Raw genomic sequence first — 57671 nt, forward strand, 5'->3', positions numbered from 1 at the left:
TGTCCTACGAACCCTTCACCCGTCCCCTGCACCTCCTCGGCATGACCCCGTGACCAGCAACTTCACCCACCCGGCAGGACTTTGGAACAGCCCTGATGCCCTCCGACACCTGTACGCGTCGATGATGATCAACGGCGGGGTGGACGTGTACACACTCGCCGACCGGCTCGGACACGCCGATCCTGCGTTTACTCTGCGTAAGTACGTGCACCGGATCGTGGGGGCCGGTTCCAAGGTCCGTATCGCGGTCCGGAGCGCCTACTCCAGGGCCGCGTGACTCCTGCACTGTTCGGCTTGTGCAACGACCGTGCAAGATGATCTTCCGAAGGGTTCATTTGCGCAGGTCAGAGCGACCGTAGAGGAGTTCCGGGACATCTGAGCAGGTGTCGTAGAGGTGCCGCCGTGTCCTTCACGGGTGCGGCGGCACCGTCGGGCCGCCGTCAGCGGGTGCTCCACTTCTGGTTGTCCTGGCCGTTGCAGTCCCAGAGTTGGAGCCGGGTGCCGCTGGCGGTCTTCTGGTCCTTGACGTCCACGCACTTGTTGGCCTGCGGATTGACGAGGTCGTTGCTGGAGTTGAGGCGGAACTGCTGGGCCGGGTTGCCGCTGCACACCGCGAGCTGGATCACCGCGCCGTTCGCCGACGAGCCCCAGGCGACGTCCATGCACAGGCCCATCGAGCGGACCGTGCCGTCCGAACGGAAGTCCCACTTCTGCCAGTTCTTGCCGGTGCAGCTGTTGATCTGCAGCGGCGAACCGTCGGTTCCCTTGTGACTCACCATCTCGATGCACTTGTTGGAGGCATGGCCGTAGATGGTGGTGCCGGGCGCGGTGGTCACCGTCTTGGTGGCCGTGACCTTGGCCGTGGTGGACTTCTTCTTCGTACTACCGCCGGAGGACGCCTTCTTGGGGGCCTGGGCGGAACTGCCCGCGATCACTCCGGCACCGGAACCGGCACCGGCACCGGCGGCCGCTGCTCCCCCGCCCTTCTTCACCGTGTTGTTCTTGCCGCCGCCCGTCGTGTGCGAGGCGGTCGGTTTCGGCGCGGTCGGGTCCGGGCTGGCCGAACCGTAGGCGCCCGCACCGATGTTCGTCGTCGCACCGTTCAACACGGTGCCGGCGTCGGCCACTTGGTCCGACGGCTTCCCGTCCGAACCCGACCGGCCGAGCAGTCCTGACACCAGGAACGGCACGCCGATCAGCAGCGCACCGGCTATCGCGGCACCGGCGAGGATGCCTCGGGAGGGGCGGCCGAAGGCGGGGGCCGCGGCGGCGGCGCCGTCGTCGGCTCCGGAACCGGCTCCGGATTCCGACGAGCCTCCGGTCGCGGTGGCGGTGGCGGTGGCGGCCAGGGCGTCGGGGCCCGGGTCGGAGGCGGAGGCGGAGGCCGGGTCGGAAGCCGAGGCGGAAGCAGACGCAGAGGCGGGGTCGGCGTGGCCTTCGGGTTCCGCTTCCGGTTCCGCTGCCGAGGGCGCTGCTTCGTCGGCGCCGACACTGACGCCAACGCCAACGCCAACTCCAACTCCGGCTCCGGCTCCGGCTCCGGCTCCGGCTCCGGCTCCGGCTTCCCGGGTCACGCCCGCGCCGGTGGACGGGAGTTGGGCCGGGGCCGTGAGTGCCGCTTCCGCGGTCGCCACGGTCGCCGCGGTGCCGGACGTCGTCTCGCCGCTGGTCGGCGGGAGTGCCGTTCCGGTCCCGGGGGCGCCGCCCGTGGTGGTGTCCGGGGCCGGGGCGGGCTCCGTCCCGCCCGTCGCTGCCTGGTGCTGCGGGCTGTTCTTGCCGGACATGCTGTTCCTTCCAGAGAGATGATCGGGTGACGACCGGTCAGTTGTCGTCCGGGGCGGGCGGGTTGACCGAGAACCGGTTGCCGTCGAAGTACAGGGTCAGAGGGATGCCGTCGGCCGGGCCGAACCGGTCGGCGCGGTTGCCGGGGCCGAGCACCCGGACCGGTCGGCCGGTGTCCCGTGCGACCAGGGCCGCCAAGGTGGACACGTAGCCGAGGGTGTCATCGGGTCGGGCCAGTACCAGGGCGAGGCGCGCGAGGTCGTCCAGTCCGGCCTCCGCGACGGTCACCGTGCCGTTCTGGAGGATCGACTGGGCGCGCAACTCCTGGGTGAGGGCGCCGATTTCCGCCAGCGCGTCGGTCGGCACCGAGGTGTCCGGGGCCGGGAGCCCCGCGTCGTCGGGGGCACCGTGAGCCGCCACGTCGGCCCGGGCCCAGGTGAGGAGGGCGGCGTGGGGGTCGCGGGTGCGGGGCCAGGTGGGGGCACCGGCGTCGGACGCGTCGGTGCCGGGGGCGGTGAGCAACTGGGCCAGTGAACGGGCGAACGTCTCCGGGGGCTGCGCCCGCGACACGGCGGGGCGACGACGGATCCCTCCGGGTTCCTCGTCGGCCTCGTCCTCGGCTCCGCCCGGGCGGAACTCCGGTACCCGGGGCTCTCCTTGGGGCTCCACTTGAGGCTCGGGCTCGACCCCCTGCTCGTTCTCCGGCTCCTCCCCCACTTCGGCCAGCGGGCGGGCGTCCCTGCGGGCCGGTGTCGGACGGGCGCCACCGCGAGCCGGAGCCGGGCGGGAGGTGCGGCGGGGCCAGGCGGCCGGGGTGGCGGCCAGGGAGCCGGTCGTCAGGAGTGCCGTGCCCTCGCCCGCCGCCGCACGCTGTGCCTCCAGGAGGGCCACGACATCGCCGAGGTCCCGCTGCGCGTGGCGCTGCCGGGCCGCCTGCCGGGCCTGCTCGGCGAGCGTGCCGGTGATGGCGAGGCCGAGGGCGTCCAACGCCTCCTGGGCCGCGTCCCGCGCGGCGATCGTCCGGTCGTGGCGTGCCGTGGCCGCGTTGAACGCGGCCCGGGCCGTGCGGTCCGTCGCGGTCGCCGTCGCGGCGAGGTTCCGGGCCCGGTTCAGGGTGTCGTCGGCGGTACGGGCGGCGTCCTCGGCGAAGCCGAGCCGGCGCCTGGTGTCGTCGGCGACGTGCCGGGCGGTCTCGACGGCGCGGTCGGCCGCGTCGGCCTCGGTCCGCGCCTGGTCCAGCGCGCGCTGTGCCCGGTTCCGGCGCGACTCGCTCCGGGCGAGGGAACCGGGGCCGTCCGAGGCCGAGTTGCCCGCACCGCGAGCCGAACTCCCGCCCTGCGCGGCCGAGTCGGCAGACTGCCGGGCGGCCCGTTCCGCCGCTTCGCGCGCGGCCTCCGCCGCCTGCTGCACGGCCTCCCGTGCCGCTCCGAGTTCGCCCTCCGCCGTGCGGACCGCGTCGTGGAACTCCCCCGCCGTCCGGGTCGCGGCCGTCACCCGCCGGGTGTGGCCCTGGAGCTCCGTGGTCAACTCCGCCACGCGGGCGCGCCGTTCACGATCGTCCTCGGCGGCGTCCGCCACGGCCCGCTCGGCGACGACGAGTTCATCGGTCGCGGTGTCCGCGGCGGCGCGGGCGTCGGTCACGTCCCGTTCCGCCCGCTCCACCGGCTGTCGCGCCTCGTCCCGCACGCGTCGGGCCTCCGGCATCCCCTCCTGGAGCCGGACCTCCTGCGCCCGCGCGTCGTCCTCCGCCTGTCCGGCCGTCTCCAACGTCCGCATCTGATCGCGTACGGCCCGCCAGCCAGCGTCGTGCGCGGCGTCGTCCTGACTCGCGCCGTCCCCGCCCCGGACCACCCGACCCGAGCCGCCCGGACCAGCGCGCCGCGCACCGCCCCGACCCCCACTGCTCGGGCCCGCGCTGCTCGGACCCCGGCCTTCCGGCTCCTCCTCGCGCAGCCCCGCTTCGCGCTCCTCCACTCCCTGCGCCGTCTCCGGGTCCCCGTTCACGTCGAACCGGCGGAAGCGCACGCCCTCGCCGTCGCGCAGGGCGAGTTCGACGGGCCGCTGCAGTTGCACGGCCGTACCCGAAGCGGCGTACAGGGCGCGGGCCGTCTGTTCCGCGCCGCCGTCCGTGGCCAGCCAGAGTTGGAGCATGTCGGCGGTGTCGGGCGTCGGCTGCTGAGCCGTCTCGATGCCCTGGGCCAGCAGGGCCGGGAGGTCGCGGAGCGGTACCGTGCGCCAGTCGCGCAGGACGTCGGGCGCGCGGCCGTCCTGATCCTGGGCGTCGGCTGCCGCGCGGGTCAGCGACGCGCCGTCGTACACACCCGGGTCGGTGCGCGGGGCGGTGACGCCGTGGCCGAGGAGGTCGCGCTCCAGGGGGCGCAGCCGGACCGTGCCGGACACGTACCGGGTGCCGTTCGGGCCGTGGACGGTGAGCAGCGCGTCGGCGACGATCTCGTGGCTGCGGGTGCCGCGCGAGCCCGCCGCAGTGCTGGTGTTGCCGTGCTTGAACCACTCGCGGCGGGTGCCGGCGACGCCCGCGCCCGTGCCGGGGTCCTGCGCCTGGCGGGCCAGTACCGGCACGGTGAAGCCGAGGAGCTGGCGGTTGGAGTCGTCGGCGCTGAAGCCGCCCTGCGCCGAGAGGCCTCCGGTGAGGCCCGCGTGCGAGGCGGAGCCCGCGCTGAACGTGCTGAGCCGCACCCGGTCCACCGTCACATCGCCGGTGTCGGTCACCGGGCGCGGCCGGAACAGCTCCACGGTGAGCCGGGGCGGGGTGCCGGGGGCGCCCTGGAACGGGCGGGCGCCCGGCATCGTGGTGGTGAGACCGCCGGGGCCGCGCGGGTGGTCCAGCGAGATGGTGCCCGCCTGGAGGAGTTCGCCGATCCGTACGGCGGTGGTGTCCGCGGAGTCGGAAGTGGCCAGCGACCGCCAGGAGTTGGTCAGCGCCGGGGCCACCTCGCCGAGCGCGGCGGCGAGTTCGGTGCCCGCGTCGAAGCCGAAGACCGGTGCGGGGCCGCCCGGGGTGAAGCGGCGCCCGGTCGCCGTCGGCCGGCGTTCCGAACGGCTCGCCGTCAACTGCCGCTCGGGTGCGGCGGGTTCGGCGGTCTCGCTGCCGGTGAAGCGCAGCGCGGCGGCGGTGTGCACGGTGGTGGTGCGCGTCGGGCGGCCGAGGAAGAGGTGGGCTATGCGGTTGGCGAGCGGGGTGTTCGCGTCGGTCAGGCTGAGCACGCCGTGCTGGAACAGGCTGCCCGGCAGGTCCACCAGCCAGTCGGCGGTCAGCGTGGACCGCACGGTGACGGTGATCCGGTACGGGACGCCGTCGAAGTCGGCGACGTTGTCGGTGCGCAGCCAGTGCCGGTCCTCGGCGGCCCGGGTGACCCGTGCGGAGTTGCCGCGCACCGTGTCGGCGCTGAGCAGGGCGCTCGCCCGGTCGGTGCGGGGGCCGCCGGTGGGCCTGGGGAGCCGGGTCTGGAGCTGGACGAACCCGGAGTGCCGGGTGCTGTCGGCGGTCCGGTCGGTCACCGAGGACGGGGTGTGGCCGAGGTACTGCTCGATGCCGGAGCCCGCCGCCGCCGGGTGACCGCGCAGCAGTCGCAGCACGTGGTCGTCGGCGTCCGGCCGGGCCTCGAACGTGACCTCGACGAGGCGGGCGCCGCCGTAGCCGACGTGCCGGAAGCGGAAGCGCTGGACGCGGCCGGGTCCCCGGCCGGCCAGGGTGCGCAGGCCCGCCGTGGAGGTGAGGTCCGCGATGCGGGTGTCCACGCCTGAGAGGTACGACGCGTGGCCGGGCCGGGTCGTGCCGGGCGCCTCCTCCTCGATCAGGGTGAGGAGTTGGCGGCGCAGCAGGTCGGGGCGCTGCACCGTGCGGGTGGCGTCGGTGTACTGGTCCATCGCCTGGACGCTGCCGAGGCCCAGCTCCCGGGAGGCGACGAAGCGGCGCGGCAGCGGCACCGAGCCCGGTACCGGGGCGGGCACGGTGAGCCCGGGCACGGTCGTGAACCATGCGGCGTACCGCCGGATCTGCGCCGGGGTGGCCAGGAACCGTACGGCGTCCGGGATGTCGACCGCCACCGTCACGGTGCGGCCCTCGCTCTGCCCGAACGCGTTGCCCACGGCGTTGCGCCGGCCGCGCCGGAAGGTGACCAGCAGAAGCGCGTCGGCCGCGATGCGGTGCTGGGCGCCGGACTCGGTGGCCGTGCGGTTGACGACCGTCGAGGAGGCGAGCGCCCGTGACCGGTCGGTGCGGGTGGTGCGGGTGTAGCGGGCCGAGGGGTTGAGGCTCGATGGGCGGGGCGTGGAACCGGTCGTGGCGGCGCCCTCCTGCTGTGCCGGTTCGTCGGCGCGGCGGTGCATCGTGCCGCCCTCGCCGAGGCCGCCGATGTCGCCGTCGTTGCCCGCGGCCTGGTCGGAGCCCAGGGTCTGGACCGAGGAGCTGTTGCGGACCGCGGTGACGCCGCCCGCCCACTGCGCGGCGCTCGACACCCCGCGCTGCTGTCCGGCGCCGTCGGCCGCACTGAGCCCGGACTCGAAGTACTGGGTGATTGCGCCCGACGCGTGCGGTCGGCGCAGGGTGCCCCTGATCTCCACCGACAGCACCTCGTCCGCGGCGAGCCCCGGCAGGGTGAGGCCCTCGATCACGTAGGCGCCCTTGAACACCTGGTGGCCGCGGGCCAGCAGGGCGGCGGGGCTGCGGGCGGCGGTCAGCATCTCCGCCGTCACCGTGGTGGGGTCGGTGGCCGCGGCGCCGGCCAGCGACTCGCCGACGGCACGCCCGACGCGCGCCACCGGCTGCGGGGTGTACTCCGCGACCGTGTCCCGCATCCCGTCCAGCAGACCGCGTGCCGGGTGCCCCTGGTAGGTGTTGCCGAGCACCCCGCGGAACGCGTCGTCCAGCGCGGCGGACGCCCGGAACACCTCCATCATCGCGTCGTCCGGCAGCGGGACCGAGTCGGGCAGCGGGCCGCCGTCCTCGTCGGTCAGGTCGAGCAGCGTGCGGTCGGCGGCGGTCGCGGCCCGCACGGTGTGCGCGGCGGGCGCGGCCGGGACGGGCTCGTCGGCGGGCAGCGTACGGTGCGTCGGCACGGACAGCCGCAGCAGGCCCGGCACCCGGTCCGGCGGCGGAGGCGCGGGCGGGTCCTGCGGGCCGGCCGGCGGGGCGCCGTGCGGGACGTACGGCAGCACGACCGTCTCGTGCGCGAACCGCACCCGGGGCGTCTCCTCCGGCCCCTCGTACAGGTCGAGCGCCAGCTCGGCCGGCACCTCGAACACCTCGCTGCGCTGTCCCTCCCCGCTGCCGATGAACTGCTGGTCGTGCCCGAGGGACAACTGCGCGCTGTTGTCGTGCTGCGCCTGGTGGGAGCGCACATGGTCGCCGGTGCCGCCGAGGGTCCACGCGCCGCCGCGCACCGGCACTCCGAACGAACCGCCGCCGCCGTACGACGCCCCGTACTGCGACCCGTTCTGGTCGGTGGCCACCGTCGACAGCGAGGACAGACCGATGCCCTGCACATCGGGCAGCACCGTGGTGTGCGTGCTCTCGCCCGCACCGCGTACCGCGCTGAGCACGAGCCGCACCCGGCGGGTGCCGCTCACGGTCGGGATCTCCAGGAAGAGCGGGTGGCCGCCGTCCAGCATGGCGTCCGCCGCGGCCCGCTGCCCGACCTGGGACCGGGTCTGCTCGAACCGGCGCAGATTGTTCAACTGGGCCTGCACCAACGCCTCGTCGGGCAGCACGCGATTGCGCGCGTTGGTGTCGGCGGGCAGGAAGCCCTCGCGGCGCAGCCAGTTCTCGGCGTGCACGAAGAGGGGTTCGGCACCCTCCACGGCCAGCGGTGTGGCCGTGGTGCCGATCGCCCGCAGATGCTCCAACTCAGCCGGGAGGCGCCGCAGTTCCTCCTCCGTCGGGGCATGCCCCTGGGCGTCCTCGGCGGTCAGCACCCGCAGATGCATACCGCGCGGCCAGTCGCCCGGATCGAAGGTCCGCCGTCCGCCGCCCGGCAGATGCAGCACCAGGGTGTGCCGCACCTGGGCCGGTGCCAGCAGATGGCTGCGGTTGGTGCGCACCGCGTGCATCAGTGCCGCGCTGCCGCTCTGGGTGAGCGCGTCGTTCGTCCCCGCCTGGACCGAGGCCCGCCCCAGCACACCGCCGCCGGGCCGCCGTGACTCGTCCGGGTGTCCCTCGCTGTGGTCGCCGGTGAGCGCCGGACCGACACTCCCCGACAGCGACACACCACTGCTGTACTTCGACTGGGCGTCGATCTTCACCACCTGCGTCAGATGGCTCTCCAGGTTGATCTTCCCGGGGACGCTCCGCCGCAGCGGCTCCCCCACCTCCACGTCGGTCAGCAACTGGAACATGCCGACCGCGCGCCCCGAACCGTCCAGCAGCACCGGCGAGAAGACACCCCGGTCCCGCTGCATCGGCAGGGTGCCCCGCAGCAACGGCTCCGACAGGAACGTCTCCAGTTCCGCCAGGGAGTCCTTGTCCAGGTTCCGCAACGGCGCGCCGAAGTGCTGCAACGCCTCCGCGAGCAGCCGCCCCGGCTCCGCCACCGTGTCCACGCCCCACACCGGCAGATCGTCCAGCCCCGCCGCCGCGGGCAACTCCCCTTCCTCGTCCCGTGCCAGATGCTGCGGGAACCAGAAGGTCACCGGCCCGTGCGACTGCGGCGCCCCCCAGGTGACGGGCGCGGCCAGCGCCGGAGTGTCCAGCCGCACCTCCCACAGGGCGGTGAAGTCGTACGGCTCCGAGGGCTCGTTGCTGCGCTGCGCCGTCGTCGACTGCACCACCGTGGTCACCGACGCGCTCGACGAGAGCTGGTTCAAGGTCAGCGCGAGGGTCAGCGCCACGTCGACACCGCGCACCGGGATCGCCCTGCTCACCGGGAACAACGCGGTCCAGGGCAGCAGCAGGGTACGGATGTTGCCGGACACCTCCGACGACACCGACTCCTGGGAACCGATGCCACGCCGCTCCACCCGTACGTCCCGCTCGGCACCCTCGGCCTGCCCGTACCGGGCCGCCGCGACCGGGTCCGCGAGCCGCATCCGCAGGTCCACGTCCCGCTCCCGGCCGTCCACGGTCAGCCTGACCCGGAAGCCCAGACTGCCGCGCAGATACGGCAGGTTGAGCACCAGCGTCTCGGCACTCGCCACCGCCCGCAACTGCTCCCGCACCGGATGCGTGTCCGCCGCGCGCGCCAGCCCGAGCGCCGTCATCACCTGCTGGTGCAGCCCGTTCACGACCTCCGCCGACAGCGGTTCCAGGTGCACCAGGCCTACGTTGCCGTCCAGTTGGGACCCGTAGGCCAGGACGAACGTCGAAGAAGGCGCCGCGGCCGGGGCGTTGGAGGTGGGCCAGGTGAGCGTGTCCTCTGCGGGGATGGGGGTGGTGTCGGGGTCCTGGACGGGGCCGCCCTCGAACTGGCCCGTGTGGTCGTGGAGTTGAGGGCCCGAAGCGGTGACGTTCTCGATCGTGCGGAGGTAACGACCGGGAATGCGGACCGGGTTCTGCGTATCCGCCATGAGACCGGTGGTGCGGACCGTCGTGCTGTTGGGGTGGTTGCGCAACAGGAAGTCGTTGTCGCGCTGCTCGTCCGGCAGGCCCAGGTAGTGCAGGACCTCGTGCAGGAGGTCGGCGTCCGAATGACCGAGGTCCAGGTGGAGTTGGTCGGCGCGGGCCGGATCGGTGGTGTCGGTGAGGGTGATCGCCTCAGGGTGGGCGGGATCATCGATCAGGTTGAGGGTGACGTGCAGCTGATCGCCTGAACTCGGCAGCTTCAGGCCGGAGTTGAGATGCATGTCCAGCAGACCAGTGATCCGGTCCTTGAACTGCCGAGCCAACGCGGGGTCGTTGCTGGCGACCGGAAGGTTGAGCGTGTAGTCCCGGACCCACTGACCGTTGGGCGCCTGAATACGACGGACACGCGTACGGACGAGGGTCGTCGCACCACTGAGAACCCCCGGACGCGGCGGGCTGGACTGATCCGCGTGCGGATCGAACCGCTCCGTGGCATGCACGGCGGGACGCGCATACGCACGCAGCCCGAACCACGAGTCCTTCGGAGCAGGATCGGCGACACGCGACGCGGGCAGGTCGTCGGCCGCGTCACGGGTCGGCGCGGGACGGTAACGACCGCCCGGCTGAACGCTGTTGGCGTCCTCCGGACCCCGGGGCGCGTTCGACGGGGTGATGACCGGCTGGTGCACGTCGCTGGCGCTGTAGTGGTTCAGGCCCGTGTAGTGGACCTCCAGCGCGGGGGTGTTGGTGGTCGTCGGGCCGTAGCGCAGCGCGATGCCCCGGGGGCCGCCGGTCGCGGTGGTGCCGGCGAGGGCGGCCGGCATCGGCTGGAAGACGTGGATGGGGACGCCGAGGGTGTCGGCGAGCAACGGCAGGAAGGTGTCGCCTACCGGGTGTGCCCACGCGGCCGACCAGTTCTGTACCGCGTGTTCGAGTACGTTCTCTTCGTCGTCGGTGAGCGGGGCGGTGCTCCGGTGGTAGCCGGCGATCAGCAGCGAGCGACGCTCGTCCAGGGTCATGGTGGCGAGCGTCGGCAGCTCGTCCACCGCACGCAGATAGGCGAACATCCGTCGGTTGCTCGGCGCGGCGCCGGCCGGCGGGGGCGGGGCGCCCGGCATCGAGACGGCTTGCAGATAGCGGGTCTGGAGGTCGACCGGGTCCAGGTCCTCGGCATGGGTCACGGCCTGAATGCCGTACTGGGCCAGCTCGTTGTCGATCTGGGCGGCGTTCATGCCTTGCACCGCCCTCGTGAAGTTGCCGACGAGGACGCCCCGGAGCTGGCCGAGCACCTGGGCCGGGAGCGGTCGGCTGCCGCCGCCGGCCGCCGCCAGCCGGGCCAGCACCAGGTCCTGCAATCCCTGCTGCGCGGCCCGCAGATGGCCTGCCCCCCGCTGGGCCGTCTGCGGGTTACCCGCCACCGTCCTGAGGGTCTGCCGTACGTCGGCGGGCCGGGCGAGCCAGGCGGCGGCGCCCGGGGCGAAGGCCGGGTCGGCCTGCCGCAGGCGGGTGCGGACCAGGTGCGGCGCGCTGCCGATGACGGCGTACAGGAGACAGTTGCCGTCGCCGGGGGTCGGGACGGCGTTGCCCGTGGGGGCCACGTACGGAGAGGGCGGGGCGACCGGGGCTGTCGTGGTGGTGGTCGCGCCGGTCGAAGCGGGCGGCGGTACGAGCGTGGCCTTGCTCTTCCCCGCATTCGTGCTCGTGTTCTTGCCGGTACTCGTGCTCGCGTTCTTGCCGGGGGCCGGCTTCTTGGTCGTGTCGGCCTTGGCGGTCTTGCTGCTCGTCTTGGCCGTCTTGGTGTCCGTCTTGGCGCTGCTCGTACCGGACTTGGGCGGCCCGCTCTTCTTCGGCTGCTGTTTCGGCGGGACCGGGGTCGGCGTGGACGTGGTACCTGCGTTCGGCGTCGTACCGGTGGTGCCGGTGGTGCCGGTGGTGGCCGTGGTGGTGGCGGGCGGCGGGGTGTGGGTCTGGCCGCCGGCCGGGAGGGGGGTGGGCCGTCCGTCGGGGGTGGGCCAGCGGGGCGGCGTGGTGGCGAAGGTGGTGCGCAGTGACTGTTCGGGGGTCGGCGCGCTGTCGTGGACGTCACTGGACAGCCCAGGCAGCGCGGCGGTGGCCGACACCTGGTCGGCCGCGGCCTGTATCTGCGCGGTGACGGCGGCGACGACCAGCCCGTTGCGCCGCGTGACCTCCTTCTCGGCCTCGGTCACCCGGCCCTGGGCGATGGTCTCCTGCTGCCTGGCGTCCCGCAGCTTCCGGTCCTGGAGAACCACGTCCGCCGCGTCCTGCCGGGCCTTCTCCACGGCCTCCTCGTGCTTCCGCTCCTCCGCGCGGATACGGGCAGGGCCCACCTCGACGATGTGCTTCGCCCTGTCCAACTCGGGCCGTTCGGCGGCGAGTTGGGTGGCTGCCTGCCGGATCGCGTCGTTCGCGTCGGCGATCGCCGGAAGCACGGCCCGCACCCGGGGGTCGTCGGCGACGTCGGCCGCCGGTTCGTGGGAGCGCGGGGTGCCGGTCACGGCGGGGGTGGGCGGAGCCGGTACGGGGGCGGGAGCGGCACTCGACTGCCCGCTCTTCGCGGCCTGTTCGGCGGCGATGCGCGCGGTCCGCACGGCGTTCTCGGTCTGCGTCAGCCGGGCCAGGGCCGTCTGCAGATCGTGGCGCCCCCCGGCCTCGTCCCGCACGTGCTGCTGGATCACCGACGGCAGGGTGGTGACGGTGCTCCGGGCCTCCGCGAGGTCCCGCTTCATCCGTGTCACCAGCGCCTCGGCCTTGCGCGCGGCCTCGGCGGAGTCGGCGGCCTTCTCCGTCGCCCGCCGCTGGACGTCGATCGCGCCCGTGACCGCGAGCCGCGCCTTCCGATGCGTCTCTACGACGGTGGCGTGCGCCCGGTTGGCCTGCTGGAGGGCGGCGGTGAGGCGGTTCAACTGCTGCGGGGTGTCGGCGAGGGTGCTGGTGGCGTTGTGCAGGGTCTCGGCCTGGGCGTCGAAGGCGTTCCACGCGGTGCTCAGGTCGGGATCGGCGGTGACAAGGGCGCCTTCGGCGGTGAACTCCCAGCGCCGGACGCCCTGTTGGTCACGGGTCATCAGTTCCACCGGGCGATGACCGAGCACGGCGGTGCGCGAGGCGGCGTAGAGGGCCTGGCCGAGGCGGGCGCCCTGCGGGTCGTCGCCGAGAGCCACCCAGAACTGCACGCCACGACTGCCGGCCGGGATCGCCGAGTGCAGACGCTCGGGGAGCGTGTGCGGCTGGGCATCGGCCCAGTCCGGGACGAGCGCGGGCAGGTCGTGGACGTTCGGCGGCGACTCGGCCGGAGTGAGCAGACCATGGCCGAGGAGGTCGCGCTCCTCGACACGCAGGGTGACGGTGCCGGTGACATGGCGGGTGCCCTCAGGCCCCTCGACGAGGAGGTGGGCATCGACGTCGATGACGTAACTCCGCGTGCCGCGCGCCCCGTTGGCGGGCGCGGCGGTGCTGCCGGACTTCAGCCAGTCGCGGCGGCTGCCGGTCGTGGTGCCGCCGAAGGTCGAGGGCTGGGTCTGCCGCTGGGCGAGCGGCACGCTGATCCCGGCGATCTCGTGGTTGTCGTCGTCGCCGCTGAGGAGTTGTGTGAACGAGGTGGCGAGCGAGTGGTCGGCGCCGGCGGCGGTGCTCACCGTGTCGGTGGTGTTGTGGAGCTGGTCGAGGGTGACGTCGTCGGCGTTGGTGGAACGGCGCGGGTTGTAGAGCGACACCGCGATCGTCGGGGGCCGTTCCGGTGCGCCTTCGAAGGGCGCGGTGCCCGGCATCTTGCGGGTGAGGTCGGCGGCCAGCCGGGGGCGGTCGAGGGCGACCTGCCCGGCCTGGATCAACTGGCCGAGCCTGACGGCCTGTCCCTCCACCGAGACGGAGGTGATCTGCGCGTGCCAGCCGCGTCCGCCGCGCGGTGCCACGTCGTTGAGGGCCGTCTCCAGATGCGCCCAGCCGTCGAAGTGGAACGCCGGGGTCGGACCCACCGGATGGAACATCTGCGCGTCGGTGAGGTACGGGCCGGCGGCGGGACCGGCCGGCCGCACGGTGTTGCGCGGGTCGACGCCGGAGACGACGGACGGGGCGTTCACCCGGGCCGGGCCACCGGGTGGGGTGGTCTCGGTGCCGGTGAACCGCAGCGCCAGCTGTACCGGGACGGTGCTGGTACGCGGGTTGCCGCGGGCGAGCACGCTCTCCGTCAACCGGCGTACGTCGCCGTCCGCGTCGGCCCAGGCGATGACCCCGTTCTGGATGAGACCGCCGATGACGTTCGGCGGCCAGTCGGCGACCAGCGCGGAACGGACGGAGAGCTCGTAGTCGTACTCCAGGCCGTCGAAGTCGGCGCCGTTGTCGGTGCGCAGCCAGAAGCGGTTGTCGGCCGTGGTCGCCCGCCGGGCGGAGATGCTGCTGGCCGACTGTGGGGTAAACACGGGGGCCGAGCGGTCCGTCTTGCTGGGGTCGGGGCCCTGGTTGGGGCGGAGGTAGCGGGTGGTCAGGGTGACCGGGAGCTGTGTCTGGCGGACCGAGGCGCGGGTCGTGGTGCGGCCCGCGGCGGTGTGCGACTGCCACTGTTCCAGGCCCGAGCCGGGGGTCGAGACACCCAGCACGGCGGCCAGGTTCTGGGTCCGCCGGGGCACCGCCGTGAGCGTCACCTCGACCAACCGCTCACCGCCGAAGGCGTGGTGGCGGAAGTGGAAGCGGGTGGTGGCCCGGCGCGGGGTGCCGTCCGGACCGCGGCCGGGCAGCGAGCGCAGCCCGGCGGGCGAGGTGAGCTGCGCGACACGACCGTGCACACCCTGCTGGTAACCGGGGTGCCCCGGGGTGACCGCTCCGGGTGCCTCGGCCTCGACCAGCGCGAGCAGTTCACGCCTGATCCGCCCGCGCCGCTCCCGCAGGGCGACCGGCCCCAGCGGGATCTGGCCGGCGTTGGGCCCGGTCGTGGGGACGGGGGCGGCGACGGGCCGGTCGTACTCGATGACCGAGAGGACTCCGCCGAGGCCCAGTTCGCGGTTGCGTGTGTACGACGCCGGGAGGGCCGCCGTCCGGGTCGGGGCGGGCGCGGGAGCGAGGCCCTGCACCGAGCCCATCCACCGTGCGTCGCGGGCGAGTTGGCCCTGGGTCATGAGGAACTGGAGGCCGTCAGGGACGTCCACCACGTAGGTGACGGGGTCGATCGTGCCGGGCTCGCCGACGCCGTTGAGCAGGTTCCGGGAGCCGGCGCGGACGGTGACCAGATAGGTGACGTCGGCGACCACCCGATGCAGGTTGCCGCTCTCGGTGGGGGTGCGGTTGACGCCCGTGCTCGCGGCGAGTGTGTCGGAGGTGTCGGTGCGGGAGACATGGCCGAGCCGTGCCGACGGGTTGAAGAGGCCCTTGTACGACTTGCCGGCGGTCTGGCTGGTGGAGACCGAACCGTCCGACTCCGGACCGGTGTTGCCCTGCCCGGCCGCGTTCCCCGAGCTCTTGGGCTGCTTGGGCGGGTTCTGGGTGAGGACCCCGCTGCCGCCGAACTGGTGTGACTTTCCGAGGGACTTGAGCTGTTGGGCGCTGTCGGTGGCCGAGACGCCGGTCTCCAGGTACTGCCGGGTGGTGTCCAGCAGCCGGGGGCGGTGCGCGACGGCCTGGATCTCCAACGTGTACTGCCCGTCCGCGAGCGTCCCCGGCAGGCTCAAGCCCTCAACTACATAGGAGTTCTTGAACAGTTCGTGGCCGTGGGCGACCAGGCTCCCCGGCGTGATCGCCGCATGGCGGGTCTCGGCGGCGCGCGTCCTGCTGTCCGTCAGGCCGCGCCCGGCGAGCGGGGAGACACCGTCGCGCGCGGGCGGGGCGACGGCCGGGGCGGGGGTGGCGCCGGTGGTGGCCGGGGCTGTGCCGGTGGTCGCCGGGGCGGTGACCGGGAGGATCGGGCCGGTGCCGGTGCCCGTGGTGGCGGGGGGCGTCGGCTGGGCCTGGCGGCGGATGTCCGCGGCGGCCCGCTGGAAGACCGACTCGATGGCCGCGGCCCCGCGCACGGTGTCGATCAGCGCGTCGTCCGGTATCCGCACCAGCTCCGGGCGCGGGACGCCGTGGGCGTCGGTGCCGTCGAACCGGGCCGTGTCCACCGCGTTGGCCGGGCGCGGCGGCCCGTCGACGCGTGCGGGACGCGTAGCGACGGCCGTCGCGGGGGCAGTTGTGGAGGTCGCCGCAGAGGTCGTCGCGGGGGTCGCCGAGGGCGCGCGGGTACGCCCGTTCGGCACCGCGAGCCGCAGCGAACCGGTGACGGTCGGCGGGTGGACGACGGGAGGCGCGGGGACGGCGGGAGCCGTACCGGTGACGGGAGCCGTACCGGTAACGGGAGGCGCGCCGGTAACGGCCGGGGCCGGAGCGACAACGAGTGCCGGCGCCGGGGCCGCCGACCGGTTCACGTTCTGCCCGAACCGCTCGCTGGGCCGGTCGCCGTCGTCCGCGTACAGGTCCAGTGCCAACCGCACCGGCACGTCGAACGCGTGGGCGTCCTGGTTGGTGGCGATGAAGAACTGGTCGTGCCCGGTCGCGCCGCCCACGGTGTCGCCGTGCGTGATCTGCTGGCCGTACTGGTAGTCGCCCCCGAACCCGATGGACCCCCAAGGTCCCGTCGGTCCGCTGACGCTGGCCATCGGTCCGAGCGCACCGCCGTACGACTCGCCCCGCTGCTCGGCGTCGCTGCCCGCCATCTGGGCCAGACCCATGACCTGGATGCCCGGCAGGACCCGGTGATGGCTGCTGGCCCGCGTGGTGTCGCGGACGGCGGTGAGCAGCAGCCGGACCCGGCGGGTGCCCGTGTCGGTGCCGGTCGGCACCTCGAAGTGCAGGGCGTGACCACCGTCGACCATGGCATCGGTGGCGGCGCGCAGCCCGGTACGGGAACGCGCCTCACGCAAGCGACGCAGGTTGTTGAGCTGGGCGTGCAACCGGATCTGATGCTCGGGCTCGTGGTCCCGTACCGCCTGGGACAGCCGCGCGCCGACTCCCGTGGGGCGCGGGGCCGTTGGGGCGGGCGGCAGGAAGCCCTGGCGGCGCAGCCAGGCCTCCGCCTCGTCGAACAGGCCGTCCGTACCGGTCACGTCGAGCGGGGCCGCGCTCAGCCCGATACCGTCCAACCGCTCCAGCGAGTCCGGGAGTTCACGCGTCTCGGCCGCGGTCGGCGCATGGCCCGTGGCGTCCGCCTTGCTCAGGACCCGCAGGTCCATACCGTGCGCCAGGGCCAGCGCCGGTGCCGCCGTCTCGGTGCCGTCCGGCCGGATCAGGGTGACCTGGTAGGTGACACCGGAGGGGGTGAGCAGATGGCCCCGGTTGGTGCGGATGGCGTGCATCGTGCCGGCCGAACTGCCCGCGCTGTAGGTGTTGGTGACGGTCGCCTGGGTCTGTCCGCGCAGGCCGAGACTGCCGCCGATGACACTCGACGCGTCCGGATGGCCCTGACTCTGGTCGCCGGTAAGGGCGGCGGCACCGCTGCCGCTGACCCCGAGACCGCTGGTGTACTTCGAGGAGAGGTCGACCTTCGCCGTGTTGACCAGGTGGCTCTCCAGGTTGATCTGGCCCGGCGTGCTCTGCCGCAGCGGGGTGCCGACGGTGGGCGTGGTCACCAGGTGCAGCATGCCGACCGCGTTGCCGTCGGCGTCGGTGATCACGGGCGAGTAGATCCCGCCGTCGACCTGCATGGGCAGCGTGCCGCGCAGCACCTGCTCGGAAAGGAAGTCCGAGACCTGCCCCGCCGTCGTGTCGTCGAGATCCGCGTGGAAGGTCTGGTGGACGTGTTCGTACAGGGCCCGCGGGTCGATCACCGAGTCGACACCGTAGAGCGGGAGATCGGCCGGATCGGCCGGCGCGGGCAGCGAACCCGGCGCCGGGTCGGCGGTGGTGAGGTGCCGGGGGAACCAGATCGTGGTGGGGCCGTGCGACACCGGCGTGCTCCACCCGTCCGGGGCAGGCGCGGTGGCCGTCGTGGCCGGGGGCGCGGTGACGGCCGGGGCGTCGACACGCACCCGCCAGCGCGTCGTGAACTCCACCGGATCGGAAGGCTCGTTGGAGCGCTGCGCGGAGGTCGTCTGGACGGCCTGGGTGACGGTGGTCGCGTCGCCGGCCTGGTTGTGGGTGATGGCCGCCGTCAGCGATCCGTCGATCGCCCGCACCGCGGTCGGGGCCGTGATCGGCCAGGACCCGGTCCACGGCACCTGGAAGGTGCGATACGTCCCCGAGGGCTGACTGGAGAAGTTCTCCCGCGTACCGAACCCACGCCGCTCGACATGCTTGTCCGGGTCCCGCTCGTCAAAACGCCCTTGCCGCAACGACTTTCGGGCCTCGTCCAGCGTCAACTGCACATCGACCGTACGGTCACGCCCGCCCACCCGGACGGTGACGCGGTACCCGCCGTTGGAGCGCAGATACGGCAGTTGAAGCGCCAGGCTCTCCCTGCTCAGCACGTCCCGCACCTGATCACGCACCGACTCGGGCGGATCGTCGGCATCCAGCCCGAGCGCCTCGTAGACCTGACCGCGCAGCCCCTCGATCACCTCGTCGGAGAACGGCTCCGCATAGACCAGCCCGACCGTCCCGTCCGGGAGCGCGCCGTAGGACGTCACATACGACGACTGGAGTTGAACCGGCGCGGGCGGCAAGGTCGTTGGGGCCTGCGAGGTGGGCCAGGTGAGGGAGGAGTCCGCCGGGATGGGGGTGGTGTCGGGGTCCTGGACGGGGCCGCCCTCGAACTGGCCCGTGTGGTCGTGGAGTTGAGGGCCCGAAGCGGTGACGTTCTCGATCGTGCGGAGGTAACGACCGGGAATGCGGACCGGGTTCTGCGTATCCGCCATGAGACCGGTGGTGCGGACCGTCGTGCTGTTGGGGTGGTTGCGCAACAGGAAGTCGTTGTCGCGCTGCTCGTCCGGCAGGCCCAGGTAGTGCAGGACCTCGTGCAGGAGATCCTCGTCGGAGTGGTGGGCGTCCAGGTGGAGTTGGTCGGCGCGGGCCGGGTTCTCGGTGTCGGTGAGGGTGATCGCCTCGGGATGGGACGGATCGGCGATCAGGTTGAGGTTGATGTGGAGCTGGTCGCCCGAACCGGGCAGTTCCAGGCCGGAGTTGAGGTGTGTGTCCAGAAGACCGGTGATGCGGTCCTTGAACTGCTGGGTGAGGGCAGGGTCGTTGGTGGTGACCGGGAGGTTGAGCGTGTAGTCCCGGACCCACTGGCCGTTGGGGGCCTGAATACGACGGATATGGGCACGGACGAGCGTCGTCGCACCGCTGAGGACACCCGGACGGGGCGGGCTGGACTGGTCCGCGTGCGGATCGAACCGTTCCGTGCTGTGCACGGCCGCGCGGGCGTACGGGCGCAGGTCGTGCCAGGTGTCCCTGGGGGCGGGGTCGGCGACACGGGACGCGGGCAGGTCGTCGGCGGCGTCGCGCGTGGGGGCGGGACGGTAACGGCCGTTCGGCTGAAGGCTGTTGGCGTCTTCCGGACCGCGGGGCGCCTTCGACGGCGTGATGGTCGCCGGGTCGGTGCCGGTGTTCGCGTCGCTGGCGCTGTAGTGGTTCAGGCCCGTGTAGTGGACCTCCAGCGCGGGGGTGTCGGTGGTCGTCGGGCCGTAGCGCAGCACGATGCCTCGGGGACCGGTGGGTGTGTTGGCCACCGGCTCGAAGACGTGGATCGGGGCGTCGAGGGTGTCGGCGAGCAGGGGAAGGAAGGTGTCGCCGACCGGGTGCGCCCACATGTCCGACCAGTTCTGCACCGCGTGATCGAGTACGCCCGCCTCGTATGCGGTGAGGGGGGCGGTGCTCCGGTGGTAGCCGGCGATCAGCAGCGACCGGCGCTCGTCCGGTGTCATGGCGGTGAGCGTCGGCAGCGCGTCCACCGCGCGCAGATAGGCGAACATCCGCCGGTTGCTCGGTGGGTTGCCGGCCGGTGCGGGCGGTGCGTTCACTGCCGAGACGGCCAGCAGATAGCGGGTCTGGAGGTCGGCCGGGTCCAGGTCCTCGGCGTGGGTCATGCCCTGGATGCCGTACACGGCCAGTTCGTTGTCGACTTCGGTGTCGGTCGCGTGCTGCACCGTCTCGGCGAACCCGTCGGCGAGGACGCCCCGGAGCTGGCCGAGCACCTGCGGCGGGAGCGGCCGGCTCCCGTCGCCCGCCGCGTCCAGCCGGGCCAGCACCAGGTTCTGCAACCCTTGCTGCGCGGCGCGCAGATGACCTGATCCCCGGCTGGTGGTCCGCGGGTTCCCCGTCATCGTCCTGAGGGTCTGCCGAACGTCATCGGGCCGGGCGAGCCAGGCGGCGGTGGTCGCGGCGATGGCCGGGTCGGCCTGCCGCAGATGGGTGCGGACCAGGTGCGGCGCGCTGCCGATGACGGCGTACAGGAGGCAGTTGCCGTCGCCGGGGGTCCGGACGGCATGGCCCGTGGGGGCTACGTAGGGAGACAGCGGGGCGGCCGGGGTCGTGCCGGGCGGCGGCGACTTCACGAGTGGGGCGCTCTTGCCCTTGGCCTTGTCGAGGCCCGTGCTCTTGCCGGTGACCGGCTTCTTGCCCTTGTCGGTCTTGCCGCCGCTGGTACCGGACTTGGTCGGTCCGTTCTTCTTCGACTGCTGTTTAGCCGGCTTGGGCGTGGTCGTCTTGGTGGGATTCGTGGGATTCGTCCCCGTGGTGGCGGGCGGCGGGGTGTGGGTCTGGCCGCCGGCCGGGAGGGGTGCGGGTCGGCCGTCGGGGGTGGGCCAGCGGGGCGGAGTGGTGGCGAAGGTGGTGCGCAGTGACTGTTCGGGGGTCGGGGCACTGTCGTGGACGGCGGTGGACAGACCCGGCAGCGCGGCGGTGGCCGACACCTGGTCGGCCGCGGCCTGTATCTGCGTGGTGACGGCGGCGACGACCTCCCTCTCGCGGAGGGCGACCTCGGCCGTGGCCTCGGTCACCTCGCCCTGGGCGTCGGCCTCCCACTGCCCGGCATCCCGCAGGTTGTCGGCCGCGACACCCTCGGCCCCCGCGTCCTGGGCCGCCTTCTCCACGGCCGTCTCGTGGTCCCGTTGCGCCTTGCGGATCTCATGCGGCCGGTTGGCGACGGTCGCCTTCGCCTCCGCCTGCGCCGGCCGGGCGGTGGTGAGCGCGGCGGTGGCCTGCCGGATCGCGTTCTCGGCGGTGGTGATCGCCGGGAGCACGGCCTGCACCCGGGAGTCGGCGGCGACATCGGCTGCGGGGGCGTGGGAGCGCGTGGTGCCGGCTGCGGCGGGGGGCGGCGGGGCCGGTGCGGAGGTGGTGGCCGTACTCGACTGCCCGTTCTTCGCGGCCTGTTCGGCAGCGGCAGCGCGTTCGGTGCGCACCGTGTTCTCGGCCTGCGTCAGCGCGGCCAGGGCCGTCTGGAGGTCGCGGCGGCCCTGGATCTCGTCCCGCTCGTTCTTCGCGATCTCCGACGGCAGTGTCGTGGCGGTCCGCCGGGCCGCCGCGAGCTCCTTCTCCAACCGTGCGACCAGCGCCTCGGCCTCGCGTATGGCCTCGGCGGAGTCGGCGGCCGTGTTCCTCGCCTGCGTGTGGTCGGACCGCGCGCCCGTGACCGCGAGCTGCGCCTCCTGGTGGGTTGCCACCGCGGTGGTGTACACCCCGTTTGCCTCCCGACGGGCGGCGAAGCGGAGGTTCAGCTGCTGCGGGGTGTCGGCGAGGGTGTCGGTGGCGTTGTGCAGGATCTCGGCCTGGGCGTCGAAGGCGTTCCACGCGGTGCTCAGGTCGGGATCGGCGGTGACGAGGGCGCCTTCGGCGGTGAACTCCCAGCGCCGGACGCCCTGTTGGTCACGGGTCATCAGTTCCACCGGGCGATGACCGAGCACGGCGGTGCGCGAGGCGGCGTAGAGCACCTGGCCGAGGCGGGCGCCCTGCGGGTCGTCGCCGAGAGCCACCCAGAACTGGATGCCATGACTGCCGGCCGGGATCGCCGAGTGCAGGCGCTCGGGCAGGGTGTGCGGCTGGGCGGTGGCCCAGTCCGGGACGAGCGCGGGCAGGTCGTGGACGTTCGGCGGCGACTCGGCCGGAGTGAGCAGACCATGACCGAGGAGGTCGCGCTCCTCGATCCGGAGGGTGACCGTACCGGTGACGTGACGGGTGCCCTCCGGTCCCTCGACCAGCAGATGGGCATCGGCGTCGACGACGTAACTCCGTGTGCCACGCGCTCCGTTGGCGGGTGCGGAGGTGCTGCCGGACTTCAGCCAGTCACGGCGGCTGCCGGTGGTGGTGCCGCCGAAGGCGGAGGGCTGGGTCTGCCGCTGCGCGAGCGGCACGCTGATCCCGGCGATCTCGTGGTTGTCGTCGTCACCGCTGAGAAGCTCCGTGAACGAGGTCGCCAAGGAGTGATCGGCTCCGGCCGCGGTGCTCACCGTGTCGGTGGTGTTGTGGAGCTGGTCGAGCGTGACGTCGTCGGCGTTCGTGGAACGGCGGGGGTTGTAGAGCGTCACCGCGATCGTCGGGGAGTTCTCCGGCGCCCCTTCGAAGGGTCTGGTGCCGGGCATGTCGGGGGTGAGGTCGGCGGCCAGCCGGGGGCGGTCGAGAGCGACCCGCCCGGCTTGGATCAACTGGCCGAGCCTGACGGCCTGTCCCTCCACCGACACGGACGTGATCTGCGCGTGCCAGCTCCGTCCGCGACGCGGTGCCACGTCGTTGAGGGCCGTCTCCAGATGCGCCCAGCCGTCGAAGTGGAACGCCGGAGTCGGTCCGACCGGGTGGAACATCTGCGCGTCGGTGAGATACGGGCCCGCGGCGGGGCCCGCCGGCCGCACGGTGTTGCGCGGGTCGACGCCGGAGACGACCGACGGGGCGTTCACCCGGGCCGGGCCACCGGGTGCGGTGGCCTCGGTGCCGGTGAACCGCAACGCCAGCCGGACCGGGACGGTGCTGGTGCGCGAGTTGCCGCCCTCCAGCATCGCGTCGATCCACCGGCGTACGTTCCCGTCCGCGTCGGCCCAGGCGATGACACCGTTCTGGATGAGACCGCCGATGACGTTGGGCGGCCAGTCGACGACCAGCGCGGAGCGGACCGACAGAACGTAGTCGTACCGCAGGCCGTCGAAGTCGGCGCCGTTGTCGGTACGCAGCCAGAAGCGGTTGTCGGCCGTGGTCGCCCGTCGCGCGGAGATACTGCTGGCCGACTGCGGGGTGAGGACCGGCGCCGCACGGTCCGTCTTGGAGGGGTCGGGGCCCTGGTCCGGGCGGAGATAGCGGTTCGTGAACGTGACCGGGAGCTGCGTCTGCCCGACCGAGGCACGGGTGACGGCACGGCCCGCGGCGGTGTGCGACTGCCACTGTTCGAGACCCGAGCCGGGCGTCGAGATACCCCGGATGCCGGTCAGGTTCTGGGTCCGCCGGGGCACGGCCGTCATCGTGACCTCGACCAACCGCTCACCGCCGTAACCGTGGTGGCGGAAGTGGAAACGGGTGGTGGCCGGGTGCTGGGTGCCGTCCGGGCCACGGCCGGGCAGCGAGCGCAGTCCGCCGGTCGAGGTGAGCTGCGCGATCCGGCTGTGCACACCTTGCTGGTAGCCGGAGTGCCCGGGGGTGATCACGCCGGGTGCCTCGGTCTCGACCAGTTCCAGCAGCTCGCGCCCGACCTGGCCGCGCCGCTCCCTGTCGTTGACCGGCACCAGCGGGATCTGCCCGGCGACGGCCGCCGGGGCGGGGGCCCTCTCGAACTCGGTGACCGAGAGGACGCCACCGAGGCCCAGTTGCCGGTCGCGTACGTACGCCGTCGGCAGCGGAGCCTGGCCCTGGACGGGCGCCGGGACGAGCCCCTGCACCGAGCTCATCCACCGTGCGTCACGGTCGAGTTGACCTCGCGTCATGAGGAACTGGAGGCCGTCCGGAACGTCCACCGCGAAGGTGACGGGATCGATCGTGCCGAGGTCACCGACCCCGTTCAGCAGCGTGCGGGAACCCGCGCGGACCGTCACCACATAGGTGACGTCGGCGACCACCCGATGCAGGTCACCGCTCTCCGTGGGGGTGCGGTTGACGCCCGTACTGGCGGAGAGCGTGTCGGAAGTGTCGGTGCGGGACACCTTGTTGAGCCGTACCGACGGGTTGAACTGGATCTTGTTCGGCTTACCTGCGCTCTGGCTGGTGGAGACCGAACCGTCCGACTCCGGACCGGTGTTGCCCTGCCCCGCCGGCGTGGACGGGTTCTGGGTGGCCACCCCGGTGCCGCCGAACTGGTGTGACTTTCCGAGGGACTTGAGCTGCTGGGCGCTGTCGGTGGCCGAGACGCCGGTCTCCAGGTACTGCCGGGTGGTGTCCAGCAGCCGGGGCCGGTGCGCGACGGCCTGGATCTCCAACGTGTACTGCCCGTCGGCAAGCGTCCCCGGCAGGCTCAAGCCCTCAACTACATAGGAATTCTTGAACAGTTCGTGGCCGTGGGCGACGAGGCTCCCCGGCGTGATCGCGGCATGCCGGGTCTCGGCGGCGCGCGTCCTGCTGTCGGTGAGCCCTTGGCCGGCGAGCGGCAGGGCACTCGCGCGCTCCGGCCCGCCGACCGTGCCGGCGGGCGGCACCGCGGGGGCGGTGACCGGGAGGATCGGGCCGGTGGCCGGGGTGGGAGGCGTCGCCTGCCGCGCCTGGTGGCGGATCTCCGCGGCGGCCCGCCGGAAGACCGACTCGATGGCCGCGGAGCCGCGCACGGTGTCGATCAGCGCGTCGTCCGGTACCCGCACCAGACCCTGCCGCGGGTTGCCCTGAGCGTCGGTCCCGTCGAGACGCTCCGTGTCGGTTCCGTTCACATCGCGCGGCGCCCCGTCGGCCCGCGCCACAGGAGGTGCGGGGGTCGCCGAAGGCGCGTGGGTACGACCGTCCGGGACCGCCAGCCGCAGCGAGCCGGCGACCGTCGGCGACGGTGCGACGGGCGGCGCGGGAGCAACGGGCGGCGCGCCGGGGACAGTTGGGGCCGCGACGACGGCCGGGGCCGCCCGGTTGACGTCCTGCCCGAACCGCACGCTCGGCTCGTCCGTGTCGTTCGCGTACAGATCGAGCGCCAACCGCACCGGCACGTCGAACGCGTGACTGTTCTGGTTGGTGGCGATGAAGAACTGGTCGTGCCCGGTCGCACCGCCCACGGTGTCGCCGTGGGTCACCTGGGGGCCGCCTTGGTAGTCGGCCCCGCCCCCGAGGGACCCCCAGGGTCCCACCGGCCCACTGATGCTGGCCATCGGTCCGAGCGCACCGCTGTACGACTCACCGCGCTGCTCGGCGTCGCTGCCGGCCATCTGGGCCAGACCCATGACCTGGATGCCCGGCAGGACCCGGTGATGGGTGCTGGCCCGCGTGGTGTCACGGGTGGCGGTGAGGAGCAGCCGGACCCGGCGGATGCCGGTGTCGGTGCTGTTGGGCACCTCGAAATGCAGGGCATGGCCGCCGTCGACCATGGCATCGGTGGCGGCGCGCAGCCCGGTGCGGGAGCGCGCCTCGCTCAGCCGGCGCAGGTTGTTGAGCTGGGCGTGCAACCGGATCTGGTGCTCGGGCTCGTAGTTCCGCGCCACGCCGATACCGGTGGGAGCGGACGGCAGAAAGCCCTCGCGGCGCAGCCATGTCTCGGCCTCGTCGAACAGGCCGTCCGTGCCGGTGACGTCGAGCGGGGCCGCGCTCAGCCCGATGCCGTCCAACCGCTCCAGCGAGTCCGGGAGTTCGCGCGTCTCGGCGGCGGCCGGCGTGTGCCCGGCGGCGGCCGTCCGACTCAGGAGCCGTAGATCCATGCCGTGCGTCAGGGGCAGCGCCGGTGCCGCTGTCTCGGTGCCGTCCGGCCGGATCAGGGTGACCTGGTAGGTGACGGCGGTGGGGGTGAGCAGATGACTCTGGTTGGTGCGGATGGCGTGCATCGTGCCGGCCGAACTGCTCGCACTGTAGGTGTTGGTGACGGTCGCCTGCGCCTGCCCGCGCAGGCCGACGCTGCCGCCGACGGTGTGCGAGGCGTTCGGGTGCCCCTTGCTGCGGTCGCCGGTGAGGGCGGCGGCAGCGTTGCCGCTGATCCCGATACCGCTGGTGTACTTCGAGGAGAGGTCGACCTTCGCCGTGTTGACCAGATGGCTCTCGAGGTTGATCTGACCCGCGGTGCTCTGCCGCAACGGGGTACCGGCGGTGGGCACGGTCACCAGACGCAGCATGCCGACCGCGTTGCCGTCGGCGTCGGTGATCACCGGCGAGTAGATCCCGCCGCCGATCTGCATCGGCAGCGTGCCGCGCAGCACCTGCTCGGAAAGGAAGTCCGAGACCTGCCCCGCCGCCGTGTCGTCGAGATCCGCGTGGAAGGTCTGGTGGACGTGTTCGTACAGGGCCCGGGGGTCGATCACCGAGTCGACACCGTAGAGCGGGAGACCGGTCGGATCGGCCGGGTCAGCCGGTGCGGGCAGCGAACCCGGCGCCGGGTCGGCGGTGGTGAGGTGCCGGGGGAACCAGATCGTGGTGGGGCCGTGCGACACCGGCGTGCTCCACCCGTCCGGGGCAGGCGCGGTGGGCGCCGCGGTGACAGCGGGGGCATCGGTCCGCACCCGCCAGTGCGTGGTGAACTCGACTGGATCCGAGGGCTCGTTGGAACGCTGGGCGGAGGTCGTCTGGACGGCCTGCGTGACAGTCGTCGCGTCGCTGGCCTGGTTGTGCGTGAGGGAGACCGTCAGCGACCCGTCCACCGCCCGCACCGGCGTCGCCGCGGGGATCGGCCACGAACCGGTCCACGGCACCTGCACCGTCCGATACGTCCCCGACGGCTGACTGGAGAAGTTCTCCCGCGTACCGAACCCACGCCGCTCGACGTGCTTGTCCGCATCCCGCGTGTCGAATCGGCCCTGCCGCAACGACGCCCGGGCCTCGGACAACGTCAGCTGTACGTCGACCGTGCGATCGCGCCCGTCCACCCGGACCGTGACCCGGTAACCGCCGTTCGAGCGCAGATACGGCAGTTGAAGCGCCAGGCTCTCCCGGCTCAACACGTCCCGCACCTGATCACGCACCGACTCGGGCGGATCGTCGGCATCCAGCCCGAGCGCCACGTAGACCTGACCGCGCAGCCCCTCGATCACCTCGTCGGAGAACGGCTCCGCATAGACCAGCCCGACCGTCCCGTCCGGCAGCGCGCCATAGGACGTCACGTAGGTGGACGGGAGTTGATCCGGCGCGGGCGGCAGCACGGTCGGGGCGTTGGAGGTGGGCCAGGTGAGGGTGCTGTCCGCGGGGATGGGTGTGGTGTCGGGGTCGTCCGTGGGGCCGGTCTCGTTCTGGCCTGTGTGGTCGTGGAGTTGGGGGCCCGCAGCGGTGACGTTCTCGATCGTGCGGAGGTAACGACCGGGAATGCGGACCGGGTTCTGCGTATCCGCCATGAGACCGGTGGTGCGGACCGTCGTGCTGTTGGGGTGGTTGCGCAACAGGAAGTCGTTGTCGCGCTGCTCGTCCGGCAGGCCCAGGTAGTGCAGGACCTCGTGGAGGAGGTCCGCGTCCGAGTGGCCCATGTCCAGGTGGAGTTGGTCGGCGCGGGCCGGGGCGGACGTGTCGGTGAGGGTGATCGCCTCCGGGTGGGACGGGTCGTCGATCAGGTTGAGGGTGATGTGGAGCTGGTCGCCTGAACCGGGCAGCTTCAGGCCGGAGTTGAGGTGCGTGTCCAGCAGACGTGCGATGCGGTTCTGGAGTTGGGCGGTGCGGGCCGGATCGGTCGTGGTGACCGGGAGGTTGAGCGTGTAGTCCCGGACCCACTGACCGTTCGGCGCCTGGATACGACGGATGCGCGTGCGCACGAGCGTCGTCGCACCGCTCAGGACACCCGGGCGGGGCGCGTTGGACTGGTCCGCGTGCGGATCGAACCGCTCCGTACTGTGCACGGCGGGACGGGCATGCGCACGCAGCCCGAACCAGGAGTCCTTGGACGCGGGATCGGCAACGTGCGAGGCGGGACGGTCGTCGGCGGCGTCACGGGTCGGCGCGGGACGGTAACGACCGGACGGCTGAACGCTGTTGGCATCCTCCGGACCCCGGGGCGCGTTCGACGGAGTGACGGCCGCCGCGTCGTCGGTGACGGTGTCCGTGTCGGAGTGGCTGTCGGTCGCCGTGTCATCGGTGACGAGTGTCGGGTCGACGATGAGGGGGCCGGCGTCGGTCGCACTGTAGTGGTTCAGGCCTGTGTAGTGGACCTCGAAGACCCGGGTGGCGGTGGCCGGCCCGATGAGGGTGACGGTGGCTTTGGTGGCCGAGGAGCCCGGCCGCAGTACCTCCACGGCCAGGTCCAGGGTGTCCGCCAGCAGCGGAACGAACAGCTCTCCTCCGTCACTGTTGTACGAGATGCCCCAGTTCGTGACGGCGCTGAGGGCGTAGGCCAGTTCGACGTCGGTGAACTGTGCGGGGCTCAGTACGTAGCCGACCCGGAGCACCCTGCGGAGTTGTTCGTCGGTGAGGACGCTCAGTGCGGGCAGCCGACTGGATTCGCGCAGATATTCGAACATGTACAGATCGCCAGGCGCCGCCGGGCCGCTCGCGTTGTCCACACTAAGCGCCAGGACGTAGCGCGTGTTGAGGTCGTCCAACTGGTCCGGCTCCGTCACCCCTTGGATGCCGTACGCGCCGAGGGCGGCTAGGAGATCGGGCCGGTTCATGCTCTCCGCGCGCTTCCCGAACCAGTCCGCGAGCGTCCGCCGTAGCTGGCCCACCACCTCGGGCGGCAACGGGCGCACGGTGGAGGCGTCGAACATTCGTCGCTCGGCGAGGCCGCGCAGCCGGTCCGCCGCGGTTCTCAGATGGTGGACGGCCCGGGGCATCGGGAAGGTCGTCCGGTCCCAATGGGCGAACTCGGCCAGTCCGGCGCGGACTTCGCTCGGCCGGCCGAGCCAGTTGTAGATGTCCGGAGCCTGAGTCTGGAGTCCGGGCAGCGCGTCGCGGACCCGCTCCGGGTCCGTGCCGATGAAGGTGTAGAGGATGCACCAGCCGTCGCCGGGGGTGGCGATCGGATGCCCTCGGGCGGCCCGTGTCTGGAATTCCGGAGGCTGGGACGGTATGTGCCTGGGTGACGTGTGGTCGGTGTCGTCCTGCGCGGGGTCGGTGGAGTCGACACCGGAATCGTCATGAGCCTTGCCCTTGCCCTTGGCATCGGACTTGGCCTTCGCCTCCTCCTTGGTGAGAGCGGCGGTGTCCGGCTCGTCCTCGGCGGCCGAGGTGCTCTGATCCTGGGCCGTGGTCGTACCCACCGCGTCGACGGACGTACTGCCGCTGCCCGCGCCGGAGTTGCCGACCAGGGTGTCGAACGCGGCGTCCTGGTCGGCGGTGGTGTCGACGTCGCCGGTCGGCGAGGTGTCCTTCGGCGCGACGTGGGACATCGGGTCGGTGGTGGTCGGGTCGGTGGTCGGGGCCGGAGGGGTGTCGCTCCCCGGGTTCTGGTTCCCGGTGGTGTCGGTGTTCCCGGCGGTGGCGGGCGGTGGCGTGTTGCCGGTGGAGGGGCCCGCCGTGCGGGGGCGGTTCGAGCCCGGCCAGCGCGGGGCGACGGAGGCCAGCGTCGAGTGTGAGGTGGGCAGCGCCGAGGGGCCGACGGCCAGCACCGGGCCGCTCGCCCGGGACAGCTCCGCCTCCGCGTCCGCCCGGCGGAGCGCGGCGGCGTCGCGGCTGTCGCGGGCGTCGCGGAGCCGGGTGTCGATCTCTCGGAACGTCTGCTCCGCCCGCTCGTGGGTCTCGCGGGTGTCCTCGTGGACCAGGGCCGCTTCCTGCGCGTGCCCTCGCGCCGTGTCGGCCTCCGTACGCAGGGGGCCGGCCGTGGCCCGGGCCCCAGGCAGCTGCGCCCGCACCTTCTCCAGGGCCTCCCCGTGCTTCGTCAGCTCGGCCTCGGTGTTCCGCAGCGTTCCGCGGTCCCGCACCAGCCCGGCCCGCACCCCATCGAGATCGGCGCCCAACTCGCCGATCCGAGCGGTGACTTCGGCGATCCGCCGCGCGAGAACGGGGTCTACGGCGGGGGTGGGGGCCGCGTTGTCGTCGGTGGACGCGGGGACGGGCGTAGCGGCCGGATCGGACGTGGAGTTCGGGGAGTTCGGCGCGAGCACCGGGACGGGACCGGCGGTGTCGTGGCCGACCGGCGGTCCTACGACCGTGTCCGGCGTGGTCGGACCCTGCGTGTCCGCATCCGGCGTCGTGCCCCCGACCGTCGTGGCGTCGTCGGCGTCCGTGCCGATCGGGTCGCCCGGTACCGGGGCGTTCTCCGTGTCGCCCGAACCGGAGGCCACCGGTGCAGAGGGGGTGGCGGCGGCACGGTCGGTGAGTTCGGTCAGGGAGCGGCCGGCGGCCTTGAGCTCTGCGCTGAGCCGTATCTCCTCGCGTCCGCCCGCGGAGATGTCGTCCGAGAGCGAGTCGATCGTGCCGCGGGCCGTGGAGATCCCGCCGGCCAGGGCCGTCTCGCGGTCGGTGAGCTCACGGAGGTTCTGTTCGGCCTGATCCGCCGCCTGCTCCGCGGTGGTCGCGGCCGCGTCGGTCCGGTCGGCCTCGGCCTCCGCGTCCGTCAGCGCGGTGGCCGCGTCGTTCAGGGCGGCCTGCGCGCCGGGCCGTAGCTGCAACTGTTCGCCTTCGCCGCGGAGCGCCTCGGCATGCCCTTGCTCGGCCAGGTCGAACGCGGCGGCGGCGTTCTCGAAGTCCCGCCATGCCCGGCCCAGGGCTACGGCACCGGTGGTGGAACCCGGCGCGGTGTCCCCCGTGTCGGGCACCGTGCCGTCCGTACCCGGCGTTTCCGAGCCCGTACCCGGCGCCGCGACATCCGTACCCGGCGCCCCAAGTCCCGTACCCGGCGCGGCATCCGACGTTCCCGGCGCCTCATCGCCCGTACCGGTACCGGTACCCGCCGCCCCCGGCCCGGTCAGCGTGCCGTCCACGTCGAGGGACCAGATACGGAGGCCCTCGGGACCCCGGGTGACCAGTTCCACCGGGCGGCCGTTGGCCCGTGCCACCCGGGAGGCGCCGTAGAGGGCCAGGGCCAGGCGGGAGCCGTCCGGGTCGTGGCCGATGGCCACCCATAGCTGGTATCCGTCGTCGTCGCGGTCGACGCCTCGGGTCAGGGCGGGGGCCACGTCCCGCAGGGATGTCGTCGCCCAGTCCTCCGGTGCGATGTCGGTGTCCGCGGTGAGCAGTGCGGGGAGGTCGTAGACGCGAGGCGTCGGACGGGGATCGGTGATGCCGTGGCCGAGGGCGTCGCGCTCCTCGACGCGGATCGTGACCGTACCGGTGACATGGCGTACACCGTCGGGACCGGAGACCTCGATGTGTACGTCGGCGCGGACCTCGTAGCTTCGGGTGCCGCGGCCGTCTGCGGGCAGGCTGGTGCTGCCGGTCTTGAGCCAGTCGCGGCGGCCGCCGGAGACGGCGCTGCCGAAGTTGCTCGCGTCCACGGGCCGTTGGAGCAGCGGCGGGGTCATGCCGACGAGGTTGCGGTCGGGGTCGTCGGCACTCAGGACAAACGGCAGTGACAGCCCGGTGGCGGTGTCGCCACCGGAGACCGTGCTGCTGTTCTCCGAGCTGATCCGTAGCCGGTCCAGGGTCACGTCGCCGCCGTCGGAGACCACCCTGGGGCGGTACAACGAGACGGTGAGGGTGGGCCGTTGGTCCGGGGCGTTGCTCAACGGGAACGCGCCGGGCATCGTCGGCAGCATGCCGCCGGCCTGACGGGGCGTGTCCAGCGACAGCGTGCCAGCCTGGATGAGTTCGCCGAGCCGTACCGACGCGTTCTCCTCGGAGGTCGAGGCCGGCAGGGAACGCCAGCTACGGCCGGTGATCGGGACCAGCAGGGAACGCCAGCCACTGCCGGTGGTCGGGGCCACCTCGTCGAGGGCGGCGTACAGCTGCCTCCACGCGTCGAAGCCGTAGACCGGGACCGAGCCGGTCGGGTGGAACAGGTCTGTCTCGCGCAACGCGGTGGTGCCGGCGGCCAGTCGGCGGGGGTCGACGCGGGACAGCGAGGGCGGCACAGGAACGGGCAGCGGACGGCCGTTCGTCTCGCTGCCGGTGAAGCGCAGGCTCACCCGGGCCGGTACCTGGACCTCGCCGCCGAAATCGCCGGCGAGAGTGTGGTTCAGCCAGCGGCGGGTCCACGCGTCGGCGTCGTCCCAGGCGATGACCCCGCGCTGCACCAGTGCGCCCAGCACATTGGGCGGCCAGTCGACGACCAGCGTGGAGCGGACGGTGGCGACCAACTCGTAGTCCAGGTTGTCGAAATCGGCCGCGTTGTCAGTCCGCAGCCAGTACCGGTCCTCGGCGGTGCGCCCTCGCGTGGCCGCTTTGCCGGACGAGGTGACGTGGTTCGCGGAAACGCCGAGCCGGTCCGTACGGTCGTCGGTGTGGGGTCTGGTGAAACGGGCTGTCGGGTTGAAGGTGAACCGGTGCTGCCGACCGTCCGCGGAGGAGAGCGAGCGGCCGTCCGCCGTGTGCGAACCCCATTGCTCTATACCGGACTTGTCACCCGGCACCGCCGTGCCCCGCAGTAGGCCCCGCTGCAAAGCGGTGCTCGTGGGGCGTGCCGAGAAGGTCACCTCGACGAGGGTCGACCCGCCGAACCGGTGGTGCCGGAAACTGAACCTGGTCTGTCCCTCGCCGCGTCCGATCAGCGCCCGCTTCCCGGCGACACCGGTGTTGTCGGCGATCAGCGCGGCGACGCCGGGCAGGTAGGAGGCGTGGCCGGGAGTGGTCGCGCCGGGGGCGTACCGCTCCATCAACCGCCGTACGTCGTTCTGGAATCGGGAGCGCCACTCGGCCGGCTCGGGCGCCTCCTGACCCGTGCCGCGGTCGGAGAGCTCGGTGACCGAGTTGACCGTGGCCAGGCCGAGGGCGCCGTCGCGGACGTAGCGATGGGGCAGTGGCGGGCTCGTCTCACCGATCGTGGATGGGGTGGGCGGTTGGGGGGTGACCGCGCCCATCCACCGTGCGTCGCGCCGGAGTTGATTTTCCGTCATAAGGAACTGCAGCCCGCGCGGCACGTCCACGGCGAGTCTGGCGGTCTCCGCGAACCCGAACCCGACGGAGTTGCTGAGCACGTTGCGGCGTCCGGACCGTACGGTGATCACATAGGTGACGTCGGCCGTGATCCGGTGCTGGAGGCCCGACTGGGTCGGGGTCCGGTTGGTGACGGTGGTGCTGGTGAGGGTGTCCGGCTTGTCGTTCTTGCGGTCGTACTGGTAGCGGCCCGACGGGTTGAAGCGGGACGGCGTAGGAGCCGGCGCGGCGGGCTGCCCGTCCACGGGGGTGGGAGCCGGCGGGTTGTTCTGGGTCACCGAGCCGCCGAGGCCGAGCTGGTGGGACTTGTTGAGGCCCTTGAGCTGCTGTGCCGTGTCGGCGGCGGAGACGCCGGTCTCCAGGTACTGGTCGACGCTCTGCGTCAGCCGGGGCGTGTGGGCGACGGCCTCGATCTCGATCGCGAGCTGACCGTCGGCACCGAGCCCGGGCAGCGTCAGGCCCTCCACCACATAGGTGCCGCTGAAGATCTGGTGTCCCCTGCCGACCAGCGAACCGGGCGAGAGCGCGGCGGTCCGGGACTCGGCGCTCACCGTGGTGGTGTCGGCGAACGGACCGCCGAACAGCGAACCGTTCACGAACCCCGTGACACCGCCGACCAGCCGCGAGACCCGCCCGGGGGGACCGGCGGGAGCGGCGCCGTTGCCGTCACCGGCGTTGGCGTCGGCGCCGGCGTTGGCGTCGGCATGGGTGCCGGTGACGATCCGGCGGAAGGCGTCCTGGAGCGCCGCAGAACCGCGCACGACATCGATCAGCGCGTCGTCCGGGACACGGACCACCTCCGGGTGCGGGTGCGGGTGCGGGTGCCCATCGTCGCCCGTGACCGTCATGGCCAGCCGCGCGGTGTCCTCCGGCTGGACCTGCCGCACGGTGTACGGCTCACCGGCCGGCGCGGGCTCCGCGGCGTCCACGGTCCTGCCGTGCGGTACGGCCAGCCGGACCGTACCCTCGACGCCCGGTGCGCCCGCGGCCTCCACATCGCCCGCGGGGCGTGGCCCAGGCACCGCCTCGCCGAACCGGGTCACCGGTTCCTGGCCCGGACCCTCGTACAGGTCGAGCGTGATGCGGGCCGGTATCGCGAACTCGTGGGAGTCCTGCCCGCTGGCGATGAAGAACTGGTCGTGGCCGAACGTGGTACCGGTGGTGTTGCCGATCGAGGCCTGGCCGACGTACTGGTAGTCGCCGGTGCCGCTCAGGGTCCAGGTGCCCCCCCGCGAGGTGGGCCCGCCGAGCCCGCCGCCGAGCCCGAGGCCGCCGCCGTAGGTGTTGCCGAGCCGCGCGGTGCCGCCGCCCCCGCCCTGTGCCAGGCCCATGACCTGGATGTCGGGCAGCACCGTGCGGTGCGCCGGCTGCTTCCCCGCGATGTGCCGCGCGCCCAGTTCCAGCCGTACCCGGCGGCGCCCCGTCAGCCCGGGGATCTCCAGGAACAGCGAGTGACCGCCGTCCACCATGGAGTCCGTCGCCGCGCGCAGCCCGAGCGGGGAACGCAGTTCCTCCAGCCGCCGCAGATTGTTCAACCGGGCCTGCACGAGCTTCTCGTCGGGCAGCCGGCTCCGCTGCGGCGCGGTCCCCTCCGCCGTTGGCGCCGGCGGCAGGAAGCCCTTGTCCCGCAGCCAGGTCTCCGCGTCCTCGAACAGCGTCCGGGTACCGTCCACACCGAGCGGCGCGGTGGACTGCCCGATCGACTCCAGCGTCGCCAGCTCGTGCGGCAGCGCGCGGACCTCGTCCGGCGTCGGTGCGTGGCCCCTTGCGTCCGCGTCGCTGAGCACCCGCAGATCGAGCGCGTGGGTCCAACTCCCGGGCGCGTAGGTGGACATGGTGCCGTCGGGCCGGATCAGGGTGAGGGTGTACTCGACGTCGGCCTCGGTCAGCAGATGGCTGCGGTTGGTGCGGACCGCGTGCATCGTGCCCGCGAGGGAACTGGTGCCGAACATGTTCTGGGCGGCGAAGGAGCCGGTGCCCTTGGGGGTGACGACGGTGCCGCCGATGCTGTGGGAGGCGTCCGGATGACCCTCGCGATGGTCGGTCGTGAGGGCCGGGCTGAGACTGCCGCTGACGGTCACCCCGCTGTTGAACGTCGTGTTCTGGTCGTTCTTGACCACGTTGACGACATGGCTCTCAAGGTTGATCTTCTTGTCGAGGCTCTTGGCCACCGGGGTGTTCCGGGTGACCCGCGCGTCCAGCCGCATCATGCCGACCGCACGTCCGTGCGCGTCGGTGAGCACCGGCGAGTACAGCCCGCCCTCGACCTGCATCGGCAGCGTGCCGCGCAGGATCGGTTCGCCGAGGAAGTCCGCGAGTTGGGCCGACGACGTGGCGTCCAGGTCGTCGGCGAAGTTCTCCGCGGCACCCTCGTACAGGCGCCGCGGGTGAAGCACCGAGTCCACGCCGTAGATCGGCAGCCGCCCGAGGTCGGCGGCCTCCGGCAGCGCCTGGCCGGGATCACTGTCGGCGTCCACGAGATGCTGCGGGAACCAGACGGTGACCGTCCCGTGCTGCTCGGCCGGACTCCAGTCACGCGCGGGATCGGGGTCCGCGAGGACAACCGCCGTATCGGTCGTGTTGGTTACGTCTGTATCGGCTACGTCCGTGACGGCGGCCGGCGCGTTGTCCCGGACGGTGACCGGGGGCGGCGCGTCCACGCGCACCTGCCAGTTGTCGGTGAAGTCGTAGGCGCGGGAGGGCTCGTTGCTGCGCTGGGCGCTGGTGATCTGCACGACCTGGGTGACGGTGGAGGAGCCGTCCGCCTGGTTGTGGGTGATGGTCGCGGACAGCGCGATGTCCACCCCGCGGACCGGGCCGAACGCCCCGACCGGTACCGACAGGGTCCACGGCACCGGAAGCGTCGAGAACGTGCCGGAAGGCTGCGCGGAGACGATCTCCCGGGTGCCCTGCCCGCGCCGCTCCACATGCTTGTCGGGATCGCTCGTGTCGATCACGCCCTGCCGAGCGGACGGCCGCCGGTCGCCGAGCGTCAGCCGTACGTCCACCTCCCGATGGACGCCGTCGACCCTGAGGACGATCCGGTGACCGCCGAGGCTGCGCAGATACGGCATGTTCCGCGTCAGTTGCTGCTCCGAGAGCACCTCCCGAAGTTGCGCGTGCACGGGGTCGTCCGGGCCCGGGTCGGGCCTGCCGAGCGCGGTGAGCACCTGGCGGTGCAGCCCGTCGACCAGGTCCGGCGAGAACGGCTCCATCATGACCAGACCCACCTGGCCGTCGTGCCGCTGCCCGTAGCCGCCCAGGTAGGAGGGACGGTCTGGCGCCTCGGTGGGCGCGGTGATGTCGCCCTCCGGGGTGGTCAGGGTGATGTCCGGGACCGGCAGGACCACGGGAGCGGTCTCGATCCCGGCCTCGGTCTCCGTCGGGTCCGTGTGCGTCGGGTCGTCGTCCTCCCCGTCCGTGTCCGTGTCCGTGTCCGTGTCCTGAGACACCGTCAGGGGCGTGGACGTGGTGGCCACCGGGACCGGGGCGGGCGGGTCCGCGCCCGGCGCGCCCTTGACCGGTCCGCGCGGACCGGTGCTGGTACCCGTGCCCCGGTGGTCGTCGGCCGGATCGCCGACCAGCGTGCCGATCAGCGCGAGGTGCCGGGGCCTCAGCCCACCGGAGGCGTACGCCGGGTCCGACGCGGGCGTGAACAGCGTCGGGTCGCCCATGAGACTGGCCGTACCGCCGCGGTGCGGGGCGGCCGAGTCGAAGCCGCTCTCGTCGCGCAGTCCGAGTTGGTGGCCGACCTCGTGGGCCAGGTCGGAGTCGGAGATGTCGGCCGGCCACGAGTGATGGGTGGCCGGGGTCCCGTCCGTCGTGTCGGTGAGCGTGACGTCGAGATGCGCCGCCTCACCGGCAGCGGCCGGCACGACGGTGACGTGCAGTCGGCTCCCGTCCCCCAGCCGGTGGCCCGGGGTGTTGAACACCCGCTGCACACCGTCCGTCAACCGCTGCTGGACGCCGTCGACCTGCGACCCCAGCCCCGGGTTTCCGGTGAGCCGGTAGGTGACGGTGAGATCGGTGACCGGCTCACCGTCGTGACTGAACCGCCGTACCGCGAAACCGGCCCGTACGACGTACTGGGTCCGCGCACCGTCCGCCCCGAGCGGCCGGGACACCGGGTCGACCCAGGTGTGACTCCGCTCCGAGGGCGTCACCCCGGCCCGCGAGTCCGCGTAACTGCCGGGCTCCGGAGTGGTGTTGGGGCTCACCGAGGGGGTGAGCACCACGGGTGCCGGGGCCGGGGTGGGGGCAGGCGTGTTGTCCGGTACCGGGTCGGACGAGAGATCCGAGGAGGTGTGCACGGGCGTCGGCGCCGGGGTGACGGTACCGGACTGCGACGAGGGGACCGTCTCCGGCGCGGGATCACTGTCCGGCGCCGAACTGGTCGTGGGCGGCGCGCTGTTGCCGGAGGTGGTGGTGACCGGCGTGGGGAGGTCGGTGCCGGTGGTCGTGTCGGTACCGGTGGTCGTGTTCGTGCCGGCGTTCGCGTCCGTACCGGTGTTGCTGTCGACGCCGGAATCGGAGGTGGTGGTGTCGGTGCCGTTGGTGGTGCTGGTGGTGCCGTTGCCGGACGTCGAGTTCTCCGGGCGCCCCGTTGTCGTCGTACGCGGGTTGCCACCGGAGTTCGAGGGCGTACCTGAACTGGATGAGCTGGACGCCGGACCACCCGAGTTCGTACCGCTCTGGGTGGGGACACCGGACCCGGTCGTGTTCGTGTTCGCACCTGTGCTCGGGCCAGTGCCTGTGCTCGTGCTCGGCGGTACGACACCGGTGTTGGCCCCACTCGTGACCGGAACGTCCGCCGAGGACACCGGGGTTGAGGTGTCCGTGGTGTCGCCCTGCTGACCGGTGTCCGTGGTGTCGCCCTGCTGGCCGGTCCCCTGTGCGGGATCCTCCGCGTCCTGGCCCGACGGCGTGTTCTGCGTGTCGCCTGTGTCGTTCGGCTGCTGCTGAACCGTCCGTACGGGCGCCGGAGTTCCCGAGTCGCTGGTGTGGGGGGTTCCGCCCCCACCGGACGAACTCGTCGTGCTGTGCGGGATGTTGCTCTGTAGATCTCCCCCGTCGACCTTCACCTCGTCGAGGTGGGTGTCGGGGAGGTCCGTGTCGAAGTGTGTGTCGACGTCGGTGGAACGAGGCGGGTCGGTGTTCGTGGAGGTGCGTTGGGGGGTGTTGGCCGTCGAGGAACCGCCGTTGTTCGAGGTCGTGTTGGCGGAGCCGGGGCCCGTCGTGGTGGTCGAATTGTCGTCGGTGGTGGACGAGTTCGACGACGCGTTGTTCTTCGAGGAGCCGGTGCCCGTGTCGGTGTCCGTGTCGGAGTCGGAGTCGGACTCGTTCGGGATGTCCGCGGTGCCCAGGGTGTTCACCGGCGCCGGGGCGTTGAAGTTGAACTTGCCGCCCAACGTGCTCGCGCCCTGGCCGAGATGGCGTTCGCTCATCGAGCTGAGTCCGGCGCCCAGGAAGGTGTTCAGAGGGTCGATGGGGAAGCCGTAGATGGACGCCGTGGCGATCTCGCCGAGCGTCTCCGCGCCGCCCTCGGTGACGAAGTGCTCGAAGTCCTCGCCGAGTTCGTGCTTCAGCTTGTCGCCGAAGCTCTTCGGCTTCGGTGTGGGCGTCGGGGTCGGCGTGAGGTGCGGGGTCGGGGTGGGCGTGGTCTTCGGGTTCGGCGTCGGGGTCGGCTTCGGTTTGGGCTTGGTGTTGATGTCGGGGTTGTCGAACTTCTTGTTGAACTTCGCCCCGTTGCCCGTGATGTCCTTGAACGGGTTGTGGCCGTTGAAGATGTTCTTGAGGTTCTTCTTCAGGTACTTGCCGACGTCCGAGAGCAGGCCGTGGAACAGGCCGGTGAAGGCGCCGAAGACACCGTCCTGGACGATCTGCGACCAGTCGAAGCCGTTGGGACGGCGGCCCTTGGGCGCGCCCAGCATCATGGCCAGCCGTACCGCGAAGGTGGTGAACGCCTCCTCGATCGCCTCGGTGAGGCTCGGCAGCAGATGCGTCTTCTTCAGCAGCCAGTCCATCACCGTGAGAATGGCGACCCGGCTGCGGGCCTTCGCCACCGCGGCCTGGCTGGAGGCGGAGCCGCCCGTGAAGGCGGACAGCACCGCGATGACCATCAACTCGATGAGCAGGCGCACCAGTTCGGCGATGATCTGCCACTTGGACTCCATGATGTCCATGGAGGACTTGGTGCGGGACTGCCCGATGCCGTCCAGCTGGTCGGCGAAGTCCTTCAGGTAGTTGACGCCGCCGCTGTCGAGGAACATGTGCATCGCCCGCACATAGTTGTTCCCGACCTGCGGCGGCAGCGCGCGCCCGACCCCACCGGCGGTCTGCTCGATCAGGTCCGAGAGGTCACGCATACGCCGGCCCAGCCGCTCGTACGGCTTGCCGTTGGCGTAGGCCATGTCCTCGTCGGCCTGGAGGAACTTCTCGCCGATGAGCACGAACAACAGGTTGTTCAGCTGGGGCGTCGCGTGGATGGTCATCAGGGGCGGTCCGCCGCGTCAGTGCTTTCCGTTGTGCGAACCGGTGTTGGTGTCGCCCGTGCTCGAGTCGTGGATGGCGTCCAGTACGCCGTTCTGGGTGCCCAGCACGCTCTTGACGTTGGTGAGGGTGCCGTCGCCGATGCTGACGATGGCCTCGGACAGGGACGAGCCGGCCTCGACGGAACCCTCCCGTTGTTGTTTCTCCTGCGGCAGCATCTGCTTCGCGAAATCGTCGTCGTGTCCGGGCCAGCCGGAGGTGGACGACACGTCGGTGATGAACTCGTTGATCATCTCATTGGCCAGCCGGCTGATCTGCTCGATCTGCCGGGTGCCGGCGATGAGTGCCGGCGGGCTGGCGGAGTAGGCGTTCGACATCTTCTTCTCAGTCCTCCGGGTCTTCGCTGATCTCGTCGCGGAGCCGGCCGGCTCCGCGCCGTCGGCCGCCCTTGGGGCCCTCCAGCACACCGGGCCCGAAGATCTTGTTCCAGTCCACGTCGAAGCCCGCGATCTCGGGCGCCTCGGGGTTGGCCTTGGTGAAGGGCTCGAAGGTGGCCATGACGTGCCGGGCCATCCGGGCCCGGGCCTCCTGCACCGCCTCCAGCACGCTCGCGGCGAGCTGACCGGCGGGCATCGTACGGTACTTGTCGCCCAGGAAGGTCACCTCGCGCAGGTCGCCCTGCGCGCTGACGGTCACCTCGACCGCGCGGTCCGCGGAGCGCACCGTGCTCTCGGCGTGGACGAGTTCGCCCTCGGCGCGGGCCACCGCGGCCTCGGTGGCCTCCAGTTCGGCCATCGCCTTCGCCAGCCGCTGCTCGATCGAGTCACTGCTCATCCGGCACCTCGCGTGCCGTCCCGGACGGAACGTCCCGTGTTCATCGGCCGATCACCGCCGGGGAACCGCCCTCGTCCGTGCCCCAGACGTCCTCGTCCTCGGTGAGCCACGCGTCCCGGGCCCGGTCGCCGCTCTCCGTGGAGCGGCCGTTCTGGCCGGCGCCGTTGCCGCCGGGACCACCCACCGGGTACGGGGCGCTGGACGTGGTGGGCCGGGTCAGCACGACGTCCTCGTCCTCGTCCACGGACGCGGCACGGGTGTTGCGGCCGCGCCGGGTGGAGGTGTTGGACGGGTCGGTGAGGACGGCCCGGGTGCGCTCGGTGGTGCCGCCCTGCCCGCCGCCGCCTCCGCCTCCCATGCCGCCGCCCATGCCTCCCATGCCGCCCATCCCCATCGGGTTGAGGGGGGTACCGCCCGACGCGCTCTGCTCGCCGGTGGAGGCGGCGGCGAGGGTGCTGGTGTCGAGGGCGTCGGAGCGCAGCGCGCCGCCGGTGTAGGGGGTGCTGTCGTAGTCGTCGTAGCCGCTGTCGAGGCCCGAATCCAGGCCGCCGCCGGACGTGTTGAGACTGCCGCCGCCGAGTCCGCCGCTGTTGAGGCCGGTCGTGTTCAGGCCGCTCGTGTCGAGGCCGCTGCCGTTGTTCAGCCCGCTCGTGTCGATGGTGCTGCCGTTGAGGCCGCTGGTGTCGGTCGAGGACGAGGGGAGGCCGCTGCCGTCGATGTCGGTGGTGGTCGTGTGGCCCGACGGGTCGGTGGTGGTGAGCTGGCCGGTGTCCGGGTTGAGGGTCTGGACGGAGCCGTCCGGGAACTTCGTGGTGAGCGTGCCGTCGTTGTTGAGCGTGGTGGTGGAGCCGTCCGGGTTGGTGAAGGAGTCGCCCGGGTCGAGGTGCGTGGTGGTGACGTGGCCCGAGGGGTCGGTGACGGAGACCTGGCCGGTGTCCGGGTTGAGCGTCTCGGTGGAGCCGTCCGGGAAGTGCGTGGTCAGCGAGCCGTCGGCGTTGAGCTGGGCCGTCGAGCCGTCAGGGGTGGTGAAGGAGCCGGCGGTCGGGTTGAGCTGCGACAGCGAGGTGGTGCCGTCCGGGTTGAGCGTGCTGACCTGACCGGTGGTCGGGTCAAGGGTCTGGCTCGTGCCGTCCGGGAACTTCGTGGTGAGCGTGCCGTCGTCGTTCAGGGTGGTGGTCGAGCCGTCCGGGTTGGTGATGGTGCTGCCCGGGTTGAGCTGCGAGACCGAGGTGGTGCCGTCCGGGTTGGTGGTGGTGACCAGGCCGGTCGACGGGTCGATGGTCTGGGTCGAGCCGTCCGGGAACGTCGTGGTGAGCGTGCCGTCGCCGTTGAGCTGAGTGGTGCCCCCGGTCGGGGAGTTGAGCGTGGTCGAGCCGTCCTTGGTGGGGTCGTTGCTGGGGTTCAGGAGCGACGGGCCGTTCAGCAGGCCGCTGGCGAGGCTGCTCAGGTCGTTGCCGCCCGAACCGTCGTTGGTCAGAGGGCTGTTGCTGTTGAGGTCGTCGAGCCCGCTGCCGACGTTGTTCAGGCTGTTGCCGAGATCGTCGTTCAGGTTGTTGAGGCTCGAATTCAGGCCGTCGCCAATGTTGTTGAGGTTGTCGTTCAGATTGTCGTTGAGGTTCGTTCCGAAGTTGTTGAGGTTGTCGCCGAGGTTGTTGAGGTTGTCGTTCAGGCCGTCGTTGAGATTGTTGAGGTTGTCCCCCAGGTTGTTGAGGTTGTCGTTCACGTTGTCGTTGAGGTTGTTCAGGTTGTCGCCGAGGTTGTTGAGATTGTTCCCGAGGTTGTCCAGGTTGTCGTTGAGCTTGTCGTTGGCCTCGTTCGCCTTGTCCTCGGCGATCTCGTTCTCCTCCTTCTGGAGGACCTCGGAGAGCGTCTCGTTGTTCTTGTTCTTGACCTCCTGGGCGAAGGCGTCCTCCACATCGGCCCAGGCGTTCTTCACATTGCTGAGCGCGTCGATGGACGGCTGCTTGAGCTTGGAGTCCGCGTGGTCCGACCAGCTCTTGACGGCGGCGTCGGCGACCTTCTGCCAGGTGGTCACCTGGGTGAGGTCGCCGTAGTCGGGGACGGACTGCTTGAACGCGGCGTCGGTGGAGTAGCTGGTGGACGTGGAGGTTCCGTACTGGCTGGTGGTGGTGGTCGACTTCGACAGCACGTGGTTGATGTTGTTGTTGATGACCCACTGACTGATCCCGTCGAGGATCTTCTTCACGTGGTAGTGCGGGTCGTGCTGGCCGTCCGACGCCCAGTCGGTCCACGCGGTCTGCAGGTCGGTGATCGCCTGCTTCAGCGCCTGCTGCGCGGCGGCCAGCGCGTCGCTCAGCTTCGACTTCGGGACGTAGCCGCCGAGGGTGCTGTTGGTCGCCGTGTAGTCGCTGCCGCCCAACTGCGAGACGTAGCCGTCGTAGTTGGTCTTCAGCTCGTCCAGGAGATGCCAGAAGAGGCTGGCCGCCTTGCCCTTCCAGGCCGCCTGGTCCTCGCCGAGCGAGGTCATCCACTGGTTGACGGTGTCCGAGTGGTCCTTGAAGAACTGCACCACCCGGTCGAAGGACTGCCCGGTGTTCTCGAAGGTGAGCATGTCGACGACGTTGGCGTCGATGACCGACAGTCCGCTGTACTCGAAGCCCTGCGTCGAGTAGGGCGAGGCCAGGATGTGGTCGAGGACCAGCTTGCTGCCCGAGATGTACTGCGCCATCGGCCCCGAGTCCCACTGGACGTGCGAGTACGAGCCCTCGAACGCGCCGCCGCCGGTGACCTCGCCACCGCTCCAGAGCGTGGCGCGGCCGGTCCCGTCGACCGTGACGCCGATCATCACGATCCGGGCCTTCTTCATCGACACGCTGTTGTGCGCGCCGTCCCCGCCGGCGTCGTAGAAGGCCAGGTCGTAGTCCTCGCCCTTGTTGACCTGCCAGCCGCCGATCGCCGAGTAGTCGGCCGCGGTCACCGACCTCATGCTCATGCCCTGGATGTCCATCCGGAACAGCTTGAGGTTGGCGAAGCCGTCGTTGGACGAGCTGCTCAACTTGGCGAACAGCGTGGACCGGGCCGGGATCGTGTAGCCGGTGAAGTCGGTGACGGCCTGGGCGAAGTAGTCGTCCGGGTCGTAGTTGGCGGTCCCGGTGGTGGTTTCGGCCATGGGGCGGACTCCGCTGCGAAGGAGGAAGAAGAGGGGGACTGGGTGGGGGGTCCGGGGGCCGGCGGACCCCGCGGCGGCCTCAGGTCTTCGAGTCGCTGCCGCTCATGTCGCCGTCGACGGTGTCGAAGATGTCCAGCAGCTTCTCGCCGTCGATCGAGTCGAGGCTGTCGCCCTGGTTCTTCAGCAGCTTGGTGATCGTCTCGTCCAGCGCGTCGTCGATGTCGTCGAAGAGCGTCTTGTGATCGGTGAGGATCTTGTCCAGCGCGGTCGCCTGGGTCTTGAGCGCCTCCACCAGCGTGCCGCCGCCGACCGGGTCCGAGCTGTCGCCGCCGTTCATCAGGCCGATGCGCAGGATCTTGGCGAGGCCCTGGGCGGAGCCGGCGCCGGTCTCGGCGATCAGGTTCTTCAGGGACCGGACGCCCGCCGGGGTGTCCTTGCGGATGGCCAGCAGATCGTTGATGAACTCGGCGATGTCGGTGTTCTTGAAGTTCTTCAGCGCGGTCGAGTCGAGGTGGGTCAGATCAGCCATGGGTGCCTCCGCGGGCGGAACGCGCCGGGCCCGGTGTACGGCGCGGCGACGGAAGGGGAAGGAGCCTGGACCGCACCGACCGCGAGGAGACCGGTCGGTGCGGTGGAGCCGGCGGCTCAGCGGCCGATCGTGACCTCGGACCACATCTGGCTGAGCGAGTTCTCGCTGTACTTGTAGCTGTTGGAGATCTCGTTGAGGAGCTGCGAGTGCGAGGTGAGCAGCGTCTCCATGTTCTGCACCGCGCCGTCCCAGGCCGCCTGCTTCTGGCGGTAGGTGTCGGCGTCGTTGCCGTACCAGGTCTTGGACAGCTCGCCGAGTTCGGCCTCGAGGTTCGACAGCGTCTGCGCGATCGCCTTGGTCTGCGCCACCATGTCGTCCGCGGCGTTCGACATGTGGTTGTAGCTGACGTAGATGACACCGTCGGACAGGTTGTCTGCCACAGCTTGCCTCTCTTACGCGATGTGGGGATCGGACGTGACCGCGAGGTCACGGGGAAGGCGGGGCGTCGGTCAGCCGGCGAGCTGGTCGAAGGCCGACTGCGACGCGTTGTACGCCTGGTTGATGGAGTCGTTCGAGGAACCCTGGGTCTTGTTGTGTTCCACGAGGCTCTGGTTCAGCCGGTCGATGACGTCCTCGAGGTTCTTGAGGATGACGTTGCACTGACCGTCCCACTGCGCGAGGAGCTGGCCGTACTGGCCGCCGTCGCTGCCCTGGTAGCCACTGCCCAGGGTGGAACGGGTGCTGTCGACGTCCTGACGGATCTTCACGATGCCGCTGAAGGCGCTCTCCAGGGCCTGGATTCCGTTCCGGGTCGAGCCTTCGCTTGACTGCTGGCCATCTCCAGCCATCGTCCCACCTTTCGTAAGTCGATCTAAGGTACGAGTGCAACTGAGCCTAGATTGACGGTAGTTGCGCTGACAATGAACTGAGGAAGATCTGAGGTTGCCATCCGGTTCCGTTCAAAGGCTTTTACCGGTAAGCAACTTGACCGGAACACGACCTTCCGCGACCGATGGTTCTGAACCGAAGCGGCTTTGGCGTGAACACGATCTCGATAGGCGTGAATTCGTCAGTTCGCCCCACCTGAACCGTTCACCGCACCGTTCAACGCACCGCCCGTCGCTCCGCCCGCCGGAACACCTCCGGGGACCGCGGGCAGTCCCGCGCCGATGGTTCCGCCGGGAGCGGCGCCGGTCCCGGTGCCGCACTGGGCCGCCGCGCCGCCCTGGGCCCCGCCCGCCGAGCCGGAGTCCGACGCGGCTGCCTGGGCGCTGAGTTCGGGCCCGGTCGGCAGCATCGCGAGCAGCGTGGACGGCACCTTGACCGGGGTCGCCCCGTCGTAGCCGAGGGCGGCGAGCGCGTTGGAGTCCGGGATGCGGTACTTCACGCCGTCGTCGCCGATCAGGAACGTGGTGTCGCCGACCGTCTCACCGGCCGCGCCCAACGCCCTTGCCAGGGTGCCGTGTCCGGGCCGTGCCACCACCCGGTCCACCGTCACGCAGGCCGCGGTGAGCGCCGTCGGGTCGGCCTGCGCCGCCGGGTACAGCGCGGACTCGGCGACCCGTACCGAGGTCACCCGCACCTGCCCGTCGGCCGGGTCGACCTGGGCGCACACCGACTCCCCCGCCGCGAGCGCCAGCGCGCTGGGCGGAGTGTCCGGCAGGCCGGCGACCGAGGGGTCCGTGCCGGCCGATCCCGGCGCCTGATGGGCCCGCAGGTCGGAGACGTCGATCGTGACGACGTTCGGCGCCCCGCCGTCGTAGGCCTCCTTGCGGGTGGCCGGATCGCCGAGGAGCAGCGCCGACTGGGTGTCCGTCACCGGGTGCAGGCCGTCCTTCTGGAGCAGGTACTCCTGGTTCCCGGAGCCCGCCACCACCCGGAAGACCTGCCCGAACCTGGTGGCCCGGCCGCCCAGTTCCGGGCCGTCCGTGCCACGGCCCTCGACCTTCGGGGTGGCCAGGTCCGGGCCGGTCACCAGGGCGTCCAGGAAGGCCGCCGAGACCGGGCGGGGGGTCACGGGCGCGTAGCCGAGGGACTCCGCCGCGCCCGAGTCCTCGTCCAGCTCCAGCCGGCTGCCCTGCCACACCAGGTAGGTGTGCTTGTCCGGGCCCTTCACCACGAGCGCCGATTTCGCGCCGACCGGGTCCGTCTCCACCGGGGCGCCCGGCACGAGGGTCGTCTGCGCGCCGGAGCCCGTCGAGCAGACCTCCCACGGCGAGCTCTCCAACTCACCTGACGACGGTACGGAGTCGGGGGCGCCGGTGATCCCGACCGGCCGGCCGACCGGCGTGCCCGCGAGCGACGCCGAGCCGACCGAGGTGGTCTTCAGGTCGGCGCCGCCGATCAGCACGGCCGAGGCGTAGTTGCGCACCGGGCGCAGCCTGCCGTCGGCGTACAGGTAGCGGGCGCCGGTGTCCTTGTTGACGATCAGGGTGTCGCCGCTGCGCCAGGCGTCGTTGCCGCCCGGCTTGAGCAGCCCGAACACCAGCGCCCCGCCGCAGAACAGCACACCGACGATCAGACCCACCAGGGCGCCCCGGCTGGTACGGCCCAGCGGGCTCTCCGGCGCGTCCGGGTCGGCCAGCAGCATGCCCGAGGTCAGGCGGCCCATCATGAACGTGTGCGCTTGCACCTGGTCGCGCTTCGACCGCACGTTTTCCTCCCGGCTGGTCGTTCGACTTCGTGTTCGCCCGGCTGTTCCCGGACCTTGCTCGCGGTTCGGCGGTTCTCGAACCGCCCCTGAACCGTGGCCGGTTCACCCGGCCCTCGCTCGCGGGGCCGGCGGGCCGGTCGGCCCTTGCCGCCGCGTCCGGCTTTCCTGTCCCGTCCGGCGCGCCCAACCCCCGTTCACGGGCCGGGAGTTCCCGGACCGGCCGAGAACGGCGGCCGGTTCACCCGGCCCTCGTGAGCGGGACCGTGACGCCCGGTCAGCCGAAAATGCCGCGCAGGGTGCCGAAGACACCCAGCAGCCACAGAGTGAGCGGCAGCAGGGCGATCGCCAGCAGGGAGTGCAGGATCTCCGCCGCGCGGCCCCAGTACGGGACCAGGCGCCGGCCCGGTACGGTCCACACCGCGACCGTGAGCGCCGCCGCCACCGCGAGCAGCCCGGCGACCAGCAGAATCCGCTCGGTGTCGGACAGGCGCAGGCCCCAGCCGAACGCGAGGAGCAACAGCCCCCAGGCGCCCGGGAGTACGAGCACCAGTCGCTGGGCCGTGTTGACCAGGCCCCGGCCGTGCAGGAGCAGCAGCAGCGACAGGACCAGGGCGACCAGCAGCGCCGGAAGGCTGGGGCGGCGGGCCAGGGCCACCAGGCAGGCCGACGAGAGCACGCCCGTCGCGCCGTAGAGCGCGGTCATCCACTCGCCGGCGAGTTCGGTGCGCACCGTCACGTCGGTGCCGCGGTAGGGCTCGATGCCCTCCTGCAACTGTTCCGGTGTGGTCGGCAGCGGGGGCATCCGCATCCCGGCGAACTTGAACGACAGCGAGGGCACCAGTCCCCCGAGCAGCACCGTCAGCGCGGCGATCACCCCGGCCGCGGCGGCCGGACGTACGTCGAACACCGTCATCAGCGCGCCGCCGACCGCCGCCGCGAGCGCGACCAGTGCGGAGGCCAGGAACAGCGGGGTGCGGGCCGCGGAAGCCGCGAGGGCCAGCACCGCGCCGCCCGCCCAGGCCGCCGCCGCCCCCAACAGCCGTGCCCCCAGCACCTGGTGGGCCTGCGGACCGCTCAGCTCACCGCCCGGCACCAGCCAGCCCGCGAGCGCCAGCGCCGGCGACGCCAGCAGCCCCAGGACCACACCGGTCGCCGGATCGTCCACCGCCCGGCTCGCCGACGCGGCCCCCGCCAACAGCAACAGGCCCGTTCCTACGGCGGTCGCCGCGCGCAGCGACGCCGGGGCGCCCGGCAGGGCCAGCAGGACAAGACCGGTCAGCACCGCCAGCGCGAGCAGGCCGCGCAGCAGCCGGCGGGCCGCCTCCGGGCTCCAGCCGTGCAGCCGGTCCCGGGTGACGGCGGCGATGCCGTCGACGAGGTCGTCGAGGCGAACTTCGGGCAACGCCTCGGTGCGCGGCCGGAGATGGAGCGCCTCGCCGTCGGTCAGTTCGAGGGAGGCGAGGGTCGCCTCCTCGTCGAGCGGCCGGCCGCCGAGGCGCTGGAGTATCCAGCCGTCGTGTTCGAGACCGGTCTCCTCGGCCTCCTCGCCCGCGTACCGCAGCACCGTGGGCAGCAGGTCGGCCACGGGCACGTCGGACGGCACGGCGAGGTCGATGGTGCGGGCCGGAGCCCGCACGGTCAGATGGCACAGGCCGGTCACGGAAGTGTCGGTCATACCGGGGCTCACGTCTCCTGAGACATCGAAACGGGGGCACGCGGCGCGGCGTGCGAGGTGGGGGGGAACCAAGGGAACCAAGGGAAACACTGTGCCGGTGGAGCGGGGGGTGACATGGACGTACAGAGTTGACGGGGTGCACACTACTGACACTCCCTACGACGCGTGTCAACGGGAGCCCCCACGAACGGTGTTGACAGCGTCCTCCACCGTGCAAGTGCCGAGGCCTGATCCGGTGCACGCCCCCCACGTACCGCCGCGGTGCGCGAAGTCCGTTAGGAGCCCCAAGCGTTGAGCGTGGTCCTGTTCCGTCGCCCGGCCCGCCGTCGCGGACCCGACATGCCCGCCGGCGAGTTGGTCCTCCAGGAGCCGCCGACTCTCATGGAGATCGTCCCGGACACCTCCGCGGTGTGGACGTATCTGCCGATGGCGATGATGTCGGTCTCGATGATGATGATGTTCATGCGGTCGGGCGGTCAGTCCAGCGGCATCTTCATGTACCTCGCGCTCGGCATGATGGTGATGGCCGCCGGCGCGATGATGGTCGGTCAGGTGATGCGCAAGGCCGGCGACCGCAAGCAGCGGCTGCGCGGTGAACGCCGGGACTATCTGCGCTACTTGGCGCAGAGCCGGCGTACCGTGCAGCGGGCCGTGGTCGAGCAGCAGCTCGCCCTGGCCTGGCGGCATCCCGAGCCCCGGGTGCTGCGCACCATGGTCCGCACCACGCGGCTGTGGGAACGCCGGGTGAAGGACGACGACTTCGGCGAGGTGCGGATAGCGGTCGGCGACCAGCAGCTCGCCATGCGGCTGACTCCCGTCTCCAGCAAGCCCGTCGAGGACCTCGAACCGCTGTGCGCGCACGCCCTGCGCCGCTTCATCCGCGCCTACAGCACCGTTCCCGGCCAGCCCATCGCACTGTATCTGCGGTCCTGGTCAAGGGTGTTGGTCCGCGGTGACCGGGACGCGACCCGGGGGATGATCCGCGCCGCGCTGACCCAGCTGGCCCTGTTCCACCCGCCGGAGGAGCTGTGGATCGCGGTCTGCGCCGCCGACGAGGTGCGCGCGGAGTGGGAGTGGGTGAAGTGGCTGCCGCACAACCAGCACCCCCAAGAGACGGACGGCGCCGGGCCGTTGCGCATGGTGGCCTCGGCCTTCACCGATCTGGAGGACCAGCTCGGCAGCGAGTTCTCCGAGCGGCCCGCGTTCGACCCGGACGCCGTGCCCGGCCGTGACGAGCCCCTGGTCGTGGTCGTGGTGGACGGCGCGGGCATCCCGGCCGGCCACCGTTTCGACGGGCCCGGCTACCGCAACGCGATCGTGCTCGACCTGTCCGACTCGCTCACCTGGCGGCCCGGCCGCACCACGCTGCGCCTGGACGTGACCCCGGACTCGGTCGCGCTGGTGCGCACCGACCGCAGCCGCAAGGAGCAGACCACGGTCCTGGGCCGGCCCGACCGGGTGGGTCCGGTGGCCGCCGAGTCGCTGGCCCGGCTGATCGCGCCGTACCGGATGACGCTGTCCTCCGACGCGGTCGAACCGCTCTCCAACGACACCGAGTTGACGACCCTGCTCGGCATCGCCGACCTGCACCGGCTGGACCCCGACACGATCTGGCGGCGGCACACCGGCTCCGCCCGGCTGCGCGTCCCGGTCGCCGTCGGCGCGGACGGTCGGCCCGTGGAGCTGGACATCAAGGAGTCCGCGCAGGGCGGCATGGGCCCGCACGGCATGCTGATCGGCGCGACCGGTTCCGGCAAGTCCGAGCTGCTGCGCACCCTCGTTCTCGGTCTGGCGCTCACGAACTCTTCCGAAACACTCAACTTCGTCCTGGTGGACTTCAAGGGCGGCGCGACCTTCCTCGGTCTGGACGAACTCCCGCACACCTCCGCCCTCATCACCAACCTGGCCGACGAGGCCGCCCTGGTGGAGCGTATGCAGGACGCGCTGCACGGTGAACTCATCCGCCGCCAGGAGCTGTTGAGGTCGGCCGGCAACTTCACCTCCGCGCTGGAGTACGAGCGGGCGCGGGCCGCCGGCGCCGATCTCGCCCCGCTGCCCAGCCTGTTCGTCGTCGTCGACGAGTTCAGCGAACTCCTCTCCTCGCACCGGGAGTTCATGGAGCTGTTCGTGATGATCGGCCGCCTCGGCCGGTCGCTCGGCGTGCATCTGCTGCTGGCCTCGCAGCGCCTGGACGAGGGCCGTATGCACCAGTTGGAGTCGCATCTGTCGTACCGGATCGGTCTGCGCACCTTCTCCGCGATGGAGTCGCGGGGTGTCCTCGGTGTCCCCGACGCGTACGAACTGCCCTCGCAGCCCGGCAGCGGCTACCTCAAGAGCGGCATCGAGGCCCTCACCCGGTTCCGCGCCGCCTACGTCTCCGGCCCGTACCGCAGGCGTGGCGGTGCGGTCGCGCAGGCCCGGGTCGCCACCCAGGTGGTGCCCTGGTCGACCGGGTACATCGTGCCGCGCGCACCGGCACCGACCGCGATCGCGGCACCGGAGCCCGAGGCGGAGGAGGCTGCCGAGAGCCTGCTGGCGGTGGCGCTGGACCGGCTGCGCGACTCCGGACCGCCCGCGCACCGGGTGTGGCTGCCGCCGCTGGACACCGCGTCCCCGCTCGACGTCCTGCTCGGCGGTCTCGCCGAGGACCCGGACCGCGGGCTGGCCGCGTCCCGCTGGGTCGGCGCCGGGAAGCTGCGGGTGCCGGTCGGTCTGGTGGACAAGCCCTTCGACCAGCGCCGTGACCCGCTCGTGGTGGACCTCGCCGGGGCGGGCGGCCATGTCGCCGTCGCGGGTGGTTCGCAGAGCGGCAAGTCGACGGTGCTGCGCAGCCTCATCATGGCGCTCGCGCTCACCCACACCCCGCGCGAAGTCCAGTTCTACTGCCTGGACTTCGGCGGCGGCACGCTCTCCCAGCTCACCGGGCTGCCGCATGTCGGCGGGGTCGCGGCCCGCCTCGACACCGAGCGGATCAGCCGTACGGTCGCCGAGGTCACCGCCGTCCTCACCCAGCGCGAGCAGTTCTTCCTGGACAACGGCATCGACTCGATGTCCACCTACCGGCGCCGCCGCGCGGCCGGGGAGTTCCCCGACGAACCGCACGGCGACGTCTTCCTGGTGATCGACGGCTGGTCGGCGGTCCGGCAGAACTTCGACCAGTACATCCCGACGTTCAACCAGATCGCCACCAGCGGTCTCAACTACGGCATCCACCTGATCGTCGCGACCGCCCGCTGGCTGGAGCTCACCGCCCCGGTCCGCGACCAGTCCGCGACCCGGCTGGAGCTGCGGCTCGGCGACACGATGGACTCAGTCGTGGACATCCGCAAGGCGAGCGCGGTGCCGCAGATCCCCGGCCGGGGTCTGACCGTCGAGACGAAACTCCACTTCCTGTCCGCGCTCCCCCGCGGCGACGGTTCCACCGACCCCGAGACGCTCAGCGAGGGCGTCGCGGACCTGGTGGACCGGATCGCGAGCGCCTGGCACGGGCCGCGCGCCCCGCAGGTCCGGATGCTCCCGCACCGGCTGCCCGCGGCCGAACTCGCCGAGCCGGAACTCGGCGACGGCCACAGCCTCAAGCTGGCGCTCGGCCAGGACGAGGAGACCCTCGGCACCGTCTGGCACGACTTCTCCCGCACCCCTCACCTGGTCGCCGTCGGCGACACCGAGAGCGGCAAGACCAACCTGCTCCGGCTGGTCGCGGACTCCGTCGTCGCCCGCTACACCCCCGCCGAGGCCCGCATCCTGGTCGTGGACTACCGCCGCGGTCTGGTCGACGCGGTCCCCGAGGAGTACCGCCTCGGCCACGCGGTGGCCCTGGAGGCCCTCAAGCAACTGGTCGGCGGCTCCGCGAAGGCCCTGCGCACCCGTGTGCCGGGCCAGGAGATCACCCCGGCCCGTATGCGGCAGGCAGACTGGTGGACGGGCCCGCGTCTGTTCGTCCTCGTCGACGACTACGACATGGTCGGCGGCGGCACGGTCATGGACCACCCCTTCGCCCCGCTCTTCGAACACCTCGCGCTGGGCCACGAGTTGGGCCTGCACGTGGTGGTCGCCCGCTCGGCGACGGGCGCGGGCCGCGGCCTGAACGACCAGCTCCTGCGCCGCCTGGACGAGGTCAACACCCCGGGCATCCTGATGTCCTGCTCCCCCTCGGAGGGCTACGTCTTCGGCAACGTCAAGCCCCGGGTCCTCCCCCCGGGCCGGGCCCTCCACATCGTCCGCCGCAAGCCGTCGCTGATCCAGACGGCGCTGGCGGCGGGCGCGGAGGAGTGAGACCCCGATCGTGAACGGCACGGCCCCGGGCGCCTGTCGGTCGCCCGGGGCCGTGCCGTTTCCCGCTGTACGTGGTGTCTGCGGCCGTCAGCTCTCCGTGGTCCCCTGGACACCCGCGCCCACCGGGACGGTGCCTTCCGCACCCTCTGGACCTTCTTCGCCCACCGTGCCCTCCGTGCCCTCTTCGCTCTCGGGCCGGGCCGTACCGTCCGGCCGCCGGGTCGGACGCCAGCCCAGGCGGCGGCCCCGAGGCAGGACGAGACCCAGCCACACCACCGCGATGATCACGGCGAGGCCGGCCGACGCGGGCCACAGGGCGCGGCGGAGCGGTTCGGCGGCCTTGTCGGCCGGGAGGTGGACCGGGGAGCCGGGGGCGGCGGCGGCCGGTGCCGAAGCACCGGTCAGGACGGACGTGACGGCCGCGTACGGGTCGAGGCGGGGCACGTCGGCCGGGTACGCGGACGTACGCAGGAGGGTCGCGGTCTGGGCGGCCGTCAGGTCCGGGTGGACGGAGCGCACCAGCGCCGCCGCCCCGGCCACGAAACCGGCGGCCAGTGACGCGCCCGAGCCGATGTAGTGGCCGGCCTTCTTCGGGCCGATGCCGACAACTCCGTCACCGGGCGCGGCGATCGAGGCACTGGACGTCGTGTACGCGCCGGTCGGCCGCTTGCCGTCCACGTCGACGTCGAGGACGGAGAGCACCCCGTCGTCGGCGGCCGGGTAGTAGTCACGGGCGGGCGGACTGTCCGTCGCCGAGGTCGCCGTCGCCGGGGTGTCCGGTACGGCGGCGGCGATCACCAGGACGTCCTTCTTCGCCGCGAGCGCGACCGCCGCCCGCAGCGTGGGGGTGTTGGCCGCGAGCGCCGCCGACACCGTCACCACCTTCGCCCCGCCGTTCACGGCGGCCCGGATCCCGTCCGCGACCCGCTCGGCGGTGACCGCCCCGCGCGCGTCGCTGCCGCGCACCGCGAGGATGCGCGCCTGCTGCGCCACCCCCGCGAACCGCACCCCGTCCGCTACGGCGGCGCCGACCAGCCCGGCCACGAACGTGCCGTGTCCCACACAGTCGGTCCCGGCGTCACCGACGGCCGTGACCCGGCCCTTGAGCGCAGGTGCGGAGGACGAGACCCCGGTGTCGACCACGCCGACGGTCACCCCGGCGCCCGAGGCGAACGGCCAGGTGCGGGTGAGTTGCAGGGAGACCTGTTCCCACGGCACATCGGTGGCGCGGACGGCCGAGCCCGCCGCACAGGCCGCGTCGGCGTCCAACCGGGCTGAGAGGACGGGGAGTTGGACCGTGCCGCCGACCGCCGCGGCGGATCCGGCGCCGAGGGCGCCCGCGGCGGCCGTCAGCAGCAGGGCCAGACCGGCGGCGAGGGCCTTGCCGTGTGTCGTCGTCATGCCCGGGCCGCCCCGCTGGAGGAGGGAGAGGCGGCCGTCGGGTCGGCGAGGTCCTCCGGGAGGAGCAGGCGCAGGTCGTCGAGGCTGGGGACGGCCAATCTACTGAGCCGGCCGGCCTGTCGGGTCATCATCCGCTCCAGGATCTGGCGGGCGGTGCGCGCGTTGCCGAAGGACCGGTCGCGGGGCAGCCCGTCGAAGTACTGCCGCAGCACCGGCCCGAGCCCGGCCGCGCACTCGTACCCGAGTTGCAGGGCGTGCTCGCGGACGATGGTGACCAGTTCGTCGGAGGAGTAGTCGGCGAACTCGACCCGGCGCGAGAACCGGGAGGACAGGCCCGGGTTGGAGGCCAGGAAGGTCTCCATCTCCTGGGTGTAGCCGGCGACGATGACGACCACCTTGTCCCGGTGGTCCTCCATCAGCTTCAGCAGCGTGTCCACGGCCTCCCGGCCGAAGTCGGAGCCGGACGCCTCGCGCGGGGTGAGGGTGTACGCCTCGTCCACGAACAGGACACCACCCAGGGCCCGTTCGAAGACCTCCCGGGTCAACTGCGCGGTGTGGCCCACGTATCGGCCGACGAGGTCGGCCCGGGACACCTCGACGAGCTGGCCGCGCGGCAACACGCCCAGGGAGGCGAGGAGTTCGCCGTAGAGACGGGCCACGGTGGTCTTGCCGGTGCCGGGCGGGCCGGTGAAGACGAGGTGGTGGCTGAGGCGGGGCACCGGGAGTCCGGCGGCCTCGCGCTGCTTGGCGGTCGACACCAGGTTGACGAGGTCGGTGACGTCCCGCTTCACCGCGTGGAGTCCGACCAGTGCGTCCAGCCTGCTCAGCGCGTCGTCACCGGGGTCGACGGCGTTCGGACCGTCGGCGGCGGTACGGGCCGCCTCCTCGCTGATGTCCTGCGGCAGCAACTGCGAGAGGTCCTGCTCGGTGACGTCGGTGAGCGCGGACAGCCGTACCGCCTGCCGGTCCACCATCTCCTCGAACACCTGCCGCGCGGCACGGCCGTTGCCGAACCCGGCGTCCTTCGGTATGCGCTCGAAGTGCACCGCGAGCGCGTGGCGGGTCTCGTCGGTGAGCGCGTACTGGTGACGTACGCACATGCTCTCCATGATCTCCACCAGCTCGGGCACGGAGTAGTTCTCGAACTCGACGGTCCGTGAGAAACGGGACGCCAGACCGGGGTTGGAGCCGAGGAAGCTGCGCATCTCGTCGGAGTAGCCGGCCGCGACGACGACCACGTCCTCGCGGTGGTCCTCCATCAGCTTGAGCAGGGTGTCGACGGCCTCGCGCCCGAAGTCGGCCCCGGAACCACGGGAGTCGGAGGTGAGGGTGTACGCCTCGTCGACGAACAGGACACCGCCCAGGGCCCGTTCGAAGGCCTCCGTGGTCTTGATGGCGGTACCGCCGATGACCTGGGCGACCAGGTCGGCGCGGGAGACCTCGACCAGGTGCCCGGAGCGCAGGGCGCCCAGCTCGGCGAGGATCGTGCCGTAGAGACGGGCGACGGTGGTCTTACCGGTGCCGGGCGGGCCCGCGAAGACCAGGTGGCGGCTCATCGGCGGTGCGGACATGCCGAGTTGGGCGCGGCGCCGGGCGAGCTGGGTGAGGTTGACGAGGGTGCGGACCTGTTCCTTGACGTTGTCGAGGCCGATCAGGCTCTCCAGCGCGGCCATCGGTCCGTCGGGGCGTCCCGGCCCCTCCGACTCCGGTACGGTGCCCGCCGGGTCGGTGCCCTCGGCCTCGCCGAAGCCCCAGGCGTCGCGGGACTCGTTGCCGGTGCTGGTGAGGTTCTCCACCGCGAGCCGGCCGCCCGCCTTGGCCTGGACGAGGCCGCCGCCCTTGTTGTCGCGGACCGTGCAGCCCACGACCGAGACGGGGGCCTCCGACTCGACACGGATGCCGTCGCGGTCGTTGCCGGCCGCCTCGCAGCCGTTGAGGGAGGCCCGGCCGCCGTCGCGGACCAGGAAGCCGTGCTCGGCGGACGCGGTGCTCCGTACCCGGTTCGCGGTCAACTCGCCGCCGGTGTCCACGAGTACACCGCAGCCGCCGGCCGAGACCAGCTCGCCGTCACGGAGCGCGGCCGTGCCCTCGCCGCCGATCTCCAGACCGGCGCCGCCGGGGTTGTTGACCCGGAATCCCGCGAGGTAGACGTTGCCGCCCGCCGCGATCTCCGCGCCCGCGCCGCCCGGCGCCTCGACCGTGCAGTCCTCCACCCGGCCGCGTCCGCCGTCGCGCACGGAGACGCCCGAGCCGCCCGCGCCGGTGATCCGGGCGCGCCGCACCAGCGGGTTGGCGTTGCCGCGGATCACCACACCGGTGCCCTTGACGTCGATGATCTCCACGCGCTCCAGCTCGGCCGCCGCGTCCTCTTCGAGCAGGACGCCGTCCGACTCGCCGTCCCGGACGGTCAGCGAGGTCAGCGTGGGCGAGGAGGCGCCGGCCACCCGCAGCGCCGCCATCTGGGCGCCGGTCAGCCAGCAGTCCTCGTACGTGCCGCGTGAACGGTCCGTCACCAGAAGGCCGTTGCCCGTGGTGCGGGCGGTGCGGCAGCGGCGCAGCACCGGGTCGCTGCCGTGCGAGACGATGATGCCGGGGCCGCTGGAGCCGGTGACCCGCACCTCCTCCAGCTCGCAGCGGGCGGAGCTGGTCACATGCACACCGATGGAGGTGTCGCGGATCACAGTGCGCAGCACGCGGATCGCGCTGCGCTCCTCAAGTGCCAGCGACGGCTTGTCCGTTGAGGCCAGATCACAGTCTTCGACGGAGCCCTGGGCGTCGCCGTTGGCGAGCACGCCGTTGCCGCGCGCGTCCCGGATCGTGCAGCCGCGCAGGGTGGCCCGGCCGCGCTCGCCGATCACCACCCCGCTGGTGCCGAGGTGTTCGAGGGTGCAGGACTCCAGCGAGCTCTCGGTCGGCGAGGTGACGACGACCCCGGCGCCGGTGCGGTTGGACACCCGGCACTCGCGCATCGCCAACGAGCCCGAGTTGCGGGCGAGCACGGTCGTCCACGAGGCGCCGGACAGATCGCAGCCCTGCATCGCGACCTGCCCGTGCGAGGCGTCCACGGCCGGCTGTTCCTCGTCATGGCCCTGGACCACCAGGTCGGTCAGCATCACCGCGTCCACGCGCAGCGAGATCACGATGCCCTTGCGCGGTGCCAACCGGACGGTGCCGCGCGCCTGTTCGGCGACGATGGTCACCCGGGTGGTGACGACGAGATTCTCCTCGTACGTCCCCGGGCGCACACTCAGCACCGCGCCTCCGCGCGCCCTGGCCAGGGCCTCTCCGATCGTCCGGGCGTCCCCGGTGCCCTCCGGACAGACCGTCAGTACCTGGCGCACTCAGCTGACCTCCTCGTGTCGGCACCTGTCGGTTGCGGCAACCCCCATCATGCCGTCCCCGCACGCGCGTTCCCACTCCGGTCCGGAAAGCGGAACGTTCGGAGCGGGTGTGCGCGGTGCGGCACAACAGTGCCGTACGGCGAATTATGGGCTGTTGCGCAACAGCCTTACCAGCGCCGGGGCTTGTCCGTGACGATTGTTAACTCCGGTGAAAGGAACCGTCGTTGGCGCATACGCGTGAATGGACGTGAATAGGATTGCGCACACAGACGCACGACGAACTGCTGGGCGAATGAGAGCGGACAGGGCGGATGACAGACCGAACCGGACCGGCCGCGCGGAATACGGCGGCAGAGAACGCAGCAGGTTCCGTGGCGGGCACCCCGGCCGGGGAAGCGACGGCCGCGGACCCTACGACCTCGACCTCGGCGGCATCCGCAGCGGCGGCGTCCGCCGGGGAGACCGCCGGCACGCAGGCCTCGGCGAGTGCGGCGAGTGCGACACCCAAGTCCCGCTCAGGGGCTGCCGGTTCGGCCGGGACCCTCTCCGCGGAGTCCGTCGCGGCGGAGCTGAGCGGGCCCACGACCTCGGCTGCGCAGGCCGCAGAGACCGCAGAGGCCGAGGCGCTCGCAAGTGCCGGCCCTGAGCCAGCGGAACCCGCAGGACCGGTCGGCCCGGAGTCCGCCTCCGCCCGGCCCGCACGGCAGGAGGCCGAGGCCGAGGCGCCCGCCGGGGCGCTGGCCGCGAGCGTCCACGAGGGGGACGGACCCACCCCCGGAGACACGGCGGCCGCGTCCGTCGGCCGCCCGGGCCGCCCCCTGCTGGCCGGTGCGGCGGTGCTCGGCGCGCTGCTGATCGCCGTGCCGGGGCTGCTGATGAGCCGGGACCGGACGCCGGAGAGCCATGACCGGGTCGTCGCCGACCAGGCGGGCACCATCCTCGGCGACGGCGCAACACAGGGCGCCGGGGCGTACGCGTCCTCCAGCCCGTCCGCCGCTCCCGTCGCGCACGCCACACCGAAGATCACCCAGCCGCACAAGACCGCGCCGGGCAAGACGACCGACGCGCAGCCGGTGAGCGAGCC

At 72.1% G+C, this 57671-nt stretch carries 15 protein-coding genes (1 of these 15 running past the window's edge); 3 read left to right on the forward strand and 12 right to left on the reverse strand.

Going from position 1 to position 57671, the window contains the following annotated elements; genetic code table 11:
* The first annotated feature begins 49 nt into the window (after window positions 1–49).
* Window positions 50–277, forward strand: a complete 228-nt coding sequence (locus ACIRRY_RS31230; protein WP_403979097.1) for a tyrosine-type recombinase/integrase — start codon at window positions 50–52, stop codon at window positions 275–277.
* 163 nt (window positions 278–440) lie between these two features.
* On the opposite strand, the gene ACIRRY_RS31235 is transcribed toward ACIRRY_RS31230, so the two are convergent.
* From ACIRRY_RS31235 to eccD, 10 genes are all read right to left on the reverse strand, one after another.
* Window positions 441–1784, reverse strand: coding sequence for a ricin-type beta-trefoil lectin domain protein (locus tag ACIRRY_RS31235; protein WP_403979100.1), 1344 nt, complete (start codon window positions 1782–1784; stop codon window positions 441–443).
* 37 nt (window positions 1785–1821) lie between these two features.
* On the reverse strand, window positions 1822–38751 hold the full coding sequence (locus ACIRRY_RS31240) for a hypothetical protein (protein WP_403979103.1): 36930 nt from the start codon (window positions 38749–38751) through the stop codon (window positions 1822–1824).
* A gap of 18 nt (window positions 38752–38769) precedes the next feature.
* Entirely contained in the window at window positions 38770–39126 is a 357-nt protein-coding gene (locus ACIRRY_RS31245) for a hypothetical protein (RefSeq protein WP_403979105.1), read from the reverse strand.
* Between the two features lie 7 nt (window positions 39127–39133).
* Complete coding sequence (locus tag ACIRRY_RS31250; protein ID WP_403979108.1) at window positions 39134–39583, reverse strand: YbaB/EbfC family nucleoid-associated protein; 450 nt, start codon at window positions 39581–39583, stop codon at window positions 39134–39136.
* A gap of 40 nt (window positions 39584–39623) precedes the next feature.
* A complete protein-coding gene (locus ACIRRY_RS31255) occupies window positions 39624–42713 on the reverse strand; it encodes an AAWKG family protein (protein ID WP_403979111.1) in 3090 nt (1029 codons plus the stop codon).
* A gap of 79 nt (window positions 42714–42792) precedes the next feature.
* On the reverse strand, window positions 42793–43242 hold the full coding sequence (locus ACIRRY_RS31260) for a type VII secretion system-associated protein (RefSeq protein WP_403979114.1): 450 nt from the start codon (window positions 43240–43242) through the stop codon (window positions 42793–42795).
* 116 nt (window positions 43243–43358) lie between these two features.
* A complete protein-coding gene (locus tag ACIRRY_RS31265) occupies window positions 43359–43682 on the reverse strand; it encodes a WXG100 family type VII secretion target (RefSeq protein WP_019075403.1) in 324 nt (107 codons plus the stop codon).
* A 69-nt stretch (window positions 43683–43751) separates the two neighbouring features.
* On the reverse strand, window positions 43752–44090 hold the full coding sequence (locus tag ACIRRY_RS31270; RefSeq protein ID WP_019065061.1) for a hypothetical protein: 339 nt from the start codon (window positions 44088–44090) through the stop codon (window positions 43752–43754).
* Between the two features lie 221 nt (window positions 44091–44311).
* A complete protein-coding gene (eccB, locus tag ACIRRY_RS31275) occupies window positions 44312–45895 on the reverse strand; it encodes a type VII secretion protein EccB (protein ID WP_403979117.1) in 1584 nt (527 codons plus the stop codon).
* Window positions 45896–46169: 274 nt separating this feature from the next.
* Window positions 46170–47570, reverse strand: coding sequence for a type VII secretion integral membrane protein EccD (gene eccD / locus ACIRRY_RS31280; protein WP_403979119.1), 1401 nt, complete (start codon window positions 47568–47570; stop codon window positions 46170–46172).
* Window positions 47571–47909: 339 nt separating this feature from the next.
* Between eccD and eccCa the strand changes: the two genes are divergently transcribed.
* Window positions 47910–51845 carry a type VII secretion protein EccCa gene (eccCa, locus tag ACIRRY_RS31285; RefSeq protein ID WP_403979633.1) on the forward strand — a complete coding sequence of 1312 codons (3936 nt, stop codon included), beginning with the start codon at window positions 47910–47912 and terminating at the stop codon, window positions 51843–51845.
* Between the two features lie 87 nt (window positions 51846–51932).
* Here the strand turns inward: eccCa and ACIRRY_RS31290 are convergent, their stop codons facing one another.
* Both ACIRRY_RS31290 and ACIRRY_RS31295 read right to left on the reverse strand, forming a co-directional pair.
* Window positions 51933–53246: a S8 family serine peptidase gene (locus ACIRRY_RS31290; RefSeq protein ID WP_403979121.1), complete on the reverse strand. Its 1314-nt coding sequence runs from the start codon at window positions 53244–53246 to the stop codon at window positions 51933–51935.
* Window positions 53243–56587 (reverse strand): right-handed parallel beta-helix repeat-containing protein, encoded by a 3345-nt coding sequence (locus tag ACIRRY_RS31295; RefSeq protein ID WP_403979123.1) that lies wholly within the window; start codon window positions 56585–56587, stop codon window positions 53243–53245. The genes ACIRRY_RS31290 and ACIRRY_RS31295 overlap by 4 nt, the downstream gene beginning before the upstream one ends.
* Before the next feature lie 371 nt (window positions 56588–56958).
* Here ACIRRY_RS31295 and ACIRRY_RS31300 point away from each other — a divergent pair, with 371 nt between their 5' ends.
* A protein-coding gene (locus ACIRRY_RS31300; RefSeq protein WP_403979125.1) for a hypothetical protein crosses the window boundary here: on the forward strand, window positions 56959–57671 show its 5' portion. The gene runs 451 nt beyond the window's last position; the window shows 713 of its 1164 coding nt (coding positions 1–713); it begins with the start codon at window positions 56959–56961; the stop codon falls past the right edge of the window.

This window comes from Streptomyces sp. NPDC101776 (assembly GCF_044766845.1).
In the GTDB taxonomy this organism is placed as follows: Bacteria; Actinomycetota; Actinomycetes; order Streptomycetales; family Streptomycetaceae; genus Streptomyces.

What these genes read in the sequence shown, in the direction of transcription:
- ACIRRY_RS31235 (WP_403979100.1), bottom strand. Translation starts at nt 1,784, where the DNA reads ATGTCCGGCAAGAACAGCCCGCAGCACCAGGCAGCGACGGGCGGGACG.
- ACIRRY_RS31240 (WP_403979103.1), bottom strand. Translation starts at nt 38,751, where the DNA reads ATGACCATCCACGCGACGCCCCAGCTGAACAACCTGTTGTTCGTGCTC.
- ACIRRY_RS31245 (WP_403979105.1), bottom strand. Translation starts at nt 39,126, where the DNA reads ATGTCGAACGCCTACTCCGCCAGCCCGCCGGCACTCATCGCCGGCACC.
- ACIRRY_RS31250 (WP_403979108.1), bottom strand. Translation starts at nt 39,583, where the DNA reads ATGAGCAGTGACTCGATCGAGCAGCGGCTGGCGAAGGCGATGGCCGAA.
- ACIRRY_RS31255 (WP_403979111.1), bottom strand. Translation starts at nt 42,713, where the DNA reads ATGGCCGAAACCACCACCGGGACCGCCAACTACGACCCGGACGACTAC.
- ACIRRY_RS31260 (WP_403979114.1), bottom strand. Translation starts at nt 43,242, where the DNA reads ATGGCTGATCTGACCCACCTCGACTCGACCGCGCTGAAGAACTTCAAG.
- ACIRRY_RS31270 (WP_019065061.1), bottom strand. Translation starts at nt 44,090, where the DNA reads ATGGCTGGAGATGGCCAGCAGTCAAGCGAAGGCTCGACCCGGAACGGA.
- eccD (WP_403979119.1), bottom strand. Translation starts at nt 47,570, where the DNA reads ATGACCGACACTTCCGTGACCGGCCTGTGCCATCTGACCGTGCGGGCT.
- eccCa (WP_403979633.1), top strand. Translation starts at nt 47,910, where the DNA reads ATGCCCGCCGGCGAGTTGGTCCTCCAGGAGCCGCCGACTCTCATGGAG.
- ACIRRY_RS31290 (WP_403979121.1), bottom strand. Translation starts at nt 53,246, where the DNA reads ATGACGACGACACACGGCAAGGCCCTCGCCGCCGGTCTGGCCCTGCTG.